At 63.6% G+C, this 55,756-nt stretch carries 52 protein-coding genes, 1 tRNA gene and 1 pseudogene (1 of these 54 cut by a window edge); 36 read left to right on the top strand and 18 right to left on the bottom strand.

Annotated features, from left to right (window positions below):
• Positions 1-276 precede the first annotated feature (276 nt).
• Entirely contained in the window at positions 277-1,017 is a 741-nt protein-coding gene (locus PSUB009319_RS07905; protein WP_124381690.1) for a response regulator transcription factor, read from the top strand.
• Positions 1,018-1,101: 84 nt separating this feature from the next.
• On the opposite strand, the gene PSUB009319_RS07910 is transcribed toward PSUB009319_RS07905, so the two are convergent.
• Entirely contained in the window at positions 1,102-2,310 is a 1,209-nt protein-coding gene (locus PSUB009319_RS07910; RefSeq protein WP_124381691.1) for an NAD(P)/FAD-dependent oxidoreductase, read from the bottom strand.
• 120 nt (positions 2,311-2,430) lie between these two features.
• On the opposite strand from PSUB009319_RS07910, the gene PSUB009319_RS07915 reads away from it, so the two are divergent.
• The 3 genes from PSUB009319_RS07915 (at position 2,431) to PSUB009319_RS07925 (ending at position 5,829) form a co-directional block, all read left to right on the top strand.
• Positions 2,431-3,339 (top strand): LysR family transcriptional regulator, encoded by a 909-nt coding sequence (locus PSUB009319_RS07915; RefSeq protein WP_124381692.1) that lies wholly within the window; start codon positions 2,431-2,433, stop codon positions 3,337-3,339.
• Positions 3,340-3,473: 134 nt separating this feature from the next.
• Complete coding sequence (locus PSUB009319_RS07920; protein ID WP_124381693.1) at positions 3,474-4,805, top strand: MFS transporter; 1,332 nt, start codon at positions 3,474-3,476, stop codon at positions 4,803-4,805.
• A 37-nt stretch (positions 4,806-4,842) separates the two neighbouring features.
• Positions 4,843-5,829, top strand: a complete 987-nt coding sequence (locus PSUB009319_RS07925) for a M14 family metallopeptidase (protein WP_124381694.1) — start codon at positions 4,843-4,845, stop codon at positions 5,827-5,829.
• A gap of 29 nt (positions 5,830-5,858) precedes the next feature.
• On the opposite strand, the gene PSUB009319_RS07930 is transcribed toward PSUB009319_RS07925, so the two are convergent.
• A complete protein-coding gene (locus PSUB009319_RS07930) occupies positions 5,859-6,527 on the bottom strand; it encodes a TetR/AcrR family transcriptional regulator (RefSeq protein WP_124381695.1) in 669 nt (222 codons plus the stop codon).
• A gap of 117 nt (positions 6,528-6,644) precedes the next feature.
• Between PSUB009319_RS07930 and PSUB009319_RS07935 the strand changes: the two genes are divergently transcribed.
• Genes PSUB009319_RS07935 through PSUB009319_RS07945 form a run of 3 tightly spaced genes read left to right on the top strand, consistent with a single transcriptional unit; the run spans position 6,645 to position 9,870 of the window.
• Positions 6,645-8,186 (top strand): NAD(P)/FAD-dependent oxidoreductase, encoded by a 1,542-nt coding sequence (locus tag PSUB009319_RS07935; protein WP_260392922.1) that lies wholly within the window; start codon positions 6,645-6,647, stop codon positions 8,184-8,186.
• Between the two features lie 23 nt (positions 8,187-8,209).
• A complete protein-coding gene (locus PSUB009319_RS07940) occupies positions 8,210-9,169 on the top strand; it encodes an alpha/beta fold hydrolase (protein ID WP_124381697.1) in 960 nt (319 codons plus the stop codon).
• Positions 9,170-9,210: 41 nt separating this feature from the next.
• Entirely contained in the window at positions 9,211-9,870 is a 660-nt protein-coding gene (locus tag PSUB009319_RS07945) for a GNAT family N-acetyltransferase (RefSeq protein WP_260392911.1), read from the top strand.
• 125 nt (positions 9,871-9,995) lie between these two features.
• Here the strand turns inward: PSUB009319_RS07945 and PSUB009319_RS07950 are convergent.
• Positions 9,996-10,072 (bottom strand) — tRNA-Met (locus PSUB009319_RS07950).
• A gap of 48 nt (positions 10,073-10,120) precedes the next feature.
• Entirely contained in the window at positions 10,121-11,824 is a 1,704-nt protein-coding gene (locus tag PSUB009319_RS07955) for an MFS transporter (RefSeq protein ID WP_124381698.1), read from the bottom strand.
• A gap of 527 nt (positions 11,825-12,351) precedes the next feature.
• Between PSUB009319_RS07955 and PSUB009319_RS07960 the strand changes: the two genes are divergently transcribed.
• The 4 genes from PSUB009319_RS07960 (at position 12,352) to PSUB009319_RS07975 (ending at position 16,978) form a co-directional block, all read left to right on the top strand.
• Complete coding sequence (locus PSUB009319_RS07960) at positions 12,352-12,660, top strand: DUF485 domain-containing protein (RefSeq protein ID WP_124381699.1); 309 nt, start codon at positions 12,352-12,354, stop codon at positions 12,658-12,660.
• Entirely contained in the window at positions 12,657-14,387 is a 1,731-nt protein-coding gene (locus PSUB009319_RS07965) for a cation acetate symporter (RefSeq protein WP_124381700.1), read from the top strand. The genes PSUB009319_RS07960 and PSUB009319_RS07965 overlap by 4 nt, the downstream gene beginning before the upstream one ends.
• Before the next feature lie 97 nt (positions 14,388-14,484).
• Positions 14,485-16,311: a DUF294 nucleotidyltransferase-like domain-containing protein gene (locus PSUB009319_RS07970; RefSeq protein ID WP_124381701.1), complete on the top strand. Its 1,827-nt coding sequence runs from the start codon at positions 14,485-14,487 to the stop codon at positions 16,309-16,311.
• Between the two features lie 16 nt (positions 16,312-16,327).
• Entirely contained in the window at positions 16,328-16,978 is a 651-nt protein-coding gene (locus PSUB009319_RS07975) for a 3'-5' exonuclease (protein ID WP_124381702.1), read from the top strand.
• Positions 16,979-17,003: 25 nt separating this feature from the next.
• Here the strand turns inward: PSUB009319_RS07975 and PSUB009319_RS07980 are convergent, their stop codons facing one another.
• Genes PSUB009319_RS07980 through PSUB009319_RS07990 form a run of 3 tightly spaced genes read right to left on the bottom strand, consistent with a single transcriptional unit; the run spans position 17,004 to position 19,559 of the window.
• Entirely contained in the window at positions 17,004-17,303 is a 300-nt protein-coding gene (locus PSUB009319_RS07980) for a sodium/substrate symporter small subunit (protein ID WP_124381703.1), read from the bottom strand.
• Positions 17,300-18,862 carry a sensor histidine kinase gene (locus PSUB009319_RS07985; protein ID WP_124381704.1) on the bottom strand — a complete coding sequence of 521 codons (1,563 nt, stop codon included), beginning with the start codon at positions 18,860-18,862 and terminating at the stop codon, positions 17,300-17,302. Before PSUB009319_RS07985 ends, PSUB009319_RS07980 begins: the two co-directional genes overlap by 4 nt.
• On the bottom strand, positions 18,855-19,559 hold the full coding sequence (locus PSUB009319_RS07990) for a response regulator transcription factor (RefSeq protein WP_124381705.1): 705 nt from the start codon (positions 19,557-19,559) through the stop codon (positions 18,855-18,857). Before PSUB009319_RS07990 ends, PSUB009319_RS07985 begins: the two co-directional genes overlap by 8 nt.
• Before the next feature lie 253 nt (positions 19,560-19,812).
• Between PSUB009319_RS07990 and recA the strand changes: the two genes are divergently transcribed.
• The 9 genes from recA to PSUB009319_RS08035 all read left to right on the top strand — a co-directional run bounded on the left by recA (position 19,813) and on the right by PSUB009319_RS08035 (position 28,723).
• Positions 19,813-20,871 carry a recombinase RecA gene (recA, locus tag PSUB009319_RS07995; RefSeq protein WP_124381706.1) on the top strand — a complete coding sequence of 353 codons (1,059 nt, stop codon included), beginning with the start codon at positions 19,813-19,815 and terminating at the stop codon, positions 20,869-20,871.
• A 96-nt stretch (positions 20,872-20,967) separates the two neighbouring features.
• Positions 20,968-21,447, top strand: coding sequence for a recombination regulator RecX (recX, locus tag PSUB009319_RS08000; protein ID WP_124381707.1), 480 nt, complete (start codon positions 20,968-20,970; stop codon positions 21,445-21,447).
• A 306-nt stretch (positions 21,448-21,753) separates the two neighbouring features.
• Positions 21,754-22,380, top strand: a complete 627-nt coding sequence (locus PSUB009319_RS08005) for a DUF2889 domain-containing protein (protein WP_124381708.1) — start codon at positions 21,754-21,756, stop codon at positions 22,378-22,380.
• Positions 22,381-22,454: 74 nt separating this feature from the next.
• Positions 22,455-23,621, top strand: coding sequence for an ADP-forming succinate--CoA ligase subunit beta (sucC, locus tag PSUB009319_RS08010; RefSeq protein ID WP_124381709.1), 1,167 nt, complete (start codon positions 22,455-22,457; stop codon positions 23,619-23,621).
• A 90-nt stretch (positions 23,622-23,711) separates the two neighbouring features.
• The gene (gene sucD, locus PSUB009319_RS08015) at positions 23,712-24,593 is read left to right on the top strand and encodes a succinate--CoA ligase subunit alpha (RefSeq protein WP_064050227.1); all 882 of its coding nucleotides are present in this window, start codon (positions 23,712-23,714) and stop codon (positions 24,591-24,593) included.
• A 161-nt stretch (positions 24,594-24,754) separates the two neighbouring features.
• Positions 24,755-25,450, top strand: coding sequence for a TerC family protein (locus PSUB009319_RS08020; protein ID WP_124381710.1), 696 nt, complete (start codon positions 24,755-24,757; stop codon positions 25,448-25,450).
• A 185-nt stretch (positions 25,451-25,635) separates the two neighbouring features.
• A complete protein-coding gene (locus PSUB009319_RS08025) occupies positions 25,636-26,157 on the top strand; it encodes a pilin (RefSeq protein WP_124381711.1) in 522 nt (173 codons plus the stop codon).
• A gap of 253 nt (positions 26,158-26,410) precedes the next feature.
• A complete protein-coding gene (locus PSUB009319_RS08030; protein WP_124381712.1) occupies positions 26,411-26,911 on the top strand; it encodes a pilin in 501 nt (166 codons plus the stop codon).
• A 72-nt stretch (positions 26,912-26,983) separates the two neighbouring features.
• A complete protein-coding gene (locus PSUB009319_RS08035; protein ID WP_124381713.1) occupies positions 26,984-28,723 on the top strand; it encodes a PglL family O-oligosaccharyltransferase in 1,740 nt (579 codons plus the stop codon).
• On the opposite strand, the pseudogene PSUB009319_RS23460 reads toward PSUB009319_RS08035, so the two are convergent.
• Positions 28,713-28,863 (bottom strand): annotated as a pseudogene (locus tag PSUB009319_RS23460) (IS5/IS1182 family transposase); the annotation flags it as partial. The gene PSUB009319_RS08035 and the pseudogene PSUB009319_RS23460 sit on opposite strands and share 11 nt — an antisense overlap.
• 289 nt (positions 28,864-29,152) lie before the next feature.
• On the opposite strand from PSUB009319_RS23460, the gene PSUB009319_RS08040 reads away from it, so the two are divergent.
• Positions 29,153-29,656 carry a pilin gene (locus PSUB009319_RS08040; RefSeq protein WP_124381714.1) on the top strand — a complete coding sequence of 168 codons (504 nt, stop codon included), beginning with the start codon at positions 29,153-29,155 and terminating at the stop codon, positions 29,654-29,656.
• Positions 29,657-29,722: 66 nt separating this feature from the next.
• Here PSUB009319_RS08040 and moaC read toward each other — a convergent pair whose 3' ends face one another.
• A complete protein-coding gene (moaC, locus tag PSUB009319_RS08045; RefSeq protein ID WP_124381715.1) occupies positions 29,723-30,199 on the bottom strand; it encodes a cyclic pyranopterin monophosphate synthase MoaC in 477 nt (158 codons plus the stop codon).
• 108 nt (positions 30,200-30,307) lie between these two features.
• Between moaC and PSUB009319_RS08050 the strand changes: the two genes are divergently transcribed.
• Positions 30,308-32,011, top strand: coding sequence for a M48 family metallopeptidase (locus PSUB009319_RS08050; protein ID WP_124381716.1), 1,704 nt, complete (start codon positions 30,308-30,310; stop codon positions 32,009-32,011).
• Positions 32,012-32,023: 12 nt separating this feature from the next.
• Here the strand turns inward: PSUB009319_RS08050 and PSUB009319_RS08055 are convergent, their stop codons facing one another.
• The 5 genes from PSUB009319_RS08055 to PSUB009319_RS08075 form a co-directional block, all read right to left on the bottom strand.
• Positions 32,024-32,605 carry a DUF2946 family protein gene (locus PSUB009319_RS08055; RefSeq protein WP_124381717.1) on the bottom strand — a complete coding sequence of 194 codons (582 nt, stop codon included), beginning with the start codon at positions 32,603-32,605 and terminating at the stop codon, positions 32,024-32,026.
• Positions 32,598-33,674, bottom strand: a complete 1,077-nt coding sequence (locus PSUB009319_RS08060) for a YheT family hydrolase (protein ID WP_124381718.1) — start codon at positions 33,672-33,674, stop codon at positions 32,598-32,600. The genes PSUB009319_RS08055 and PSUB009319_RS08060 overlap by 8 nt, the downstream gene beginning before the upstream one ends.
• A 36-nt stretch (positions 33,675-33,710) precedes the next feature.
• Positions 33,711-34,154, bottom strand: coding sequence for a nuclear transport factor 2 family protein (locus PSUB009319_RS08065; RefSeq protein ID WP_124381719.1), 444 nt, complete (start codon positions 34,152-34,154; stop codon positions 33,711-33,713).
• Positions 34,155-34,177: 23 nt separating this feature from the next.
• On the bottom strand, positions 34,178-35,203 hold the full coding sequence (gene waaF / locus PSUB009319_RS08070) for a lipopolysaccharide heptosyltransferase II (RefSeq protein ID WP_124381720.1): 1,026 nt from the start codon (positions 35,201-35,203) through the stop codon (positions 34,178-34,180).
• Positions 35,204-35,264: 61 nt separating this feature from the next.
• Positions 35,265-35,462, bottom strand: a complete 198-nt coding sequence (locus tag PSUB009319_RS08075; RefSeq protein ID WP_004636130.1) for a zinc-finger domain-containing protein — start codon at positions 35,460-35,462, stop codon at positions 35,265-35,267.
• 332 nt (positions 35,463-35,794) lie between these two features.
• On the opposite strand from PSUB009319_RS08075, the gene PSUB009319_RS08080 reads away from it, so the two are divergent.
• From PSUB009319_RS08080 to PSUB009319_RS08130, 11 genes are all read left to right on the top strand, one after another.
• Positions 35,795-36,589 carry an AzlC family ABC transporter permease gene (locus PSUB009319_RS08080; RefSeq protein ID WP_124381721.1) on the top strand — a complete coding sequence of 265 codons (795 nt, stop codon included), beginning with the start codon at positions 35,795-35,797 and terminating at the stop codon, positions 36,587-36,589.
• Positions 36,586-36,909: an AzlD domain-containing protein gene (locus PSUB009319_RS08085; RefSeq protein ID WP_124381722.1), complete on the top strand. Its 324-nt coding sequence runs from the start codon at positions 36,586-36,588 to the stop codon at positions 36,907-36,909. The genes PSUB009319_RS08080 and PSUB009319_RS08085 overlap by 4 nt, the downstream gene beginning before the upstream one ends.
• A gap of 2 nt (positions 36,910-36,911) precedes the next feature.
• Complete coding sequence (gene rarD, locus PSUB009319_RS08090) at positions 36,912-37,808, top strand: EamA family transporter RarD (RefSeq protein WP_124381723.1); 897 nt, start codon at positions 36,912-36,914, stop codon at positions 37,806-37,808.
• Positions 37,809-37,962: 154 nt separating this feature from the next.
• The gene (locus PSUB009319_RS08095) at positions 37,963-39,174 is read left to right on the top strand and encodes a phosphoglycerate kinase (protein ID WP_124381724.1); all 1,212 of its coding nucleotides are present in this window, start codon (positions 37,963-37,965) and stop codon (positions 39,172-39,174) included.
• Positions 39,175-39,223: 49 nt separating this feature from the next.
• Positions 39,224-40,663 (top strand): pyruvate kinase, encoded by a 1,440-nt coding sequence (pyk, locus tag PSUB009319_RS08100; RefSeq protein WP_124381725.1) that lies wholly within the window; start codon positions 39,224-39,226, stop codon positions 40,661-40,663.
• An 87-nt stretch (positions 40,664-40,750) separates the two neighbouring features.
• A complete protein-coding gene (gene fba / locus PSUB009319_RS08105) occupies positions 40,751-41,815 on the top strand; it encodes a class II fructose-bisphosphate aldolase (protein ID WP_124381726.1) in 1,065 nt (354 codons plus the stop codon).
• Positions 41,816-41,928: 113 nt separating this feature from the next.
• On the top strand, positions 41,929-42,864 hold the full coding sequence (locus PSUB009319_RS08110) for a phosphoribosylaminoimidazolesuccinocarboxamide synthase (RefSeq protein WP_124381727.1): 936 nt from the start codon (positions 41,929-41,931) through the stop codon (positions 42,862-42,864).
• 10 nt (positions 42,865-42,874) lie between these two features.
• The gene (gene purE / locus PSUB009319_RS08115; RefSeq protein ID WP_124381728.1) at positions 42,875-43,396 is read left to right on the top strand and encodes a 5-(carboxyamino)imidazole ribonucleotide mutase; all 522 of its coding nucleotides are present in this window, start codon (positions 42,875-42,877) and stop codon (positions 43,394-43,396) included.
• A 28-nt stretch (positions 43,397-43,424) separates the two neighbouring features.
• Positions 43,425-44,660, top strand: coding sequence for a 5-(carboxyamino)imidazole ribonucleotide synthase (locus tag PSUB009319_RS08120; protein ID WP_124381729.1), 1,236 nt, complete (start codon positions 43,425-43,427; stop codon positions 44,658-44,660).
• Positions 44,661-44,688: 28 nt separating this feature from the next.
• The gene (locus PSUB009319_RS08125) at positions 44,689-45,693 is read left to right on the top strand and encodes an L-threonylcarbamoyladenylate synthase (protein ID WP_124381730.1); all 1,005 of its coding nucleotides are present in this window, start codon (positions 44,689-44,691) and stop codon (positions 45,691-45,693) included.
• A 163-nt stretch (positions 45,694-45,856) separates the two neighbouring features.
• The gene (locus PSUB009319_RS08130) at positions 45,857-46,900 is read left to right on the top strand and encodes an SGNH/GDSL hydrolase family protein (RefSeq protein WP_124381731.1); all 1,044 of its coding nucleotides are present in this window, start codon (positions 45,857-45,859) and stop codon (positions 46,898-46,900) included.
• Between the two features lie 344 nt (positions 46,901-47,244).
• On the opposite strand, the gene mobB is transcribed toward PSUB009319_RS08130, so the two are convergent.
• From mobB to PSUB009319_RS08150, 4 genes are all read right to left on the bottom strand, one after another.
• Positions 47,245-47,790, bottom strand: coding sequence for a molybdopterin-guanine dinucleotide biosynthesis protein B (gene mobB, locus PSUB009319_RS08135; RefSeq protein WP_124381732.1), 546 nt, complete (start codon positions 47,788-47,790; stop codon positions 47,245-47,247).
• On the bottom strand, positions 47,787-49,325 hold the full coding sequence (gene dacB / locus PSUB009319_RS08140; RefSeq protein WP_124381733.1) for a D-alanyl-D-alanine carboxypeptidase/D-alanyl-D-alanine-endopeptidase: 1,539 nt from the start codon (positions 49,323-49,325) through the stop codon (positions 47,787-47,789). The genes mobB and dacB overlap by 4 nt, the downstream gene beginning before the upstream one ends.
• Before the next feature lie 138 nt (positions 49,326-49,463).
• Complete coding sequence (gene ligD, locus PSUB009319_RS08145; RefSeq protein ID WP_124381734.1) at positions 49,464-52,085, bottom strand: DNA ligase D; 2,622 nt, start codon at positions 52,083-52,085, stop codon at positions 49,464-49,466.
• Between the two features lie 18 nt (positions 52,086-52,103).
• The gene (locus tag PSUB009319_RS08150; protein WP_124381735.1) at positions 52,104-53,042 is read right to left on the bottom strand and encodes a Ku protein; all 939 of its coding nucleotides are present in this window, start codon (positions 53,040-53,042) and stop codon (positions 52,104-52,106) included.
• 159 nt (positions 53,043-53,201) lie between these two features.
• On the opposite strand from PSUB009319_RS08150, the gene PSUB009319_RS08155 reads away from it, so the two are divergent.
• From PSUB009319_RS08155 to PSUB009319_RS08165, 3 genes are all read left to right on the top strand, one after another.
• A complete protein-coding gene (locus tag PSUB009319_RS08155) occupies positions 53,202-54,386 on the top strand; it encodes an MFS transporter (protein ID WP_124381736.1) in 1,185 nt (394 codons plus the stop codon).
• A gap of 191 nt (positions 54,387-54,577) precedes the next feature.
• Positions 54,578-54,967 (top strand): hypothetical protein, encoded by a 390-nt coding sequence (locus PSUB009319_RS08160; protein WP_124381737.1) that lies wholly within the window; start codon positions 54,578-54,580, stop codon positions 54,965-54,967.
• Positions 54,968-54,986: 19 nt separating this feature from the next.
• On the top strand, positions 54,987-55,756 hold the 5' portion of the coding sequence (locus PSUB009319_RS08165; protein WP_124381933.1) for a hypothetical protein. Its footprint extends 46 nt past the window's final position; only the first 770 of its 816 coding nucleotides appear in the window; it begins with the start codon at positions 54,987-54,989; its stop codon lies beyond the right edge, outside the window.

The following is a 55,756-nucleotide window of genomic DNA, read 5'->3' on the forward strand; positions in this document are numbered from 1 at the left end:
CGCGACGAGGAATACTTCTTCCTCAAGATCCGCGCCGCCTTCCCCGGAATTCCTCGATGAACCCTTTTTTTGCCCGTGTTTTCGGAATGCACACCGCGTACAGCGTTTCAAGGGTCTTCACAAATTAGGACTCTTCTCATGGTTCGTAGCAAACCGCGCCATGAAAATTGCAGACACATAACACATGCAACGGATCGCGCTGGACGCGACTGACCGGGCGCCACCGGCGCCCCCGCCATCCCGGCACGCATGTGCGCAATTTTCATGGAGCCGAACATGCGTATCGCCTTGCTTGAAGACGACCCTTTCCAAAGCGAAGTCATCGTCCAGATCCTGTCCCAGTCCGGCCACGACGTGGTGACTTACGCCGATGGCGCCACCCTGCTGCGCATGCTGGGCCGCTCGTCGTACGACATGCTGATTCTCGACTGGCATACGCCGGGCATGCTCGGCATCGACGTGCTGAGCGTGGTGCGCAGCCGCCACAAGGACGTGCTGCCGGTTCTGTTTGTGACGGCCGAAGAAGGCGAGAAGAGCCTTGTACGCGCGCTCACGCAAGGCGCCGATGACTACATTGCCAAGCCGTTCCGTATTCCCGAACTGCGCGCGCGCGTGGACGCGCTGCTGCGCCGCGCCTATCCGATTCCGTATGGCCGTTTGCCGTTCGAGCTCGGCCCGTATCACTTCAACCCGCAGCGCCAGCAGGTCAAGCTGCACGGCGAGTCGGTCATGCTGACGGGCATTGAGTTCCAGCTCGCGCTGCTGCTGTTCTCGAACGTGGGCCGCACGCTGTCGCGCGATCACATTTTCGGGCAGGTGTGGGGGCGCAATTCGTCGGAGTACACGCGCACGATTGATAGCCACGTCTCGCGCATCCGCATGAAGCTGAATATCGAGCCGGTGAACGAGGTGCGTCTGGTGGCGGTGTACAAGCATGGCTACCGCCTGGACAATTTGAAGCCGGCGGACGACGTGGGCGCGCTGTCGGACGAGGACGTCGCGCCGTACGAGACATAAGCGCGAGCCGATTGCACGCAGGTGTGTGTGGGCAGCGGCGTGCCGGCGCCATCTGATTTGGCGACTGCGCGAAATGCGCCGGTGTCATACCTGCGGTTTTTCGCTGCCGGCGGTGCGGTCAGGGGCTGGGGCAAACGCCGCATCGCGTGCGGGCGGTTCCGCCAGGCTGCGCTTCATCAGCCAGGCGATACCGGGGATGCGCAGGCCGGTAGTAAACACCACGTCGCGCATCCACCCGCCGTACGCCGCCTGGAAACATGGTGTGAGTGCGCGGCTGAGCGTTTGATACGCCTGCACAGTACGCAGACGACGGGCGTGGTAGGCGATGGCGCCATCGATGGCGCCGTGAGCCTGCACGCACGCCGCCAGCGCCAGGGCGTCCTGCGCGGCCAGCGTCGTCCCCAGGCCGAGCTGCGGGCTCATGGCGTGCGCGGCGTCGCCGATCACGCAGTAGGGCGGCCTGGCCAGCGCGCGCGGCCACGTGTGGCGATAGACAGCGAAGGGCAGATCGTCGTGTGAGCGGATCTGTTCGATCACGGGGGCGGCTTGCGGCCACAGGCTGAGGACGTGCGCTTTCCACTGAGCGATGTCGTTCTGGCGCCAGGCCGCCACATCCTTGCGGGGCAGGCTCCAGAACATCGACAGGCGTGTGCGCGTGCCGTCCACGTCGGTGGGCAGCAGACCCATCATCTCGCGCGTGCCCCGAAAGCGTTGCTGCAGCACGCGCGCGTTCCAGCCGTCCACCCAAGCCTGAAACCACAACGTACCCCAGGGGTAGGCGCGCGACGGGCCGGCCAGTCCGGCGGATTCACGCAGCGTGGAGCCAGCGCCATCGGCAATCACGAACAGGTCGAAGACTGCGTCGCCTTGTGCGTGCGTCACGCGCGCCTTCGGGCCGTCATGATGCAACTGGTCGATCGTGCAGCCGAAGTGGAACGTCGCGCCCGCGCGCAGTGCGGCGTCGTACAACATCGACGACAGCGCGTGACGCGTGACGGCGCGGCCGGGCGTATCGGCGTAGTCGATGTCGAGCAAGCGCCAGCCGCGATGGCTCAGGCCGATCAGCCGGTCGATGGGTGCGCCGATGCCTTCCAGTTCACGGCCCACGCCGAGTGCCTCCAGCGCGCGGATGCCCTGCGGCTGGATCAGCAGGCCCGCGCCCATGGCGGTCAGTTGCGGATGCTTTTCGAAGACGTGCACGTCGTGCCCCTGACGGGCAAACGCGATGGCGGCGGCCAGGCCGGCGTTACCGGCGCCGGCAATGCCGATGGACAGCGGGCGGGGTGCGGTCATGAAAGCGTGGCGGATCGTTGGCTCAAGATGATAACGATACGGTATGCGCATTAAGACTGTTCGTGCAGGCAGCAGAGATAATGCGTACACCTCACGCCCACCACCCCAACCGGACGCGCCATGCAGATCAAATGGCTGGAAGACTTCAAGGAACTCGCCAAGACGCGCAGCTTCAGCCGCGCTGCCGAGAACCGCAATGTCACGCATCCCGCGTTCGGGCGCCGCATCAAGGCGCTGGAGGAATGGGTGGGCATCGCGCTGGTCGAGCGCAGCGAACATCCGGTCACGCTCACGGCCGCCGGGCGCCTGTTTCTGGATGCGGCGGCCAATGCCGTCAACGGCCTGAACGATGCGCGACTATTGCTGCGTGAGGCGCAGTTGCCCGTGGCGCTGAAGATTGGCACGGGGCGCACGCTGGCGCGCACGTTCGTCCCCGGCTGGTATGAAACGCTGGCACGCCAGCGCGGCGTGTTTGCGCTCACCGTGACGACGGGTGGTACGCAGGAGGGTGTGCTGGCGCTGGCTGACGGCACGGTCGACTTGCTGATCGCCTATGCCAGCCCGCAGGCCGATGCGCTGCTCGATCCGCACAAGTATGACCACTGCCTGCTTGGCAGCGAGACGCTGGTACCCGTGAGCGCCCCCGACAAACGCGGCCGCGCGCGCTTCACCCTGCCGGGCACGGCTGCAGCGCCGCTGCCATGGTTGGCCTTCGCGCGCGGGTTGACACTGCGGCAGATGCTCGATAGCCACCTGGCGGCGGCGGATCGCAAGGCGCATCTGCAGCCCGTGTTCCAGGCAGATTTTTACGAGGCGGTGGAAGAGATGGCGCTGCGCGGATTCGGCATGGCGTGGCTGCCGTACCGCTTGGCCAGGCCACACCTGACCGCGGGTGAACTCCGCCCCGCTGGCGATAAGGCGTGGCACATCCACGTCGACATTCGCATGATGCGCGTGCGCAGCAACCAGAGCGCGCTGCTCGACGAGGTGTGGCAACGCGCTGTCGAAAACGCCCCCGCTGCAACCTGAGGCGTATCGCAAAAAGCCCAACCTTGTGCCGAAACGGCACAAGCGGCCGAGGCACGGCACCTAGACTCCTCCGCAACCTTCGCCCGCCAACGTTGTTCAACAGGCGGATCGGCACAGACCACGGGGAGACAACCATGCCAGCCCACACCCTCAACGCGAGCGGCGCACCCGCGCACGTAGCCACCGAAACGCATCAACACCCCGCGCCCTGGCGCGCCGTGCTGGCCGCCAGCGTCGGCAACGCGCTCGAATACTACGACCTGCTGATCTACGGCTATTTCGCCATCACCATCGGCAAGCTGTTCTTCCCGACGGGCGATGCGTGGAGCTCGCTGATGCTCTCTGTCGGCACGTTTGGCGTCTCGTTCATCATGCGGCCACTGGGCTCGATGGTGCTTGGCAGCTATGCGGACCGCGTCGGGCGCAAGGCGGCGCTTACCTGGTCGATCCTGTTGATGATGTTGGGGACCGCGATGATCGCGTTTGCGCCCACGTACGCGTCGATCGGGCTGTGGTCGCCGGCCATCGTGATCGTCGCGCGGTTGCTGCAGGGTTTTTCGGCCGGCGGCGAATTCGGCTCGGCCACGGCATTCATGATCGAGCACGCCAACGGCAAGCGCATGGGCTACAACGCGAGCTGGCAGGCGGCTACGCAGGGTTTGGCCACATTGCTTGCCGCAGGCTTGAGCGCATGGCTCACGTATGCGCTGACCACTGCGCAAGTGGAAGCCTGGGGTTGGCGTGTGGCCTTTCTGTTTGGCTTGCTGATCGGCCCGATCGGCGTCTATATCCGCCGCCATACGCCTGAGACGCCGGAGTTCGTTGCCATGCAGGCTGAAGCGCCCGCGGCGTTGCAGGAACGCTCGCCGCTGCGCGACACGCTCACGCAGGGCTTGCCCGGATTGCTGTTAGGCGCCGGGGTGGTGGTGGCCGTCACCGCGTTCAACTACGTGCAGAAGGTCTATATGCCGACCTATGCCATCAACCAGCTCCACATTGCCACCAGCGCGTCGCTGGTCTGCACGATGATCACCGGCGCGATGCTGATGGTAATGGCGCCCGCGTTTGGTTTGCTGGCCGATCGCTTCGGCAGCATCCGCGTGGTGTCGATTGCGATGGTGGTGATCGCGCTGTCGACGTATCCGATGTTCGCCACGCTGGTCGCGCAGCCGACGTTCTGGACGCTGCTGGTCATGCAGGCGATTGTGGGTGTGCTGCTGGCGGCCATCCTGGCGCCGCTGCCTGCGCTGCTGGCGGACATCTTCCCGACGCGCACGCGCGGCACGGGCCTGGCGCTGAGCTATAACTTGTCGGTGACGATCTTCGGCGGGTTCTCGCCGCTCATCGTCACGTGGCTGATTGGCGTCACGCACATCAAGACGTCGCCGAGCTTCTACGTGTTTGCGACCACGCTCATCAGCCTGGCCTCGTTGTGGATGCTGCGTGGGCGTGCGCGTGCGCACTGAACCTGAACTGACTTTTCGTCTTACCCAAGGATTTCGCATGATGACCCTGGAGGCGCTACGCGCCACGCTACCGGTCTACCCGATCGAACTCCAGAAGCCCGACATCCGCTGCTGGAAAGCCGGCACGCACGGTATCGATTACGTGCACACGTTCGACAGCGGTGCGCCCGGCCCGCACGTGATGATCAACGCGCTCACGCACGGCAACGAACTGTGCGGCGCGATTGCGGTGGATGCGCTGCTGGCCGCTGGTGTACGCCCGGCCCGCGGAAAGCTCACACTGTCGTTCGCCAATGTCGAGGCATACGAGCGCTTCGATATCCACGACCCGGACGCCACGCGCTTCATTGATGAAGACCTGAACCGCGTGTGGTCTGCCGACAAGCTCGACGGCCCCGGCAACACGCTGGAACTGCGCCGCGCGCGCGCGTTGCGCCCCGTGATCGACACGGTTGATTGCTTGCTCGACATCCATTCGATGCACGAGAAGGCAGAACCGCTGATGCTCACGGGCCCGCATGTGAAGGGCGTCGCGCTTGGCCGCCAAGTCGGCGCACCGTCGCACCTGATGATCGACGCCGGTCATGCCGCCGGCCGACGCCTGCGCGATTACGGCGGATTTGGCGATGCGGCCAGCCCGAAGAACGCCTTGCTCATTGAATGTGGCCAGCACTTTGAGCGTGTGAGCCGCGACGTGGCGCTCGATGCGTGCGCACGTTTTCTGGTGACGCTGGGCATTGTCGATGCGTCGGCTGTGTCGGAATGGCTGGGGATTGCGCCTGCGCTGGAGGTGCGATGCATCCGCGTGACAGACCCCGTGGTCGCCCAGTCCACCGCCTTCCGCTTTGCCGAGGACTATCGCGGCATGGAGACCATCGCCCGCGCGGGTACGGTCATCGCCACTGATGGTGATGTGCAGATTGTCACGCCCTACGACAACTGTGTGCTGCTGCAGCCCTCGCTGCGGCATCTGGCGCCGGGCGTGACCGTGGTCCGTCTGGGCAAGCCGGAAGACTCGGTGTAAGCGCCCACCAAGCGCCCACCAAGCGCCCACTAAGCGCCCATCATGGTGCGCAACGTGCCGAGCAGCACCTGCCGGCAGTTGCGCACCATCTTTTCTTCAGGATCCCGATAGCCGGTCAGCAGCCACGCTGCTCCCACGTTGGTCATGGCGCCCACGAGCGCGAGGCCGATGATGCGCTGGTCGGCGCGCAGTTCGGCATTGTCGTCATTGTTGGCACCGGGCAGTTGGGCGTTCGCCATGATCTGCTTGCCGAATTCCAGCAGGTTGCGCTGGTAGGTCGCATCCGTTTCCGGGCTGACGCCCATCACTTCCAGCAGGAGGACGCGCGCCGCGCACGGGTCTCGCAGAAACGCGAAGAACGCGTGCAGGCCTGCGTCGATGCGCGCCTCCAGGGTGCCGTCCACGGCAGCCGTGGCCTGGGCTACCTGCGCCCGGAGGGCTTCGGCATGCTGCTGGTAAGTCGCGCGCAGCAGGGCGTCTGTGCTGTCGAACGCGGCATAGAAGTACCGGTCGTTCAACTTCGCTTCCTGGCAGATGGCCCGTACGGTGGCTTTGCGGAATCCCACCGTGCCGAAGACACGCGTAGCGGCGCGGATCAGCGCTTCGCGGCGCTCAGCGGTACGTGCCTCAGGCCCCACGCCGCCATACGGGCGGCCTTTCTTGGCCGGTGCGTTGGCCGTTTCAAATGTTTTCTCCATTTCGCTATTTGACGTCAGGACGCTGAAAAATTAAAGTGGTGACAACGTACACCACATTTTGGCGCGAATTTCGCCGGGCCGCCGCAGAATCGCCAACCAGGAGACCGCATGGACACGATGATCGAGCGAGGCGCCACGGCACAGCCGCAGCGCAACCGTACAAACGCGCCGGACACGGATTTCGACGTGCTCATCGTGGGTGCCGGGCTTTCCGGCGTGGGCGCGGCATATCACCTGCGCGAGCGCTGCCCATCGGCGCGCTTCGCCATCCTGGAAGGGCGCGAAACGGTCGGCGGCACGTGGGACTTGTTCCGCTACCCCGGCATCCGCTCGGATTCCGACATGTTCACGCTCGGCTACAGCTTCCGCCCGTGGCACAGCAACAAGGCCATCTCCGACGGCCAGACCATTCTCGATTACATCCGTGACACCGCGCGCGTGTTTGGCATCGACAAGGCGATCCGCTTTCGCCACAAGGTCACGGGCGCGAACTGGGATTCCACCGCTGCGCGCTGGACCGTGCAGGCGCTGCGCAGCGACGGCACACACGAGGAGCCGGTGCAGTTCACCTGCAAGTTCCTCTACATGTGCAGCGGCTACTACGACTATGAAGAAGGCCATGCGCCGACATGGCCCGGGATGGACCAGTTCCAGGGCCGCATCGTGCATCCGCAGCATTGGCCGAACGACTTGTCGTACGCGGGCAAGCGCGTGGTGGTGGTTGGCAGCGGCGCAACGGCGGTTACGCTCGTGCCCGCGATGGCCGACACCGCACAACACGTGACGATGTTGCAGCGCTCGCCCACGTATATCGTGTCGCGGCCCGAGCAGGATGCCGTGGCAAACCGGTTGCGCCGATGGCTGCCCGCAGGGCTGGCGCACCGTCTGGTACGTACGAAGAACGTGCTGCTCACGATGTATTTCTACAGCCTTGCGCGCCGCAAGCCCAAGGCATTCAAAGACTTCATCATCCGCATGGCTGGCAAGCAGATCGGCCCCGGCTTCGATGTGCGCAAGCACCTCACGCCGCGCTACAACCCCTGGGATCAGCGGCTGTGTCTCGTGCCCGATGGCGATCTGTTCAAGACCATTCGCTCGGGCAAGGCGTCAATTGCCACCGACGAGATCGCGCACTTCACGCCCACCGGCCTGCAGCTCAAGGGCGGCGAGCATCTCGATGCCGACCTGATCGTCACCGCCACGGGGCTCAAGCTCAAGGTGCTGGGCGGCGCGTCCATCATCATTGACGGTCGTGCGGTGAACCTGGCTGAGACGGTGTCGTACAAGGGCATGATGTACAGCGGCGTGCCGAACCTGGCGTCATCGTTCGGCTATACGAATGCGTCATGGACGCTCAAGGCCGAGCTGATCGCGCAGTACGTGTGCCGGCTGTTCAATCACATGCAGTCCAACGGCTTCGATACCTGCATGCCGCGCCTTGACTACGAAGCCATGGGCCGCGCGCCCGCTGTCGATCTGACGTCCGGCTACATCCAGCGCGCCGCCAGCATCCTGCCCAAGCAGGGCGACAGGCAACCGTGGAAGTCGTATCAGAACTACGCACGTGATCTGATGATGCTGAAGTTCGGCACGCTGGCAGACAGCGCCATGCAGTTCGAGCGCCGTGCGCAGCCGATCGGCGCGGCACAACCCGCTTAACCGACTCTCGCATCGGGGACACTATGACCAGCATCGTTCTGGGCGTCATCGCGCTTGCAATCCTGGCGCCTGTTGCGTTCACGTTCATCATCGCGCGCCGCGTTGCCAAGGGGTTTCCGCCCGAGGGTAAATTCATTGATGTCGGCGCAGACCGCGTGCACTACATCGACCGAGGCAACGGCCCGGCCATCGTGTTCGTGCATGGCCTGTGCGGCAATCTGCGCAACTTTGCGTATCTGGATATGGACCGGCTCGCACGCTCGCATCGCGTGATTGTGATCGACCGGCCGGGGGCAGGGCGCTCCGTGCGCGGTGCGGATTCGCCAGCCAACATCTACGCGCAGGCGCGCATGGTCGCGCAGTGCATTGAGAAGCTCGGGCTCGACAAGCCCGTGCTGGTGGGGCATTCGTTGGGCGGGGCGATTGCACTGGCGGTGGGGCTGAATCATCCGCAGGCCATTCACCGGCTCGCGCTGATTGCCCCACTCACGCATGAAGAAAGCACGCCGCCCGGTGCGTTCAAGGGCCTGGTGTTGCCGTCGCCGTTTATGCGCAAGCTGGTGTCGTGGACGCTGGCGATTCCCATGTCGATCATCAATTCGCGCAAAGCCATTGCTGCCGTGTTCGCGCCCGAGGCCATGCCGAAGGATTTCCCGTTCAGGGGCGGCGGCTTGCTCGGGCTGCGTCCGCATGTGTTTTATGCGGCGTCGTCCGATCTTGTTTGCGCGCCGGAAGATCTGCCTGACATGGAGCGCCGCTATGCCTCGATGACGGTGCCCGTCGACGTGCTATACGGCCGCGGTGACCGCATCCTCAACGTCAAGCGGCAGGGGGAAGCGCTTAAGCAGAAGCTCGACCGCGTGAACCTGCGCGTCATTGAAGGCGGCCACATGCTGCCCGTCACGCAACCGAAGCTGACAACGGATTGGGTGCTGGCGATCGCCGCTTCGGTGCCCGCGCAAGCCGAGGCGCTTGCTGATTAAATGCCCAGGCTGTTAACCCGTCTTGTCCTGCTATCCGCGGCGTGGCTGCAAATTCGCTACAGCATTTCACCCGATTCCCGCTCCCTCAACTTATTGGGAAACTCGCCGAGTACACTGTCCCGATAAGGGCGACGGCCGTCAGCGATGCCGTGTCACTTGGGGAAGGTGGGGAGATACATATGACAGAAGACCAGACGGTATTTCGCCGTGCTGGGCTATTGGACATTCCGTCGATTTATCGGCTGGCGCAGTTGGGAAGTTTTACCGGCGCCTACAACGACCGGTATCTCAGCGGCAAAGGCCATGTCCTGTTGCTCAAACAGTTGCTGGGCGTGTGCCTGTCGTTGTGGCTGGCCGATGCAGGGATCGGCGGTGAACTGTCGCCGCTTGCTGTGCTGGAGGCGGGCGACGAGATCATCGGCTTCACCTGGCTCGACGGCGTCGTAAGCAACGGGCGCCTGCTGGTGACCGTCTTGATGTTCTCGATTGCGCCTGAGTACAGCGGCAAGGGCCATGGGCAGGCGTTGCTGGGCAACATCATTCGCAAGGCGCCCAAGGGAGCCATCGTCCGTGCCGAATGCACGCGGTATGCCGATCGCATGAAATTGCTGTTGCGCCGGGCCGGTTTCAGTCGACAGCGGCAAAGCATCGTCCGCCCCGGCGCAACCGCGGTCGATGTCTACGAAAAAACCGTCGACTGAATTGGATGGGGTTGGGGCGGGAGACTGAGACTCCGAGTTTCCCAGTCCCCAAGTCTGGGACCCCGGGCCGGCGGTCAGAAAAGACAAAAGGCCACAAGTTTGCGCTTGTGGCCTTTTGCTTTGTTTGGTGGCGAATCAGGGACTCGAACCCCGGACCTGCGGATTATGATTCCGTCGCTCTAACCGACTGAGCTAATTCGCCGAAGAAGCGGGATTCTACCGTCTTCGGCGAATATGTCAACCCCCTTGCTCAATCATTGCGATAGATATCCACATCCTTGGTCTCGCGCACGAACAGCGCACCAATCACGAAGGTAATGGCCGCGATCCAGATCGGGTACCACAAACCGTGATAGATATTGCCGTTCTGGGCCACCAGGGCGAACGAGATGGTCGGCAGCAGCCCCCCGAACCAGCCGTTGCCGATGTGATATGGCAGCGACATCGACGAGTACCGGATGCGTGTCGGGAACATCTCTACCAGCATCGCCGCGATCGGGCCGTAGACCATGGTCACGTAGATCACCAGGATCACCAGGATCACCAGCACCATGATCGTATTCATCTGGGCTGGATCGGCCTTGGTCGGGTAGTTGGCTGCCTTGAGTGACTCGCCCACCTGCTTCTTGAAGTCGGCAATCTTCGCCTTGCTTTCTGCATCGAAGCTCTGGCCGTCGGCTGTGCGGTTGGCGTTGAGCGAGGCGATCTGCTTGCCGGAGATCGACACCGACGCGACCGTGCCGGCCGGGCCTTCAATCGTCTCGTAGCTGGCAGACGACTGCGCCAGTGTGCGCTTGGCGATGTCGCACGATGAGCGGAAATCCACCTCGCGGGCGATTGGGCTGCCCTGGAACGAGCACTCTTTCGGGTCGACCGTGATGGTGATCTGCGCGGTCTGCTGAGCGCGTTCCAGCGCCGGGTTGGCGTAGTGCGTGAGCGCCTTGAACAGCGGGAAGTACGTCAGCATCGCCAGCAGGCAGCCGATCAGGATGATCCACTTCCGGCCGATGCGGTCCGACAGTGAGCCGAAGAACACGAAGAACGGCGTGCCGATGGCCAGCGCAACCGCAATCAGCACGTTGGCAGTGAACCCGTCGACCTTCAAGACCTGCGTCAGGAAGAACAGCGCATAAAACTGGCCCGTGTACCACACCACAGCCTGGCCGGCGGTCAGGCCGATCAGCGCCAGGATCACGATCTTCAGATTGCGCCACTGGCCGAAGGCTTCCGTCAGCGGGGCCTTGGAGGTCCTGCCCTCGGCCTTCATTTTCTGGAACGCCGGTGATTCGCTCATCGACAGGCGGATGTACACCGACGTGCCGAGCAGCAGAATCGACACCAGGAACGGGATACGCCAGCCCCAGTCGTCGAACGCCTTGCCGGTCAGCTCGCGCACCACCAGGATGACGATCAGCGAGAGGAACAGGCCCAGCGTTGCCGTGGTCTGGATCCAAGACGTGTAGGCACCACGACGGCCGTGCGGCGCGTGCTCGGCGACGTAGGTTGCGGCACCGCCGTACTCACCGCCGAGCGCCAGACCCTGCAGCAGGCGCAACGCGATCAGGATGATTGGCGCAGCCACGCCGATGGTGCCGTAACCCGGCAGCAGACCGACGACAAACGTTGACGTACCCATGATGACGATGGTGATCAGGAACGTGTACTTGCGCCCGATCATGTCGCCCAGCCGCCCGAACACCAGCGCGCCGAACGGCCGCACCAGGAAGCCGGCCGCAAAACCCATCAACGTTGCGATGAAGGCTGCTGTCGGGTCCAGCCCGGCGAAGAACTGCTTGGCGATGATGGCCGCAAGCGAGCCGTAGAGATAAAAGTCGTACCACTCGAACACCGTCCCCAGCGACGAGGCGAAGATGACCTTCTTCTCCTCCTTCGTCATGGGCGCGGGCTGTATGCGTCCGACGGGCGCATTCGGTGCACTTTGCACGGTTGCCATGTTGTCTCCTGTTTTCGTAGGTCGTCCCGCTGGGCACGGACATGACAACGCAAAGCAACTCGCCCGCGGAATCGCGAACGATTGTGGAAACCGAAACTTACGGCGTTCTGACAACGGTGTGCATTTGGAAGCACCGGTTCAGTGGAAAAGGATTCCAGCAAAATCAAGTACTTGGGGCGCCTCTGCCGGGCGGTCACGTGCCGACTGTGCGTCACCGTCAAGCGTGCGTTGCATCATCGGAAGGTGGGTTTGCGCACGCAGTGCCAGAAGGCATGGCGCAATCCGGCGGATGTGCATACGCACAAGAACTGGGGATTCGCAGACGGATTTCGGCGTGAATGAAATTCCGCCGTGGCCCGTTTCCCGATCGATGTCACCGGGTGTACAGCGCGTTGTTTTACTGCGCTAGGGAAAACCACTATCCCCGCCACGTCACTGCGCAGGGGGCGAGTAAGAGTTCAGTCAGTTTCGCTGCCGAGAATCGCTGCACTCATTCCAATAAAGCAACAGGAAACAGGAGACAGGCGATGCAGGATGGTTTGGTAGGAAAAATCGAGGTGCATCCGAAGTACGCGCTGCTCAAGCGGCGGCGCAATGTGCTCGGCCTCTGTCTGACGGTGCTGATGCTGGTCGTGTACTACGGCTACATCGCGCTGATCGCATTCGACAAGTCGTTTCTCGCCAAGCCCGTTGGTGCGGGCGTGATGAGCGTGGGCGTACCGGTGGGCGTGGCGGTGATCGTCTTTACCGTCGTTATCACCGGCATCTATGTGCGCCGCGCCAACAGCGAATACGATCAACTGACGCAGGACATCCTGAAGGACATCGCCAAATGAAGAAGATGCTTTCCATGATGCTGGTGGCGCTGCTGGCCGCCGGCGCTTGCGGCGCGGCCCTGGCCGCTGGCGGCGATGTTGGGCAAACCGCCAAGCAGGAAACCAACACCACGGCCATCGTCCTGTTTGCGCTGTTCGTGGCCGGCACGCTCTGGATCACCAAGTGGGCGGCCTCCCGCACGCGCTCTGCGGCAGATTTCTATACCGCCGGCGGCGGCATCACGGGCTTCCAGAACGGTCTGGCCATTTCGGGTGACTACATGTCGGCGGCCTCGTTCCTGGGCATTTCCGCGGCCGTCATGACCTCGGGTTACGACGGGCTGATCTACTCGATCGGCTTCCTGGTCGGCTGGCCCATCATCACGTTCCTGATGGCCGAGCGGCTGCGCAACCTCGGCAAGTTCACCTTTGCCGATGTGGCGGGCTACCGGTTCGAGCAAGGCCCGATCCGCAGCTTTGCCGCAGTCGGCACGCTGGTGGTGGTGGCCTTCTACCTGATCGCGCAGATGGTCGGCGCGGGGCAGCTCATCAAGCTGCTGTTCGGGCTCGACTACTGGATCGCGGTGGTCATTGTCGGTGCGCTGATGATGATCTACGTGCTGTTTGGCGGCATGACAGCAACGACGTGGGTGCAGATCATCAAGGCATGCATGTTGCTTGCCGGCGTGACGTTCATGGCCATCATGGTGCTGGCGCAGTACGGCTTCAGCCCGGAAGCGCTGTTCGCCAAGGCGGTTGAGGTGAAGACCGCTATTGCGGCGAATGCTGGCAAATCGCCCGATGAAGCCGCCAGGATCGGCCTGTCGGTGATGTCGCCGGGCGGCTTCATCAAAGACCCGATCTCGGCCATCTCATTTGGCATGGCGCTGATGTTCGGCACGGCCGGCCTGCCGCACATCCTGATGCGTTTCTTCACGGTGCCGGACGCCAAGGAAGCGCGCAAGTCGGTGTTCTGGGCCACCACCTGGATCGGCTACTTCTACATCCTGATCTTCATCATCGGTTTCGGTGCGATCACCCTGGTGCTGACCAACCCCGAGCTGTCCGACGTGGCCAAGGGTGTGATCAAGGGCGGCGCGGGCACGGCCAACATGGCCGCGGTGCTGGTGGCCAAAACGGTGGGCGGCGATGTGTTCTACGGCTTCATCTCGGCCGTGGCCTTTGCCACGATTCTTGCGGTGGTGGCAGGGCTGACGCTGTCCGGCGCTTCGGCGGTGTCGCACGACCTGTATGCCACGGTGTTCAAGAACGGCAAAGCCAATAGCGCAGACGAACTGAAGGTGTCGCGCATCACCACGCTGGTGCTGGGTTTTGTTGCTGTGCTGCTGGGCATCGCGTTCGAGAAGCAGAACATCGCGTTCATGGTGTCACTGGCGTTTGCGGTGGCGGCGTCGGCCAACTTCCCGGTGCTGTTCCTGTCGATGCTGTGGAAGGGCTGCACCACGCGCGGCGCGGTCATTGGCGGGTTCCTGGGGCTGATCTCGTCGGTGGGGCTGACCATCGTTTCGCCGTCGGTGTGGGAAGCCACGCTCGGCTACCCGAAGGGCTCGGCGTGGTTCCCGTACACGTCGCCAGCGCTGTTCTCGATGACGATCGGCTTTGTGGGCGTGTGGCTGTTCTCGGTGCTGGATACGAGCGCGCGTGCCAAGGCGGAGAAGGCTTCCTTCGCCGCGCAGCAGGTGCGCTCGGAGACGGGCCTCGGCGCGGCCGGGGCATCCAGCCACTGAGCGGCTATAGGGCCATAGAACCACAGGGCCATAGAACCACAGGGCCACGCGGACCGAAGGCGGGCGATGCGCTGCGTCGCCCGCTTTTCAAACGACTATGCCCAGCGCCTTCAACTTCTCGGTCTGGCCTTTCGATTGCCTCAACCAGGACGAACAGCGCCTGGTGCACGAGGCCGTTGACATCGGCTACTACCCCGAAGGCGAAGTCATACTCGACGTTGGTGCGGCACCGCTGCACCTGTTCGTCATCCTCAAGGGCGGCGTCGCCCAGTATGACGGCGACGAGCTGATCGCCACCTACGGCCCCGACGATTGCTTTGACGGGCGAGCCCTGGTGGCAGGCAAGGCCAGCAGCCGCTTCGTCGCGACCGAAGAAGTCGTGGCTTATCAGGTCGCGCGCCAGGCGGTGCGCGATCTCATTGCAATCAATGCCACTTTTGGGGCACTGCTCTTCTCAGACCTGGGCAGCAAGCTCAGCGTGATTGCGCAGCGGCAGAGCATGGAGACGATGCAGTCGCTTGCCGTCTCGCGCGTGAGCGACGCCTTCGTTCGCCCCGTGCATTTCGTCGACGCCGATACCGACGTCGTCTCCGTGGTCAAGCTGTTCCAGGCCCACAACACCTCGAACGTGCTGGTGCGCGATGGCTCCAGCAATCCACCGCGGGTGGGCATCTTCACACGCAGCTCCTTGCAGCGGGCGGTCCTGCATGGCACGCCGCTCGATCGTTTGCCGGTCGGGCAGATGAGCCAGTTTTCCCTGATCACCGTGCCCGCGTCCGCGCAGATCGGCGATGCGCTGACGCTGATGCTGCGCCATCGGGTGCACCGCCTGGTCGTGACGCGCGAAGACGAGATTCTCGGTCTGCTTGAATCGCTCGACGTGTTCAGCTTCCTGGCCAATCACTCGTATCTGCTGACCGTGCAGATCAGCCTGGCCCGCGATCTGGACGCGCTCGCGCAGGTGGCGTCGCAGATCACGCGCATGGTCTCGTTGCTCATGCGCGGCGGCTCGCGCGTAGACCACATCGCCAACCTCGTGCGCGAAATCAACGCGCGTCTGTTCGAGCGTGCGTGGCAGATGATCGCGCCACCGGAACTGGTGGCCAACAGTTGCCTGTTCGTCATGGGCAGCGAGGGCCGTGGCGAGCAACTGCTCAAGACCGATCAGGACAACGCCCTGGTGTTGCGCGACGGCTATGTGCCGCCCCCCGACTTATCGCGCATCGTTACGCGCTTTTCCGATGCGCTGGCCGCATTCGGTTACCCGCCCTGTCCGGGCGGCATCATGCTCAGCCGGCCCGAGTGGTGCATGAGCGCGGGCGACTTCGCGCGGCACATCCGCGAATGGTTGATCCTGCCAAGCCCCGAGGGCTTGATGCGCCTGGCGATCTTCTTCGATGCACACGCGGTGTGCGGCGATGCCGCCCTGCTCAAGCAACTGCGGCGGACCTTGCTGGACCTGACGCTCAACAACGACGCGCTGCTGGGCCGCTTTGCCGCGGCCATCGAAGCCTTCGGTCACGCTCCGGGCTGGCGCGATCGTCTGCTCGGATTGGGGGATCCCAACCCGGTGCTCGACGTGAAGAAGGAGGGCATCTTTCCCATCGTCCACGGCGTGCGAAGCCTCGCGCTCGCCCATCATGTGCTCGACCAGATCGGCACGGTGCCGCGGCTGGAAGCGCTGGTGCGCGCCCAGGTGCTCGACCTGCAGATGGCCAACGAGTTGAGCGAGAGCCTGCATTTTTTGATGGCCCTGCGGCTCAAGGCCGGGCTCGCAGAGATCGACGCGCATCAGCCCGTGTCGTGCGACGTGCATCCATCGCGCCTGTCGTCTCTGGAGCGGGATCTGCTCAAAGACGCGCTGGGCGCGGTGAAGCGGTTCAAGGCGCTGTTGCGGCAGCGCTGGCGTACTGAGTGGATGTGAAGCGAGGCAGGCTGCCATGATCGGGCTGCTTTCTGACTGGCGACACGCGCTGCACAGGCGGCGCCTGCTGCGCAAGCTGCGTGATCCGACATTCCGCTTCCTGTTCGACTTACCACCCGCCGAAGAGTGGATCGCGCTCGACTGCGAGACCACTGGCCTGAACGTGCGCACCGACGAGATCGTCTCTATCGGAGCTGTCCGCATTGTCGGTAACCGCATCCTGACCAGCGAGCGCCTGGAGCTGTTCGTCAAGCCCCAGCGGAGCGTAGCCGCCGAAAGTATTCGCGTGCATCGCCTGCGCGAGTGCGACCTGGCCGATGGTGTACCGATCGAAGAGGCGGTCCGCTTACTGCTGCACTTCATCGGCAGCCGGCCGCTGGTGGGTTATTACCTCGAGTTTGATGTGGCGATGCTCAATCGGGTGCTGGTGCCCATGCTCGGCATTGGCCTGCCGCAGCCCAAGATCGAAGTCTCCGCCCTGTATTACGACTATCGGTTCCGGCAATTGCCACCCTACCGCCAGCAGGGCGACCCTGATCTGGACCTGCGCTTTGCCACCCTCATGAGAGAACTGGACCTGCCGACCTGGGATGCGCACGATGCGCTCAACGATGCGGTGATGGCGGCGCTGGCCTTCGTGAAGCTGCGCCATCTCGGCGTGGCGTGACACGGCGCACGCCCGCCACGGCGCTTCAGATAGACGGCGGTGGTTCCGATGCGTCGGGCTGCGTCGACTCGGCTTCCTGTGCCGCGGCATTGGCCGCCCGGTTCGTGCGCCACGCATACAGCACCGTGATCAGCACGTAGACGATGGGCGCGCCCTGGCCCGCCACCCAGTATGCGAAGGGCCAGCCGAAGATGCGCATCGACAGGTCGCGCGCGAAGAACGCCACCACGAACGTCACCACAAACCACACGCCCAGCAGCGCGCCGATCCACCGCATGTTGGTGAACCATCGCTGGCGCGCGGGGGTGCCTGGCGTGATGCTCATGCGCCCGGCGCCTCGCTGGGCGAATAGCGGTGCAGCGTGATGCGAAAACGCACCCCCGCCAGCCGGGGCGATGCCTGATAGACGTTGTCGAGCACCTCGATGTCACCGCCATGCTGCTGCACGATCTCGCGCACGATCGCCAGGCCCAGCCCGCTGCCCTCGACCTGCGTGCCGAGGATGCGGTAGAAGCGTTGCATCACGCGCTCGCGCTCGGCAACGGGGATGCCGGGGCCGGTGTCGTCCACGTCGATGAAGAGGAACGGCTCGAACGGCGCGGTGGTCACGCGCACAGTCACATGGCCGCCATCGGGCGTGTAGCGGATGGCGTTGTCGAGCAGGTTGTTGAGCATCTCGGCAAGCATCGTGGCGTTGCCCGATGTCATGACAGGCGCGCCAGGCTCTTCGAAGCCGAGGTCGATCTGCTTGGCCCATGCCTTGGGCAGCCAGTCGGCCACCACCTGGCGGGACAACGTGCACATATCGAGCGGCACCATGCTATCTGTGGCGCCCATGTTTTCCATGCGAGCGAGCGAGAGCAGTTGCTTGACGAGATGCGCCGTGCGGTCCGAGCTGTCGGCGATGTGCGCGAGCGTGCGGCGCAGCTCATCGGGCGATTGCTCACGCTGCGCCAGTTCGGCTTGCATGCGCAAGCCGGCCAGCGGCGTTTTCATCTGATGCGCGGCATCGGCAATAAAGCGCTTCTGCGTGTGCACGGATTGCTCCAGCCGCCCGAGCAGGTCATTGAATGACGCCACCAGCGGCGTCAACTCCTGTGGCGCGGCGCCTTCGTCGATGGGGCTCGTATCGCCCGGGTTGCGCGCGCGGATGCGCTCCTGAATCGCATTGAGAGGCGCCAGCCCGCGCGTGAGTCCAAACCACACCAGGATCACCGCCAGCGGCAGGATCACGAACTGCGGCAGGATCACGCCCTTGATGATTTCGTTGGCAAGCTGCGCGCGCTTGTCGAGCGTTTCCGCCACTTGCACCAGCGCGGGTTTGTCGCCGGAGCCCGGCCGCTGCACAAACGTGTACGCAACCCGAATCTCTGCGCCATGAATGTGATCGTCGCGCAGTTGCACGAGGCCGCCGGCGTTGGCGTCTTCCTCCGGCGGCAGCGGCAACTCGCGGTCACCGGAGACGAACTCGCCGTTTGTGCCAAGCACTTGGTAATAGATGTTGTCGGTCTCGTCCGCACGCAGAATTTCGCGCGCCGAGATCGGCAGTTGCAGCGTCACGCGCCCATTCACCTCGCGCAGTTGCTGGCTGAGCACGATGGCGCTCGATTCCAGCGCGCGATCGTATGGCGCATTTGCAATCGACTTGGCCACCAGATAGGTCACCGCAATGCTCATCGGCCACAGCAGCAGCAGCGGCGCAAGCATCCAGTCGAGAATCTCGCCGAAGAGCGATCGGGCGACGGGCCGCGTGGCGTCGTCTTCAAGGTGGGGAAGGGTATCGGCGAGGTCTTGGTCGTCCGCGCGGGGGGCCGCGCCGGTACGGTCGGGGTCGGGCCGTGGTGCGCGGGAGCGGCGCCACGGCCAAGCCAGCCGGTCACCCATGGGCGGCAGCCTGGGCAGGGGCGGCGGCGCGTTCCAGGCAATAGCCCAGTCCGCGCACGGTGGCGATGCGGATGCCGTCCACCTCGATCTTCTTGCGCAACCTGTGGATGTAAACCTCGATGGCGTTGTTGCTGACTTCCTCGCCCCAGCCGCACAGGTGATCGACCAACTGCTCTTTCGACACCAGCCGGCCGACGCGCGCAAGCAGAATCTCCAGCAGACCAATCTCACGCGCCGACAGTTCCACCACCTGATCATGGATATAGGCGATGCGCCCAACCTGGTCGAATGCCAGTGGCCCATGGCGGACAAGCGTGGCGCCACCGCCCGTACCGCGCCGCACCAGCGCCCGCACGCGCGCTTCCAGTTCGGACAGCGCGAAGGGTTTTGCCATGTAATCGTCGGCGCCCAGATCCAGACCCTTGACGCGTTCTTCCACGCTGTCGGCGGCGGTCAGGATCAGCACGGGCAACATCGCCCCGCGCGATCGCAGCCGTTTGAGTACCTCCAGGCCCGACATGCGTGGCAGGCCTACGTCGAGAATCAGCAGGTCATAGGTTTGGGCCGTTTGCGCGGACAGCGCCGCATCGGCAGTGGCTCCATCGGAGGCTTGGTCGACGGCGTAACCTGCCTGGCGCAGCGAACGGGTCAGCCCGTCAGCCAGCGTGGCGTCGTCTTCTGCAATCAGGATGCGCATGCGTGTCTCCCCGCGATGCCGGGCAAGATGTTTCGCCCATCCCGCCCGCTACATTGTTTTCGCGCGACATTCGTATTGGAGACTTGTCAAAACCACTGGTTTTTTATACAGTACTCCGAATTCGCGGTGCTGTAGTCTTGGCGGCGCTAAAGTCATGAAATGGGCCGCGCTGCGTGGCCCGTTGTTGCAGGCAACCGCTGGAATCGCAAGCCCTTGCGGCCCATTTATACACCAATTTGCACGAAGGACGACCATGGAAGACGGTAAGAAGGCAGCCGCGATGAGCGCAGAAAAGCAGAAGGCGCTGGCTGCCGCGCTCGCGCAGATCGAAAAGCAGTTCGGCAAGGGCTCCATCATGAAGATGGGCGACGCCGAGGTCGAGCCGGTCCAGGTCGTGTCGACGGGTTCGCTGGGGCTGGACGTGGCGCTGGGCGTTGGCGGCTTGCCGCGCGGTCGCGTGATTGAAATCTACGGTCCGGAATCGTCGGGCAAAACCACGCTGACGCTGCAGGTGGTTGCCGAGATGCAGAAGCTGGGCGGCACCTGCGCCTTTATTGATGCAGAGCATGCATTGGACGTCACTTACGCTGACAAGATCGGCGTGAGTGTGCCGGACTTGCTCATCTCCCAGCCGGACACGGGTGAGCAGGCCCTGGAAATTGCCGATGCCCTGGTGCGCTCGGGCTCGGTTGACCTGATCGTCATCGATTCGGTGGCCGCACTGGTGCCCAAGGCGGAAATCGAAGGCGAAATGGGCGATGCGCTGCCCGGCCTGCAGGCCCGCCTGATGAGCCAGGCGCTGCGCAAGTTGACTGGCACGATCAAGAAGACCAACTGCATGGTCATCTTCATCAACCAGATCCGCATGAAGATCGGCGTGATGTTTGGCTCGCCGGAAACCACCACAGGCGGTAACGCGCTGAAGTTCTACGCCTCGGTGCGTCTGGACATCCGCCGCATCGGCTCGATCAAGAAGGGCGATGAAGTGGTGGGTAACGAAACCAAGGTCAAGGTCGTCAAGAACAAGGTGGCGCCGCCGTTCCGTGAAGCCATTTTTGACATTCTCTATGGCCAGGGCGTGTCGCGCGAGGGCGAAATCATTGATCTCGGTGTCGAAGCCAAGATCGTCGAGAAGTCCGGCGCCTGGTATAGCTACGGCGGCGAACGCATCGGTCAGGGCCGCGACAATTGCCGCGAATACCTGCGTGAGAACCCCGACCTTGCCCGCGACATCGAGAACAAGGTCCGTGAAGCACTGGGCGTGACGCCGATGGGCGCCATTGCAGTGGCCGAGGAAGTCGGAGAAGAGTAATTGGGTTGGCCGTCGGCGCAGATCGGCGGCTCTATCGAGCTTCATACGCCTGCCGTTCCCCAACGGCGGGCGTTTTCTTTTTGAGCGTGAGTCCGCATGCCGTTGCCCCGCCAACCGTTATCGCTGAAGGCACGTGCGCTGGGTTATTTGTCTCGGCGCGAGCACAGTCGAGTTGAATTGCGTCGCAAACTGACTCCTCATGCCGAATCCGCTGAGGAAGTTGATGCGTTGCTGGACTGGTTGGAGGGCGAAAACTGGCTCTCCAACGCGCGTTTTGCCGAGAGCATGGTGCACCGCCGCGCAGGTCGCTACGGCACGGCTCGCCTGATGCAGGAACTGAAAACGCATCAACTTGGGGAAGAAACGCTGGGCGAGGTCAAAGCCCAACTGCAAAGCACCGAAGCCGCCCGAGCCAAGGCCCTGTGGGATAAGCGCTTCGGACATCCACCTGCCGATTTGACAGAGCGTGCCAAGCAGGTGCGCTACATGATGGCGCGCGGGTTCTCTCGTTCCGTGGTGTCGCGCATCATCGCGGGGGCGGACGAACTGCTGCAAGATGGGGACGAATCAGCCTGAGCGCCGCTGATCTCCCAACAATTCGCTTGAACAATCCTGTGTGTACTTGAACAATCCTGTGTGTACCGATTGCTGCGGTTGCACCTTCGGTGGTTGTTGCAACCGCATTCACACTGCGTTGCAACACGTGACCCCTGTCTGGTCGTGACGACGTGTTAAAATTCGAGTCTTTGATACCGCCCTCTACCTCGGTTGCAGGGCGGTCGTGTTCGTGTGTGGCGGCTGATTCGCTCCTCGCACGTCCTGTAGGCGATGCGCGAGATCCGCGCGCGCCGCCTCCATCGGTCCTATCGGTCTGTCTGGTCCATGCCTCTGTCTGCTCCCGTCCCGCGCGTCATGCGCCACCGCCGTGCCATCACGGTGGAGGCCTATTTGCGGGACGATGGCCTGTGGGATATCGAGGCGCGCCTGACCGACACCAAGCCACGTGATATCCCGCTTGCCAGCGGCGGCGTCCGCCCCGAAGGTGAGCCGCTGCACGACTTGTGGCTGCGCGTGACCATCGATGCCCGCATGAACGTGGTGGATGCTGAAGCGTGCTCCGACTGGGTGCCGTACCCCACCCATTGCGACACGATAGGCCCCGCCTACCGCAAGCTCATCGGCCTGAACCTGATGAAGGGTTTTCGAAAGGCCTCGCGTGAGAGACTCGGCGGCGTGGCAGGCTGTACGCACCTGACGGAGCTGTGCGGCGTGCTGCCGACCGCTGCCATTCAGGCGTTTGCGGGCGATGTCTTTCCGGTGCGCGACAACTCCAACGATGTCCGACCGATCGAGCCCGGCGAAAAGCCGCCTTACCAACTCCATGGCTGCCATGCCCTGCACTTCGAGGGCGAGGTGGTTCGCAAGCATTACCCGCGCTGGTTCGCTTACCAGCCCGAAGCCAAGATCCTACCGCCAGTCAACGAGCAGTCGCCTGAGCCGTCGTCCTGACGGGGCGGGGCTGCTCGTGCGCTTTTTTCGACCCACATTCATCACACTCACTCTGCCTAGCAAAGGAAACACGCATGAATATCCATGAGTACCAAGGCAAGGAAATCCTGCGCAAATACAATGTGCCGGTTCCGCGCGGCATTCCGGCCTTCTCGGTCGACGAGGCCATCAAGGCTGCTGAAACCCTGGGCGGCCCGGTGTGGGTCGTGAAGGCGCAGATTCATGCGGGTGGCCGTGGCAAGGGCGGCGGCGTGAAGGTCGCCAAGAGCATGGACCAGGTCAAGGAGTACGCCACTGGCATCCTGGGCATGACGCTGGTGACGCACCAGACCGGTCCGGAAGGCAAGCTGGTCAAGCGCCTGCTGATCGAAGAAGGCGCTGACATCAAGAAGGAACTGTACGTGTCGCTGGTGGTGGACCGTGTGTCGCAGCAGGTCGCGCTGATGGCCTCGAGCGAAGGCGGCATGGACATCGAAGAAGTGGCCGAAAGCCATCCGGAAAAAATCCACACGCTGCTGATCGATCCGCAAGCCGGTCTGCAAGACGCTCAGGCTGATGACATCGCCCGCAAGATCGGCGTGCCCGATGCGAGCGTTCCGCAAGCCCGCCAAGCCCTGCAAGGCCTGTACAAGGCATTCTGGGAAACCGACGCTTCGCAAGCTGAAATCAACCCGCTGATCCTGACCGGCGACGGCAAGGTCATCGCGCTGGATGCCAAGTTCAACTTCGACTCGAACGCGCTGTTCCGTCACCCGGAAATCGTGGCTTACCGCGATCTGGATGAAGAAGACCCCGCCGAAATCGAAGCCTCGAAGTTCGACCTGGCCTACATCTCGCTGGACGGCAACATCGGCTGCCTGGTGAACGGCGCCGGTCTGGCCATGGCCACGATGGACACCATCAAGCTGTTCGGCGGCGAGCCGGCCAACTTCCTCGACGTGGGCGGCGGTGCCACCACCGAAAAGGTGACCGAAGCCTTCAAGCTGATGCTGAAGAACCCCGACGTGAAGGCCATCCTGGTCAACATCTTCGGCGGCATCATGCGTTGCGATGTGATCGCCGAAGGCGTGATCGCGGCGGCGAAGGCAGTGTCGCTTTCGGTGCCGCTGGTCGTGCGCATGAAGGGCACCAACGAAGACCTCGGCAAGAAGATGCTGGCCGACTCGGGTCTGCCCATCATTGCCGCAGACACGATGGCAGAGGCCGCCGAGAAGGTCGTGGCCGCAGCCGCCGGCAAGTAAGCCGCCCGCTGAACCAACCACACGCGAACGCGAGCCGCGCCAGGTCACTCGGCGAGGCTCGCTGCCAAAAAGGCCAAAAAGGATTACAGCATGTCGATTCTGATCAACAAAGACACCAAGGTCATCACCCAGGGGATCACCGGTAAGACCGGCCAGTTCCACACCCGCGGTTGCCGCGACTACGCCAACGGCAAGAACGCCTTCGTGGCAGGCGTGAACCCGAAGAAGGCCGGCGAAGACTTCGAAGGCATCCCCATCTACGCAACCGTCAAGGATGCGAAGGCACAGACCGGCGCAACCGTGTCGGTGATCTACGTGCCGCCCGCAGGTGCCGCTGATGCAATCTGGGAGGCTGTTGAAGCCGAACTGGATCTGGTGGTTTGCATCACCGAAGGCATCCCTGTGCGCGACATGATGATGGTCAAGGACAAGATGCGTAAGGCCGGCAGCAAGACGCTGCTGCTGGGCCCGAACTGCCCGGGCCTGATCACGCCGGACGAAATCAAGATCGGCATCATGCCGGGCCACATCCACCGCAAGGGCCGCATCGGCGTGGTGTCGCGCTCGGGCACGCTGACGTACGAAGCTGTGGGTCAGCTCACCGCGCTGGGCCTGGGCCAATCGTCGGCTGTCGGTATCGGCGGCGACCCGATCAACGGCCTGAAGCACATCGACGTGATGAAGATGTTCAACGACGATCCGGAAACGGACGCCGTGGTCATGATCGGTGAGATCGGCGGTCCGGACGAAGCCAACGCGGCTTACTGGATCAAGGACAACATGAAGAAGCCGGTGGTTGGCTTCATCGCAGGCGTAACGGCGCCTCCGGGCAAGCGCATGGGCCACGCCGGCGCGCTGATCTCGGGCGGTGCCGACACGGCGCAAGCCAAGCTGGACATCATGGAAGCCTGCGGCATCAAGACCACCAAGAACCCGTCGGAAATGGCGCGTCTGCTCAAGGCGATGCTGTAATCGGTAAGGTTTGAGGTTGTGCGAGAACGGGGGGCTTGGCCTCCCGTTTTTGTTTGGGCGCGGCGCAGCAAGCGAGCCAGGCACGACATGTGTATAAGCACACAAGACGCTTTGCAAACGGACTTACCTCACGCCAACCGAAGGACATCTTCGAGAACACTATGGCGCTCACCTCAAGCGCATTCTGGTTCGCACTCGGCTCGATCATCCTGACCAACATCGTGCTGTCGGGCGACAACGCGGTCGTTATCGCGCTGGCCGCGCGCAACTTGCCCAAGCGCCAGCAGAAGCAGGCCATTTTCTGGGGCAGCGCCGGCGCCATTGTGCTGCGCGTGGTATTGACCGTGCTGGCCGTCAAGCTGCTTGCGCTGCCGTACCTGAAAACGATCGGCGCACTGCTGCTGGTCTACATTGGCGTGAAGCTGCTCTCGGAAGCCGAGGAGGAGGCCGCAGATCGCCATCTGCGTGCCGGCCTATGGCCAGCCATCCAGACCATCCTCATCGCCGACTTTGTGATGTCGCTCGATAACGTCGTCGCTGTGGCCGCCGCGGCCGAGAAGGGGCCGCCAGGCACGACGTTTCTGCTGCTGGTGCTGGGGCTTGGGTTGTCGGTGCCCTTGATCGTGTTCGGCAGTACGTTGCTCGTGGGGATCATGGCGCGCTTCCCGGTGATTATCACGCTCGGGGCGGCGCTGCTTGGGTATCTTGCCGGCGATATGCTCGTCACCGATCCGATTGACGCGGCGTGGTTTGAGCACGCGGTGCCGTATGCGGATGTGGTGGTCGGCTGCTTAGGGGCGTTGCTCGTGGTGATGATGGGGAGGTGGGTGAGTCGGCGGGCGCTGCGTCAGGCTTAGTCCGAAGGACTCCCCTCGAAAGTAGGTGATGACGGGTTCTGTCTGGAATTCTGTCAAGAACGGGCAGATTTGCGTTCGAACTTTCGACAAAGCGCGCCAATTTTGGCTCGGATACACAGTGTGTGCCTTGGCATGGTCCCTGCTCGGTGACCTCCTAACAACAAAATGCCTTTTGGGGAGAGGCCATGGTTTTTAAGCACAGCAAGGGAACGAGGCGTCGGGCGGACGGCTTTACGCTGATCGAACTGATGATCGTGGTGGCGATCGTTGGGATTTTGGCGGCGTTGGCGATTCCAGCGTATCAGGACTATACGATTCGGTCGCGGGTGACAGAGGGCCTAATCATTGCTGTACAGGCGAAGGCGTTGGTGGTCGAGAACGCTGCAAACGCACAAAGCAGCCTATCTTTGGGTTTGGCTTCGCTATCGGCCACACGCAATGTGGCCTCGTTAAATATTGATGGTGGCTCCGGCGAAATTTCCATCGGGTTCACCTCTAGCGTGGCTGGAATTGGCAGCAACACATTGATTCTGACGCCGTACTCGGGCACTGCATCGTCTACTTACGCGAATCTCAGTGCGGGGTCCGCTCCTCCAGCCATCGTCATGTGGGCATGTTCCGCCAACGGCAAGCAAATGCCCCCCAATGTCAACCGCCTCGGAACGCCCACCCTGGATGCACGCTATGCTCCGGCGGAGTGTCGATAGCGGTACTTGTGTTCAATCAAGGCGCCTGCGGGCGCCTTTTTTTGTGCAAACTGGTAGCCACTGCAGACTTGAGGTCGGCAATGCAGGAATTGACGGTCCACGTCACGGCGTGTCAAAAACTGTCACTTCCTGTTGGAGCAATAGAGCTATTAGCGACAATTTTGACACACAAGTTCATGAAATCGAGGTGGCACGGTCCCTGCTGTAATAGCACTGCATCATCCTTAACCAAATTTTTCCGGGGGAAAATTCAATGAAATCGATGCGTCGTCTAAACAAGCGAGTCCAGAAGGGCTTCACGCTGATCGAACTGATGATTGTGGTCGCGATCGTCGGTATTCTGGCTGCTATCGCCATTCCGGCGTATCAGGACTACACGATCCGTTCGCGCGTGACGGAAGGTCTGTCGCTGGCTGCTGCTACCAAGGTGCTGGTGGCTGAAAATGCCGCCAATGGTATCGACGCTGCGACGGGCTTTACCCCTCCCGGCACGACCAAGAATGTCTCCAGCCTCAACGTCACTTCGGGTACCGGTGTGATTACCGTCACCTATAACGCAAACGCTGGTGCCGGTAACCTGACGATCACGCCGTACTACAACAACAGCGGCACGATCACCAACCTCGCCGCTGGTACCGTGCCGACGGGTCCGATCCAATGGCGCTGCGCAGCCGCCGGTGCCTCGTCGAGCGGTATTACCACGTTCACCGCGGGTACGCTGTTGGCCAAGTATGCTCCGGCAGAGTGCCGTTAAACTAGATTGCCTTGCCTAGTAAGAGCGCCTTCGGGCGCTCTTTTTGTTTGATGCCTCTCTTGGCGTTCACTGATGCGTCGATTCCCCGTTTTGTTGTTGCCGGCCTGGTTTGCCCTGGGGGCGTGCTGGGCGGTTCCTTTCCTGGTCGCGCTGCACACCTATCCTGTTCCAACGTTCTATTCCGAGTCTGCAGCAGCAGTCTGCTGGATCGCATTCGCGGTCCCTGTACTGTGCATCACCTGGAAGCAGGCGATAGGCTTGCCGAGGGTCGCACTGGCACCGCTGGCACTGATTGTGGTTCTGATCCTGCAACTGGCGATTGCGCCGCCGCTGAACCCCTTTTTCTCGTTCGGAGCGATCGTCACTCTGCTGGCGGCCACCGCTATCACGGGGCTGGGCGCGCGGTGCCGGCAGCTGCCCGGTGTGCTGACGACCATTGCCGTCGCAGCCGTTGTTGGCGGCTTACTGACCGTTGCTATCGAGCTGTTGCAGCTATTCCGCGTTCCGAACCTGCCTAGCGCCTATTTCTCGGTGATGCCCACAGGTGCGGGGCGACGGATGTGGGGCAATTTGAATCAGCCAAATCATGTCGGCTCCTATTTGGCGTTCGGGCTAGCGGCATGCCTCTTTTTGGCACATCGATATCAGAAGTGGTTTGTGCCGCTGACCATCGCTATGCTCGCATTGCTGCTGGGTATGGCATTGACATTCTCGCGAATAACATGGATCCATATCGTGGTGGTCGGCCTGGTGGCCGGCATACCGCTTGGTGCAGAGGCAAAGGGGCGTGCCTGGCTGGCCAGGTTGCTTGTCCTAGTGAGCCCGCTGCTCCTCCTTGCCCTGGCATATCAGGGGTGGAATTGGATGATTGCATTCGCCAACGGGATATGGACCTTTGATTTGCCCGGGTCCATGGGCGAGCGCTTGCAGGAGGGGGTCGGCTTGCGTTCGTTACTTTGGAACCATGCTTGGCATATTTTCCTTGCCCACCCATGGTGGGGGGGCGGCTGGGGCGATTATGCCTGGAACCAATATGTGCAAACGGATACCCTCGGCCGAGTCGAGATGTCGATGAATGCGCATAATATCGTGCTCGATCTGTTGGCAAAGGTCGGCTTGGCTGGCCTAATTGCGGTGTTTGCTCCGCTCGCATGGTGGGCGTTTGACTTACGTAAGCGACTGCAGCACCCGGATGTGGCGTTCTTGTGCGCCGTGGTTGCCGTCATGATCGTGCATTCGTTGTTGGAGTATCCGCTTCACTATGTGTTCTTTCTGTTTCCGTTTGCCTTTGCTTTAGGGTATCTGGACGTCAAAGGGCTGCGCTTTCCGTCAAGCGGGCTAGCCTGGGCGCTTTCAGGGGTGATAGTAGTCTGTGGGGCGGCGCTTGTCGCACGTCTTTGGATCGACTATCGGGGCGTCGAGCGGCTCTATTTCACGCAGGATGGCGTTGCCAAAGAGTTGGTCAGGTACCAGGGCAGTGGCCAGATGCTGCTGGTGCCTTATGCAACGCTGGTTTTGGCGATGAACGCCTCGATCAATGGGGAAATGGCGCCCGTGATGGCAGCGCTTGAGCGGCAGGCCGTGCAGTTCTATCCGGGGCCGGCGACCGTCCAGCGATACGCTTTGGCGCTGGCGTTCCAAGGAAAGAACGAAGAAGCCGTAATCCATATCCGGCGTCTTCATAACCACTACTGGGGAGACTTCGCTGCACAGACGTCCGTGCTGAGGCAGGCATGCCAACGCAATGCCGATGGCTTGAAGACGTTCTGTTCACGCCTTAAATCGGAGAACCTGCTTGTCAGTGCAGATTGAGTAACGACGGCTCGCGGCCGGTCGCTTTTGTCGGTGCGTGCAGCGGAATCAGCGCCACAAACTTCTTCCACGGCAGCGCGCTTCATCTCGTCAAAAAATACGCGCTTGCGTGTACATCCGTTCGTTAGGTCCACGTTCAGGTCGGGTCTGTTTCATGTGCTCATTGCCCGCCGCAACCGGCTCTGTTTAGCATGTGGACCTTTGCCAGTTTTGACCACCATTCTTAGGTTCACGCCTCGCAATAAACAAGCGCTCCATCCGGGGCGCTTTTTATTGTGAGTGGCGTTTGCGTTTATTTGTATAAAAATTTGTTGCGATATACATGGATTGTCTTCAGTTCGATTAGGCTTTGCGATCTCAACAACGGATCTCAATAAAAGAGGATTGGTCGCTGGTTATCTGTACTTAAATCGAATCGGAGTTATCGACATGTTAAAACGTTGCATTGTTAGGCGGAATCAAAAGGGGTTCACACTCATCGAACTCATGATCGTTGTTGCGATCGTCGGCATTCTGGCGGCGATTGCGGTACCGGCATATCAGGAGTACACCATCCGAGCGAAGGTTACCGAAGGGCTCGTGCTGGCAGCTCAAACGAAAACGCTGGTGGCGGAGAACGCTATTGCCGGTCAAGCCAAATTTTCGAAAGGCGTATCGACTTTTTCTCCGACCAAGAACGTTTCGAAGCTGGAAATCAATGACGATACTGGTGAAATTTTGATCGCATTTGATCCGGGCGTCGTGCCGGATAACAAGAATAAACTGGTGTTGACGCCTTATTCCGATGGTGCAAATCTGGAGGCCGGAACGATTCCCTCTGCAGCAATTCAGTGGGTTTGTGCGGCTAACGGGAAAACGCCCCCGGATTCAGGTGTAACGCAGAAGACGTCGCCTACCTTGGACGCCAAATACGCCCCAGCCGAATGTCGTTGAACGCAGCTCATTGAAGCGAAAAAGAGCGTCTGAACGACGCTCTTTTATCGGCGGCACGAAAGCTTGTCATCCCGCCACCCACTCCCCCGACTTCCCCCCCCGCTTCTCCATCAGCCGCACATCCCCAATCACCATCCCCCGATCCACCGCCTTACACATGTCATAGATGGTGAGCAGGCCAACCTGCACCGCAGTCAACGCCTCCATCTCCACGCCCGTCTGCCCACGCGTCTCCGCGCGAACAGTGCAGCGGACACTGTGTGAAGCCTCATCCAACGCAAACTCGACCCCCACCTTCGTCAACGCCAGCGGATGACACAGCGGAATCAAATCCGACGTCCGCTTGGACCCCTGAATCGCCGCAACACGCGCAATCCCCAGCACATCGCCCTTCTTGGCGTTGCCATCGCGCACCAGCGCAAACGTCTCGGGCAGCATGCGGATCGTGCCGGTGGCCACGGCCACGCGGTGCGTGACGGCCTTGTCGCCGACGTCGACCATATGGGCTTGTCCGGCGGAATCGAAATGGGTGAGTTGCGACATGAGTGACAGCGCGTTTTGCGGGGCAGGGTATGAAGCGTTTTATGATAGCAAGCACCCGGCTTGCGGCGACGATGTGGCCGCGCTGATTCTGCTCTCCGTGCTCTCCGTATGACGCTTTCCATTTTTCGGCCGCGCGCTCGCAAGCTGACGGCTGCTATGTTGCTGTCGACTTGGCTTGTGCCGCTACCGTTGCCGGTGTTGGCGCAGGCGGTGGCGTCTGCGCCGGCGGCTTCGGTCAATGCGGCGCTGGGTTCTGCCGCGGCAGCCGATCAGGTGCAGAGCAACCTGAACCGCAGCGTGCAGATCGGTCGGCAGTCACCGTATCTGCCAAAAGAGCCTGCGGTCATTGACGCGCCAACGTACGAGTTACCCGACATGGGTGACCCGTCAACGGCGTCGTTGTCGCCCGAGATGGAGCGGCGTCTGGGTGACCGCGTGATGCGCCAGATCCGCCGTGATCCGGATTTCGTGCCCGACCCGCTGGTCACCGACTACCTCAACACCATCGGCTACAAGCTGATCGAAGCAGCGCGCCGGCAGCATGTGGCGGGCAGCACGTCGGCGTCGAGCTTCGAGTTGTTTGCGGTGCGTGATCCGGGCATCAACGCGTTTGCGCTGCCAGGCGGCTACATCGGCGTGAACACGGGCACGCTGGTGGCCACTGAGAGCGAATCGGAGCTGGCCTCGGTGCTCGGCCACGAAATCGGTCACGTGCTGCAGCGGCATATTGCGCGCGGGATCGATAAATCCGGCGAGTCGATGTGGATCGCTTTGGCGTCGATTCTGCTGGCCGGCCTGGCGGCCACCAAAAGCGGGGACGCCGCGCAGGCGCTGGCGATGGGCGGGCAGGCGGCGGCGGTGTCGAACCAGCTCGCTTTCTCGCGCGGCGCAGAGCGTGAGGCAGACCGCGTTGGTTTCACGCTGCTCACGGGCGCCGGCTACAACCCGGACGGCATGCCCGACTTTTTCCGCCGTCTGCAGCGCGTGACGAACATTGCCGATACCGGCGTGATTCCAGGCTATGCGCGCACCCACCCGCTGACTGGCGAGCGCATCGCCGATATGGAAGATCGCGCACGTGGCCTGCCGCACCCGCGCCAGCCGCGTCGGCCGGAGTTCGGTTTCGCCAAGGTGCGTGCGCGCGTGCTGCAGGAGACGTCGACGAGCGCCTATATCGATGTGCGCAATGCGATGCGCTCGCAGTTGTCTTCGGCGCCGGATGCACCGGTCGAGAAGCGCGCGGCGCTTTGGTACGGGGTGGCAGTTGCCAATCAGATGGCGGGGCGGCTGGACGACGCTGAACAAGCGCTGCTGGAAGCGCGGCGCTTGTACGGCAATATTCCCGGTATCACGTCGGGCAGCGTTGAGCTGGATGTGACGGCCATCGAACTGGCGCGCGCGCGAGGCCGTGCACCAGAGGCGCTGACGCTGGCGCGCGCGGCGCTTGTTGCGTATCCGCTCTCACGCGCGGTGGGCATTACCTATGCGCAAACGCTGCTGACCGCCGGCCGGGCCGATGATGCGATTCCGTATCTGAAAGACAAGACCCGCGAAGACACTGCCCAGCCGATCTGGTGGGACATGCTTGCGCGAGCCTACGCTGACAAGGGCTCGCGCGTCGAGCAGCACCGCGCCCTGGCAGAGAAGTACGCACGGGATGGGGCTTGGGGTTCCGCAGTGGAGCAACTGAAGCTGGCTCGCGATGCGGGGGATGCGGATTTCTACACGCTATCTGAAGTGGATGCGCGCTTGCACCAGATGGAGCGGCAATACCGGGAAGAGAAGGCGGAAGACAAGGCATTGCCAAAGTAAGGCCGGTCGGTGCTATTCCGTTGGCCGGGCTACGAAGCCGTAGCGCTGTGCGACTTCCGCGCGCGCAATCGGCTCAATATCGAACGTCCGGCCACCCAGACTCAACGTGCCCAGCGCGGCTCCGCACGCTGCTGCGTGCCATTGAGCCAGCGAGGAGAACGGCTCCAGGTCATGATCGTGCAGCAGGGCAATGGTTTCTTCTGCATCCCATCCGCTCACGCGGCCCGATAGCAGCACGCTACCGTGTTCGTCGACAAAACAGCCGGTGGGTGAGAACGCAGCGCTGGTGGTTGTCGTGAATGTGGCAGGCGCACCTTCTGCCGACAACCGCACAACCCACGGCGCGTAGTCCAGTTCGACAAACACCCGCTGCGGCCCATTTTGAAAGAACCAGCGCCCCGCATCGTCATGCGCGTAGTTGCGCACGATGAAGTCGACGAGCGCTGCGTGGCGAATCGGCTCGCCCGAGAGTTTGTTGGCTTGCGCATATTCATTGCGCATGCGCCATTGGCCGCGCCGGTCCAGCGCCAGCCAGCCAAAGCAGTTCGGCACGTTCGGCCACTTGGCCATGGCCTGACGGACGACGTCATCCACGGGCATCCCCTGTTTCTGGTTGGCGGCCGAGCACGTCATCAAAAAAGCGGAGGACGCGCGCAGGCATCCAATCAACGCGGCCCGCGTTGCCATGACGGAGGAGAAAGCCGACGTGGCCGCCGTGCAGCGGCTGATCCAGCACGATATCGGGCGACACGTCAGCCGGGCCGGGCAGATAGCGGCCGGGCAGGAACGGATCGTTGCGCGCGTTCAGCACCAGTGTCGGCACGCGCACCTCGCGCAGTACAGGTTTGGACGACGCGCGCGTCCAGTAGTCGAGCACGTCGCGAAAGCCGTGCAGCGGCGCGGTGACAAGATTGTCGAACTGGCCCAGGGTGCGCGTGGCCATCATGGCGGCGCGGTCGTACAGGCCGGGGTGCTGGTCGAGCTTGGCGTTGGCCTTGTCCTTGAGCGTACGCAGGAACATGCGCGTGTAGACCATGTTGAAGCCCTTGGATAACGCAGCGCCACCGGCCCGCATGTCCAGCGGCGCCGAGACCGTCGCGGCCGCGCTCACGTAGCGCGCATCGGTGCCGTGCTCGCCCAGGCAGCGCAGCAGCGCATTGCCGCCCAGCGAGATGCCGGCGACCAGCAGCTTGCGGCGCTGAGGCTGGCAAACCGTCTGGTAAAGGCGCTCCAGAATCCACGCGATTTCTGCGCCGTCGCCACAGTGGTACATGCGCGGCGCGAGGTTTATCTCGCCCGAGCAGCCGCGAAAGTGCGGAATCACGCCCAGCCATCGGCGCGCGCGCAGCGCATCCATCAGCAGCCGGGCGTAATGACTGTGCGAATCGCCTTCCAGGCCGTGGAACATGACGACGAGCGGCGCATTCGTGTCGGTCTCGTGCGTGGTCCAGTCGAGGTCGATGAAATCTTGGTCTGGCGTATCCCAGCGTTCTCGGCGATACGCGATGCGCGGAAAGCGCCACAGGCGCGCCGGCACGATCGTCTGTGCATTGCCGCCGATCAGCCACCATGGCGAGCGAAAGGCATGCGGCTCGAACGGCCCTGCGAGCAGGGCGCCCAGATTCAGTTCAAGGGGCGTGGTGCGGCGTGGCGGGTGGATCATCGGAGACAGACGGCAGCCACGCCAGGCGCGGCCGGCTTAGTGGACCGAGTGCGAGGTGACGGTGGCGATGGATGCCGCCACGCGCTCTTCCGCCGCCTGGCTGGAATGCACGTGGGCGATGCGCCAACCTTCGTGGTTCTGCATCAGCACATAGGTCGTGTGCACGTACAGGTCGGCCTCGGTGGCGGTGGCGGAGAAGCGCAGCGCCTCGGTCGCCTCGAAAATGGACACGCCCAGCGACGAATGCACTTGCTGGCCGAGGCATTCGATCCACACCGGGTTCTTCTCGACCAGCGCATCAAGGCAGCCGCGTAGCTGCTCGTGGCCGTGCAAGCGCTGGCCGTCGGGCAGGATGAAGCTTACCGAATCCTCATCCAGCCACAGCTTGAGCGCGCCATCGGCATCGCGGCGCTTGAGTGCATCGCGATAGGCTTCGAGGATGTCCTCGGCGGCTTCGAACAGGCGGGCAAATCGTGGCATGGCGGTGGTGTGGAAGGAGAGCGTTACTGCGGCTGCAACAGCCGGCGCAATTCATGAAACACCATCTCGGGGCCGATGTCGCGCAGGCAGCGCAGATGGCCCAGCGGGCATTCGCGCGCGAAGCACGGACTGCACTCCAGATGGAGCCACATGATACTCGCAGCGGGCGACAGCGGCGGCGTGTGGCGCGGGTCGCTGGAGCCGAATACGGCCACCTGCGGGCGCCCCAGGGCGGCGGTCACGTGCATCAGGCCGGAGTCGTTGCAGATGGCGGCTTCGGCGCGGGCGAGCAGCTCGATGGCTTCGTCCAGCGAGGTCTCGCCGCACAGGTTGCGCACGAACGGGGCGCGTTCGACGATGGCGTCGGCCATCTCGCGGTCCTTGCCCGAACCCAGCGCGACGATCTGCGCATACGGGAACGAGCGGCGCAGCATCTGCGCAAGTTCGGCAAAGTGTTCGGCGGGCCAGCGCTTGGCGGGGCCATATTCCGCACCGGGGCAGAAGGCGATCAGCCGCGCGTTGCCGGGAATGCCGAACTTGGCGGACGTGGCGGCCACGCGCTGCACGTCGACGTCCAGCTTCGGATCAGGAAGCGTGTCGGGCAGCTTGGCATGCGGCTTGAACGCCAGCGCCGCGTAGTGCTGCACCATCGGCGGACGCGCGTTCTTGGGCGGATTCGGGTAGCGCACGTTCAGCACGCCCAGGCGCGATTCCCCCTTGTAACCAATACGCAGCGGGATACCGGCCAGCCACGGGATCAGCGCACTCTTGAACGAGTTTGGCAGCACGTAGGCCGCGTCGAACGTCTCGCCCTTGAGCTGCTGGGCGAACATGGTGCGGCTGCCAAGCTGCAGCTTGCCGTGGGCGAGTTCGGTCGGCAGCACGCGGGCGATTTCCGGCATGCGCGCGAGCACAGGCGCCACCCACTTGGGGGCGATGGCGTGGATCTGCGCGCGCGGGTGGCGCGCCTTGATCTGCGCAAACAGCGGCTGCGCCATCAGCGCATCACCGATCCAGTTGGGGGCAACGACGAGGATCTTGCGCATCATCGATTCGCCGGCTGGAGGTTGCCGGCCGGGTGACGCTGGTCCGTCGGCGGGTGAAGACGGCTCAATGGTGGCCCTTCAGTTCAACGCCGGGGGCCAGCTTGTAGACGGTGCCGCAATAGGGGCACTTGGCTTCGCCCGTGTCAGCGATGTCGAGGAATACGCGCGGGTGGTAGTTCCAGGCCGGCGTCTTGGCGGTCGGGCAATGCAGCGGCAGGTCGTCTGCGCCGATTTCGATCGTGGGTGCGGTTTGCGTGGTCATGATGAGTGAGGAATGCTGGCGCGGTCTGAGCAGCTCAGCCACGCCCTGAATATGGGCCGCAGGTTCAAAAACCGACAAAGGCGAAATTGTAAGGGGTGGGCGCAAGCGCGCCAACGCCGATTGTTGCAGTGCGTGGCGCTTGGCACGAATCGCCACGCAGGGCAGGGCACAGGCGCATTGTCGTTAAGCGGATGCTTAACATCAAAAGTATAATCGTGCGTTTCCTACGAGCCACCCATGTCGCCCCCGACGTTCCTGCGCGCCCGCGTTGCCGGCTGCTACCCTTGCCCGGTTGGCCGAAAAGAGTCTGATTCGCCACTTTTGGGGGCGTCATGGCGTTAGTCCGCTGGGCGGCGGCATTGCAGCGCCGCTGGCAGGCCATCGATCCCGCTGAGCGGGCCGGCTTCTTTGCCGGCGTGCGCGCCTACATGCCGTCGATGCCGCCGGTGCTGGCCTGGGGGCTGGTGACCGGCGTGGCGATGAGCAAATCGGTGCTGACCATCCCACAAGCCATCGGCATGACGATCTTCGTTTATGCAGGGTCGTCGCAGTTGGCGGTGCTGCCGCTGCTGGCGGCGGGGTTGCCGATTTGGACGGCACTGCTGACGGCGTTCATCGTGAATGTGCGCTTCATCATCTTTAGCGCCGGGCTGATGCAGCATTTCGGGCATCTGCCGTTCGTCCGGCGCGTGGTTCTGGGTGTGTTCAACGGCGATCTGCCCTTCGTGCTGTTCACGCAGCAGTACCCCTCGGCTGCCCCGCAGGCAGGCAAGGAGGGCTATTACTGGGGCATGGTCCTGCTGAGCTTCGTTGGCTGGCAGGTGTCGTCCATCCTGGGCATCGTCGCGGCGAGCCTGTTTCCTGATGCGTGGGGTCTGGCGCTGGCCGGGACTCTTGCGCTGATTCCTGTCATGGTGTCGACCATTCGTAGCCGCGCCACGCTCATGGCGGTGGCGGTGGCGGCGGTGCTGGCGCTGGTTGCCTTCAAGCTGCCGTATCGATTGAGCCTGGTGATTGCCGTCACTGGCGCGATGGCCGCTGGCCTGGCTGCCGACGAAGCCGCCGCCCGCCTGCAGTGGCAGCGCCGCCGTGGCGCGCGCCCTGTTGCCGAAGAGGACGACGCATGAGCGCGCTCGAAATCTGGCTGGTGATTGCCGGCATGACGGTGGTGACGATCATCACGCGCTCGCTGTTTCTGATCGTGGGTGACCGCGTGACACTGCCCATGCGCATCCAGCACGCGCTGCGTTTTGCGCCGGCCGCCGCGCTGATCGCCATCGTGCTGCCGGATCTGCTCTGGAACCATGGCCAACTGGACCTGACCTGGACCAACCCGCGCCTGATGGCCGGCGTTGCCGCCACCGCGTTCTATGTGGCGACGCGGCGCATGCTGGGCATGATCTTTGTCGGCATGGGCGTCTTTACTGTGCTGCGTCTCTGGGGATGAACATGTCAGGCTCCAATCGCAACGGCGTGATCTTCGCGTTTCTGGCCTACACGATGTGGGGCCTGTTTCCGCTGTACTTCAAGCTGCTCAAGGCGGTGTCGCCGGTGGAGATTCTCTCGCACCGGGTGATCTGGTCGTTGGCCGTGATGGTGGTGATCCTGCTTGTGAAGCGGCACTGGGCGTGGCTGTGGGCGCTGCGCACGCAGCCGCGTGTGGTCGGGCGCTACGCAGCCAGCACCAGCCTGCTGGCCGCCAACTGGCTGACTTACATCTGGGCCGTCAACCATGACCACGTGCTCGACGCCAGTCTGGGCTATTTCATCAACCCGCTGGTTGTGGTGATGCTCGCCGCGGTGGTGCTGGGCGAGCGGCTGCGGCCGGTGCAGTGGATTTCGGTGGCGCTGGCGGCGGCCGGGGTGGCGTGGCTGACCTGGCAGGCCGGCACGCTGCCGTGGATTGCGCTGGCGCTGGCGTTTTCGTTCGGGTTCTATGGCTTGCTGCGCAAGACTTCGCCGCTGGGCGCGCTGGAGGGGCTGACGCTCGAAACGCTGCTGCTGTTTCCGCTGGCACTGGCCTATCTCGGCTGGCTGGCTTTGCAGCACCAGAATGCCTTTCTGGTTGCTTCGCCGGGCATGCAGTTGCTGCTGGCGCTGGCCGGCCCGCTGACGGCGCTGCCGCTGCTGCTGTTTGGCGCCGGCGCGCGGCGTATTCCGCTGTCGCTGCTGGGTTTGCTGCAATACGTGAGCCCGACGCTGCAACTGCTGCTGGGCGTGTGGCTCTACAACGAGCCGTTTGCGGGGCCCAAGGTGGCGGGCTATGTGCTGATCTGGGCCGGTCTGGCGGTGTATTCGGCCGAAGGCTGGATGCGGCTGCGCCGTCGCACGCCGCTGCCGGCCTGACTTACGCGCATTGCTCCGCCGGACTCCCATCAATCGGGCTCGGTAAGATGGTCGAGCCCGGAAGGTTTAGCGCACGGGTGTCCGCCAAGAACGCACGTTTTGACCAGTCGCATCGGGTAAAATCGCCGTTTTCCGCGATCCTTCCGTAGCTGCCATGCCTCACGTCCTGCGTCTGTCCGATCTCATCTCCGAAGGCAAGCTTGCCGGCAAGCGCGTCTTTATCCGCGCTGATCTGAATGTGCCGCAAGACGATGCCGGCAACATCACCGAAGACACGCGCATCCGCGCCTCCGTGCCGGCCATCCAGGCCGCGCTGGACGCTGGTGCCGCCGTGATGGTCACCTCACACCTGGGCCGACCGACCGAGGGCGAATTCAAGCCCGAAGACTCGCTGGCGCCGGTCGCCAAGCGCCTGGCTGAGCTGCTTGGCCGCGATGTGAAGCTGGTGCAGAACTGGGTCGACGGCGTGGACGTAGCGCCCGGCCAGGTCGTGCTGCTGGAAAACTGCCGCGTGAACAAGGGCGAAAAGAAGAACAGCGACGAACTGGCCCAGAAGATGGCCAAGCTGTGCGACGTCTATGTCAACGACGCCTTTGGCACTGCCCACCGCGCGGAGGCCACCACCCACGGTATCGCCAAGTTCGCGCCCGTCGCCTGCGCCGGCCCGCTGCTCGCAGCTGAACTGGATGCGCTGGGCAAGGCCCTGGGCCAGCCGGCCCGTCCGCTGGTCGCCATTGTGGCCGGCTCGAAGGTGTCGACCAAGCTGACCATCCTGAAGTCGCTGGCGGACAAGGTGGACAACCTGATCGTCGGCGGTGGCATTGCCAACACGTTCATGCTGGCTGCCGGCCTGAAGATCGGCAAGTCGCTGGCTGAGCCGGATCTGGTGGGCGACGCCCGCGTCATTATCGACATGCTGGCCGCGCGCGGCGCATCGGTGCCCATTCCCGTCGATGTGGTGTGCGCCAAGGAATTCAGCGCCACTGCGGTTGCCACCGTCAAGGATGTGGCAGACGTGGCGGACGACGACATGATCCTCGACATTGGTCCGAAGACGGCCGCGCAACTGGCCGCACAACTGAAGACCGCCGGCACGATCGTGTGGAACGGCCCGGTCGGCGTGTTCGAGTTCGATCAGTTCGGTAACGGCACCAAAGTGCTGGCCGAGGCGATTGCGGCCTCGTCGGGTTTCTCGATTGCGGGCGGCGGCGACACGCTGGCTGCCATCGCCAAGTACAACATCGCCGATAAAGTGGGCTATATCTCCACCGGTGGCGGTGCGTTCCTTGAGTTCCTGGAAGGCAAGGCTCTGCCGGCCGTGGAAGTCCTGGAGCAACGCGCGCAGAGCCAGGCTGCCGTCGCCTGATCGCAGGCGCTGCGCCCATCCCCACCACAATAACGAGACGCCACCACCCATGACCCGCGCTACCAAGATCGTCGCTACGCTCGGCCCTGCGTCCAGCACGCAGGAAGTTCTGATCCGCATGATCTCGGCGGGGGTGGACGTGGTGCGGCTGAACTTCTCGCACGGTGCGGCGCAGGACCACATCGACCGCGCGCAGCTCGTGCGCGAAGTGGCGCGCTCGGTGGGCCGTGAAGTGGCCATCATGGCCGATCTGCAGGGCCCGAAGATCCGCGTCGGCAAGTTCGAGAACGGCAAGATCACGCTCGAACCCGGTGATCGCTTCACGCTCGACGCCCGCTGCGAACTGGGCAACCAGGAGCGCGTCGGCCTGGACTACAAGGAGCTGCCGCGCGACGTTGGCCCTGGTGATCTGCTGCTGCTCAATGACGGTCTGATCGTGCTGCAGGTCGAGCGCGTGGTGGGCGAGGAGATCGAAACCACCGTCAAGATCGGCGGCGATCTGTCCAACAACAAGGGCATCAACCGTCAGGGCGGCGGGCTGTCGGCACCGGCGCTGACAGCCAAGGACATGGAAGACATCAAGACCGCGATGGCGCTGGGCGCCGATTACGTCGCGGTCAGCTTCCCCAAAAACGCCACCGACATGGAAATGGCGCGCCAACTGGCCGCTGTGGCCGGCGCGCCACACAACCACAAGACCCGCATGATCGCCAAGATCGAACGCGCCGAGGCCATCCGGCCAGGCGTGCTCGAAGAGATCCTGGCCGCGTCCGACGGCATCATGGTCGCGCGTGGCGACCTGGCGGTGGAAGTGGGTAACGCGGCTGTGCCGGCGTTGCAGAAGCGCATGATCAAGCTGGCGCGCGAAACCAACAAGCTGGCCATCACCGCCACGCAGATGATGGAATCGATGATCGTCAACCCGGTGCCGACGCGCGCCGAGGTGTCGGACGTCGCCAACGCCGTGCTCGACGGCACCGATGCGGTGATGCTCTCGGCCGAAACCGCTGCAGGCCGCTACCCGGTCGAGACCATCGAAGCCATGGCCGCCATCTGTGTGGAAGCCGAGAAATCGCAATCGGTTCATCTGGATGCCGACTTCCTCGACCAGACCTTCAGCCGCATCGACCAGTCGATCGCCATGGGCGCGTTGTTTACGGCGCACCACCTGCAGGTCAAGGCGATTGCCGCGCTGACCGATTCCGGCGCCACCGCGCTGTGGATGAGCCGCCACGGCATCAACATCCCGATTTATGCGATGACGCCCAACGTGGCCTCGCAGCGCAAGATGGCCCTGTACCGCAATGTGCAGTCCCTGCCGCTGGCCAATAGCGCCGACCGCGACGAAGCACTGCACCAGGCCGAAGAGCTGCTGGTCGCGCGCGGCGTCGTGCAGCGTGGCGACTTCATCGTCCTGACCGTCGGCGAGCCGATGGGCCAGGCCGGCGGCACCAACACACTCAAGATTGTTCGCGTCGGCATGCACTGACGCCCACGACGGAACGCCGGTTGCTACGTCTGTCAGACGCCCACGCGTTCCTGAGACCGAATACAGATCGATCCATAGGAGAAAACCATGCCACTCGTCTCAATGCGCCAACTGCTGGACCACGCCGCTGAAAACGGCTACGGCTTGCCGGCATTCAACGTGAACAACCTGGAGCAGGTCCAGGCTGTGATGGAAGCGGCCAAGGAAACCGGCGCTCCGGTGATCCTGCAAGCCAGCGCGGGCGCCCGCAAGTACGCCGGCGAGTCGTTCATCAAGCACCTGATCCAGGCGGCTGTCGAAGCCTATCCGGAGATTCCGCTGGTGATGCACCAGGATCACGGCCAGACCCCGGCAATCTGCCAGGGCGCGATCGACCTGGGCTTCGGCTCGGTCATGATGGACGGCTCGCTGCGCGAAGACGGCAAGACCCCGGCCGATTTCGACTACAACGTCGACGTGACGCGTCGCGTGGTCGAAATGGCGCACAAGGTTGGCGTGACTGTCGAGGGCGAACTGGGCTGCCTCGGCAATCTGGAAACCGGCGAGGCTGGCGAGGAAGACGGCATCGGCGCTGAAGGCAAGCTCGACCACAGCCAACTGCTGACCGATCCGGAAGAAGCGGCCGTGTTCGTCAAGGCCACGCAGCTCGACGCCCTGGCCATCGCCATCGGCACGAGCCATGGCGCCTACAAGTTCTCGCGCAAGCCCACCGGCGACATCCTGGCGATCAGCCGCGTGAAGGAAATCCACAAGCGCATTCCGAACACCCACCTCGTGATGCATGGCTCGTCGAGCGTGCCGCAAGAACTGCTGGCCATCATTAACCAGTACGGCGGCAAGATGAAGGAAACCTACGGCGTGCCGGTCGAAGAAATCCAAGAGGCCATCAAGTACGGCGTGCGCAAGATCAACATCGACACCGACATCCGCCTGGCGATGACGGGCGCGGTGCGCAAGTTCCTGGCCGAAAACCCCGACAAGTTTGACGCCCGCGAGTGGCTCAAGCCCGCGCGCGAAGCGGCCAAGCAAGTCTGCAAGGCGCGCTACATCGAGTTCGGCTGTGAAGGCCAGGCTGCCAAGATCAAGCCGGTCGGCCTCTCGGTGATGGCACAGAAGTACCAAAGCGGCGATCTGGCCCAAGTGGTGCAATAAGCATTTCGCGTCACATCTAGCAAACGGCTGGCACTGCGCCAGCCGTTTTGCATTGCATGGGCCACGTATAATGCTGGCCTTCCACGTTTTCTTATTTCCTCCCGGGTTCCGCCGTGTCCGCTGCCCTTAACAACCCCGCTGCATCCTCCGCCCTTTACGAATCGTCGATCACCAGCCTGCCGTTGCTCGGCCGTGGCAAGGTGCGCGAGAACTACGCTGTCGGCGACGACAAGCTGCTGATGGTCACCACCGACCGCCTGTCGGCATTTGACGTGATCCTCGGCCAGCCGATTCCGGACAAGGGCCGCGTGCTCGCGCAGATGTCGGACTTCTGGTTCAACAAGCTGCGCCACATCGTGCCGACGCACGAGACGGGCATTGCACCGGAAACCGTGGTGGCCCCGAACGAAGTCGATCAGGTGCGCGGCCGCGCCATCGTGGTCAAGCGCCTGAAGCCGATCCTGGTGGAGGCCGTGGTGCGCGGCTATCTGGCCGGCAGCGGCTGGAAGGATTACCAGGCCACCGGCTCTGTCTGCGGCGTGCATCTGGCTCCCGGCCTGCAGAACGCGCAGAAGCTGCCCGAGCCGATCTTCACCCCTGCCGCCAAGGCCGAGATGGGCGAGCACGACGAGAACATCTCCTTCGATGAAGTCGAGCGCCGCATCGGCGCTGAACTCGCCGCGCAGATCCGCGACGTGAGCATCCGCCTGTACAAGGAAGCCTCCGATTTTGCCGCCACGCGCGGCATCATCATCGCCGATACCAAGTTCGAGTTCGGCCTGGACGAGAACGGCACTCTCACGCTGATGGACGAGGCGCTCACTGCAGATTCGTCGCGCTTCTGGCCGGCCGATTCGTATCAGGTCGGCACCAACCCGCCGTCGTTCGACAAACAGTTCGTGCGCGATTGGCTCGAGGCCGTGCGCATCGACGGCAAACCGTGGCCGAAGACTGCGCCGGCGCCGCAACTGCCCGCCGACGTGATCGAAAAGACCGCCGATAAGTACCGCGAAGCACTGACCCGCCTGACCGGCGAATCCCTGCGTTAAGGAGCCGACGATGACTGCACCCGAATCGGCAACCCAGGCCGCTCCGCTCGTTGGCGTAGTGATGGGCTCCAGCTCCGACTGGGAAGTGATGCGCCATGCCGTGGACATGCTCACGCAGTTCGGTATTCCGTTCGAGGCGCAGGTCGTCTCGGCGCACCGTATGCCGGACGACATGTTCCGTTACGCTGAAACCGCGCGCAGCCGGGGTTTGCGCGCGATCATCGCCGGTGCCGGCGGGGCAGCGCACCTGCCGGGCATGATCGCTGCCAAGACGATCGTGCCGGTGTTCGGTGTGCCGGTGCCGTCCAAGTACCTGCGTGGTGAGGATTCGCTGCTCTCCATCGTTCAGATGCCCAAGGGCATTCCGGTGTCGACCTTCGCCATTGGTGAAGCGGGTGCGGCCAATGCTGCGCTGGCGGCCATTGCCACCATCGCCACCACTGACACGGCGCTGGCCGACAAGCTCGAAGCCTTCCGCGTGCAGCAGACCGAAGTGGCGCGCGGCATGACACTCCCTGTGCACGGCGTCTAAGTAACCTACGACCCCGACGACCTGATCCATGGCCGACGACCTGAACCCGCGCCTAGCGCAAGCCCACACCGCGGAATCCCGCGCGCTGAACGTTCCCAACGCGATCCTGCCCGATGCCTGGCTGGGCATGCTCGGCGGCGGCCAGCTCGGCCGCATGTTCACGCATGCCGCACAGGCAATGGGCTACAAGGTCTGCGTGCTGGACCCGGACCCGAACAGCCCCGCCGGCACCATCGCCGAGCGCCACCTGTGCGCCGGCTACACCGATGAAGCCGCACTGGCCGAGATGGCCGCGCTGTGCCCAGCCGTCACCACTGAATTCGAGAACGTGCCCGCGCTGGCGCTTGATCGCCTGGAGCAGCTTGGCGTATTTGTTGCACCGCGCGCCAATTGCGTGTCGATCGCGCAGAACCGCATCGCCGAGAAAAAATTCTTCGCGCTGTGCGCCGCACGCACCGGCATCCACCCCGCGCCAAGCTGGGTGATCGAACACGAGGCCGACATCGAACAACTGCCGGCCGACCTGCTGCCCGGCATTCTGAAGATTGCCCGCATGGGCTATGACGGCAAGGGCCAGGCGCGCGTCTCGACGGTTGAAGAACTGCGCGCTGCCTGGGGCGCCATGCAGCACGTGCCGTGCGTGCTGGAGAAGATGCTGCCGCTCGCGTATGAGGTGTCCGTGCTGGCCTCTCGCGGCGCCGATGGCACCACCGTCACGTGGCCGCTCGCCGAGAATGCGCACCGGGACGGCATCCTGTTTTCGACGACCATGCCCTCGCGCAGCGTGTCGGACGACATCGCCGCGCGCACGCGTGCCGCCGCGGCAATGATTGCCGAAGAGATGGGCTATGTCGGTGTGCTGTGCATCGAGTTCTTCGTGCTGCAGGACGGCTCCCTGGTCGCCAATGAAATGGCGCCGCGCCCGCACAACTCCGGCCACATCACCATGGATGTGTGCGAGACGAGCCAGTTCGAACAGCAGGTGCGCGCCATGGCCCGCCTGCCGCTGGGCAGCACACGGCAGCATTCGCCGGGGCGCATGCTGAATGTGCTGGGCGATGTGTGGTTCGAATACGGCCTGGAGCGCACACCTGCGTGGCATGAAGTGATGGGCCACAGCGGCGCGAAGGTCCACCTGTATGGCAAGGCCGACGCCCGCCCGGGCCGCAAGATGGGTCACGTGAATTGCGTCGGCACCTCGCCGGAAGTGGTGGATGAAGCCTTCCGCCACGCCGCACACGTGCTCGGCCTGCAGCCGGACTGAGCGCCGGGATTCAAGACAAGCAGCCATCATGCACAAATCGACCACGCCCTGCGTCATGCCCTCGCGCGAACGCCTCGACGAAGCCGCGCGCAGGCTGGAGGCGGGCGAACTGGTCGCCTTCCCGACCGAAACGGTCTACGGTCTCGGCGCCGATGCCGAAAACCCGCAGGCTATCGCCAAGATCTACGCGGCCAAGGGCCGACCGTCCAATCACCCCGTGATCGTGCACGTGGTGGATGGTGCTGACATTTCCTATTGGTCCGACGACGTTCCGGGCATCGCTCTGCAACTCATCGAAGCCTTCTGGCCGGGGCCGCTCACGCTGATCCTGAAACGTGCATCGCACATTCCTGCGGCCGTGGCGGGCGGGCAGGACAGCATCGGGTTGCGTTGCCCGTCGCATCCGGTGGCGCAGGCGCTGCTTTCGCGCTTCAAGCGTGGGCGCGGCGGTATTGCGGCGCCGTCAGCCAACAAGTTCGGCCAAGTCAGCCCAACGACTGCGCAGCACGTGCGCGATGAATTCGGCGATGCCGTGTTCGTGCTCGAAGGCGATGGCGTAGACGTGGGCATTGAATCGACCATCATCGATCTCTCGCGGCTGGATCAGAGCATTGGCCCCGTCTTGCTGCGCCCGGGCGCGGTCACACCCGAAGATATCGAGCGCGTGACCGGCGAACTGCCGGCGTTGCCCGATGCTGCTGCACCACGTGCTTCCGGCACGCTGAAGGCGCATTACGCGCCGCGCACGCCGCTGTATCTGCTGCCCGCCGCCGACGTACCTGTGCGCTTGGCGGCGCTGCCTGCGGATAAGCGCATCGTATGGTTGGGCGCTCCCGTGGTACTGCGTGATGGCTGCGACCAACGTATCGCCCCCGCCACACCCGCCGCTTACGCCAATGCGCTCTATGCGCTATTGCGTGAACTCGACCGCGGCGGTTACGACGCCATCTGGGTGGAAACCCTGGCCGACACGCCCGCCTGGGCCGCCGTCAACGATCGCCTGCGTCGCGCGGCCGCCGCGTTCGCTGCTTAGTTCGAGTCTGGCCTCTAATTCTTCCGGGGCGCGTGTTCGTCGAACAGCCGTCTGTCTCGCTACACTTGGGCGTTGTGTCGTTCCGCGTGCTTCAAACGCGCACGGCGAGGTTACGCACCGCGGCACCACAGACCATAAAAATTCCATACGGGAGACAGACATCATGAAGTTGCGTCAATGGATGGGCGTCGTCGCTTCGGCGACCCTGGCCTTGGGCCTGGCCGCTTGCGGCGGTGAAACCGATCAGAGCGGCAACAGCAACGTCGCCAAGGTTCAGCGCATGGTGGTATTCGGCGACAGCCTGAGTGACGCCGGTACCTATACGCCGGCGGCAGCAGCCGTGGGTGGCGGTAAGTTCACCACCAACCCTGGCCCCATCTGGGCGGAAACTGTGGCTACGCAACTCGGTGTGGCGCTGACGCCGGCCGTGATGGGCTATGCCACCTCGGTGCAGAACTGCCCGAAACCCGGTTGCTTCGACTACGCACAAGGCGGCTCGCGCGTGACCGACCCGAACGGCATCGGCCACAACGGCGGCGCCGGGGCACTCACGTATCCGGTCAAGCAGCAGCTCGCCAACTTCTACACGGCCAGCAACAACACGTTCAACGGCAACAACGACCTGGTGTTCGTGTTTGGCGGCAACAACGACATCTTCTACTGGGCTGCCGCTGTGGCGACACCCAACTCGGGCGTGACGCCGGCCATTGCCACCGCACAGGTGCAGCAGGCTGCGACTGATCTGGTCGGTTACATCAAGGACATGATCAGCAAGAACGCGACGCAGCTCTACGTGTTCAACCTGCCCGACAGCAGCCTGACGCCGCAGGGCGTGGCTGGAGGCGCGGCGGGGCAGGCGCTGCTGCATGCGTTGGTTGGCGCATTCAACACCACGCTGCAAACCGGTCTGGCAGGTACCAGTGCTCGCGTGATCGATTTCAACTCGCAACTGACGGCCGTGATCCAGAACGGCGCAATGTTCGGGTTCGGCAATACCAGCGTGCCGGCTTGCGATGCGACCAAGATCAACGCACTGGTGCCGGGCGCGGGCGGTAGCTCGCTGTTCTGCTCGGCCAACACGTTGGTGGCCACGGGCGCAGATACGTCCTACCTGTTCGCGGATGGCGTGCACCCGACCACGGGCGGCCATCGCCTGATCTCCAGCAACGTGCTGCAACGCCTGCTGGCTGACGCTGTGACGCATTGATCGAGCACCACTCAGCAAGAGCGCCCGCGTGAAGCGGGCGTTTTTTTTTCCGCGATGCTTGCGCGGCTTCGCGTCGGCAGTCCAGCAATGTCACCGCCAGCCTTGTCAGCGTGGCCTTGAGCGCGTCGTTTTGCGGCGAAACGGCGAGCCCCCGCTTGAAGCAGACCTGCGCCGCATCCGCACGCCCAGCTTCCACGTGCAGAGGCGTGGGGAGCGGAGCAAAAAAAAAACCGCGCCAGGCAGCGCGGCCGATAGACGGAAAAACATGTTGTTGGAAGGGGGCTGGCGAAACACTGGATCGCCCTATCATAGCCACGTCGCCCCGCCCGGATGTTAAGCGGGCTTCATATGCTCGCGTTGGCCAGTTGCTGCGCGGCAAACTGGTACACCGCATCTACGTCGTTCAAATCGAGCACGGTCAGGCCTTCAGGCGCTTGCACGGCATCGGGCGTATCGGTGGCCACTGCCACCACGCCGCCAATGTCTGGCCACAGCGGCGGACGGCCCAGCGAAGGGCGGAAGACTTCGATTTTCGGGAAGGTACTGCGCTTGTAGCCTTCCACGATGACGAGGTCAGTGCCGGGCGAGAGCAGCGCCAGCACGTCGTCCAACTCCGGCTCCCGGGCATTGGCGTATTCGCGCATCAGCACGAGGCGTTCGCCGCCCACCAGCACGACTTCTGCGCTGCCGGCTTCGCGCATGCGGTGCGAATCCTTGCCGGGTGAATCGAGATCGAAGCCATGGTGCGTGTGCTTGATGGCGGCCACGCGGCGCCCGTCGCGCACGAAGCGGGCGATGAGCTGTTCGACGAGCGTGGTCTTGCCGCTGCCCGACGTGCCGGTGATCCCCAGCAGCGCTTTGCGTGCAGTTGGCGTGTTCTGCGTGCTCATCGTTGTGCGCCCTGATAGATCCATTGCAGCAGCGCGTCGTGCGCTGCCTGGCCGCCGCTGGCGTTCGGGTGGTTGATCATGCTGACCACCACGAAGCGTTGGCCGCCTTCGCCTTCCACATAGCCGGCGATGGCGCGCACGTCATTAAGCGTGCCGGTCTTGATCTCGGCGTTGCCGGCCACGCCAGCGCGTGTGAGGCGGTTGCGCATGGTGCCGTCCACGCCAACCACGGGCAACGCATCGCGCAGCACGCCACCGTTCGGGTTGGCATCTGCCTGTTGCAGCAAGCGCCCCATGTTGCGTGCGCTGATGCGCTCCACGCGCGACAGGCCCGAGCCGTTCTCCAGCACCAGCTCGGGCATCGTCAGGTTCTGGTTGGCGAGCCAGCGGTTGATGACGTCTGTCGATTGGCGCACCGACGCGGGTTTGCGGCCAATTTCCGCGCCGATGGTGAGGAATAGCTGGCGCGCCATCACGTTGTTCGAATACTTGTCGATGTCGTGCACAACTTCCGACAGCGGCGGCCCGTAGTGCGTGGCCAGCAGAACGGCCTGACGCGGCACCTTGCCCTCGCGCAGACCGGGCGTGAAGCGCGTCGTGCCGCCGGCCTGCTGCCACAGCGCCAGGAAGCCGCCCCAGATGAAGTCGGCATGCGTGAGCGCGGCGATGTTGTACACGCGTTCGCCGCACGCGGCGGCATAGCGGCCGTCGAAACTGGCGAGCACGTGGCCATCGGTCTGGGTGGTGATGTTGGCGCCAGACGTCGTTTTCCAGTCGCCGCAGCCGCCGCGTGTGGTGCGCAGTTGGTTGTCGATCTGCAATTGCGCCAACGGCGGAGATACATCGACGTTGACCGCGCCGTTGCCGGCGTCGGGCGATAGCGTGAACGTCAGTGTCTTGAACGAATACAGCAGCGCATCGGGCGCCACGTTGTACGCACGCGCGCTGTCGCCATCGAGCGGTGGCGCTTCGGACAGTCCGCTCTCGAAGTAAGTGCGGTCCAGCACGATATTGCCGGCCAGTTCGTCCACCCCGGCGCGACGCACGCCGGTCACCAGCTTGACGAGCTCTTCCGGAATCAGCTTCGGATCACCCTGGCCGCGCAGATACAGGTTGCCGTTGAGCGTGCCATTGACGGGCTGGCTGTCAGCGTAGGCCGTGGTTTTCCAGCGGAAGTCCGGGCCGAGCAGGTCCAGCCCCGCGAAGGTGGTCAGCAGCTTCATGGTCGACGCCGGGTTCATTCCCGTGTCGGCATTCCATTGCAGGATGGGCGTGGCGGTGCCGGTGCGGATCACGAACACGCTCACCGCATCCAGCGGGATGTGCGCGCGCGCAAAGGCCATCGCCACATTGGCGGGCAGTCCGGCGGGGTTGTGCACGGCCTGGCGCGCCTGCGAGGCGGTGGCGCGCGGTGCGGCGGGTGCTTTGGCCTTCTTGGCGTGGGCCAGCGGCGAGGCCGCAACAGCGAAGAGCACCGCGCAGGCAAAGGCGCTGCGCGACAGAGTCAGCAAACGGGTCGGACGAATTCGGGCCATCGGCGGGGGCAGAGTGGGGCGCACACACGTGCGCCAAGTGCGGACGCAGGCATGTTAACGCAGCCACCCCGCACTTCGGCCGACAAGCAATGGGGCCTTCCCCGTCCAATTCTTTAAGAATCGTCAGCGTGTGACGGTTCAGTCATCGGCGCCGATGCGCTTGCGCATGTCGGCGGTAACGGATTGACGCGTGCTGGCGTAGTCGGCCCATGGGTCGGCCTTGAGCTTGGCGAGCCGGTCCGGCAGCGTGCGCAGCGTCCACTGGGCAGACGACTGCAGCCCCGCCAGTTCGTCATGGCGGATCGGCACCGATACGGGTAACCCCACCCGCGCACGCACCGAATAGGCTGCCACCGTGCTTGCACCGCGGTTGTTGCGCAGATAGTCGATAAAGATCTTCCCCACGCGGTTCTGCGGCCCCATCTTGGCGACGAAGCGGTCGGGGAACGTGGCCGCCATATGCCGCACGACGGCCTGTGCAAAATCTTTGAGCACGTCCCAGCCGGCGGCCTCACGCCGCATGAGCGGCACCATCACGTGCATGCCGTGGCCGCCGCTGGTTTTCAGGAAAGCCTTCAGGCCCAGTTCATCGAGCAACGCGAGCGTGAGTTGCGTGGCTTCGATCACGCGCGTGAAGGGCAGTGCCGGGTCGGGGTCGATATCGAAGACGATGCGGTCGGGTTGTTCGATGCGGTCGGCCAGCGCGTTCCAGGTGTGGAATTCCACCGTGCCCATCTGCACCGCGCCGACCAGCGCTTGAGGCGAACCAATCGCCAGCAGCGATGCGTGCCCCGGGTCCAGCGACGGGTCGAGTTGCGTGATGCCCGGCAGCTTGAGCGCCGCCGCATGCTTCTGGAAGAAGTGCTCGCCATCGATGCCATCCGGCGCGCGCACCAGCGAGACGGGCCGGTCGTGCAGATGCGGCAGCATCCAGCTCGCCACGCTTGCGTAGTAGCGTGCGAGATCGGCCTTGGTCGTGCCGCTGGCCTTTTCGATCACGCGCGCCGGGTGTGTGATGTCCACGCCTGCGATGCGCTCTGCGCCTGGGTGCACCTTGCGTTCGGTCGCTTTCATGGCGCGATTCTCCTTGCGGGCCGCGCCAGTTGCGCCGGCAGACTTGGCAGTTTCGCGCACGATGCTGCGCGCAGGTTTGTCGTCGCGCAAACCGTGGAATACGGCCTGTCGCACGATGCCTTCGCGCGTCCACTCCGCAAAGGCGATCTCGGCCACGCGTTCCGGTTTCACCCATTGCACGTCGCGGGCATCGGCGCCAGTGGGTGGGTTGGCAAAAGGTGGCGTGTCGATGCTCAAGCCGCGCAGTTCATGATGCAGAGCGCGCAGGCTTGTCTCGTTGAAGCCGGTGCCGACGCGGCCCGCATAGCGCAGTGCGCCTGCATCGTCATACACGCCGAGCAGTAGCGCGCCAAAGCCGCTGCGGCTGCCCTTGGGTGCGCTGTAGCCGCCGATCACGAACTCCTGGCGTTGCCCGCATTTGAGTTTGATCCACGCGGGGCTGCGGCCGGCGCGGTACGGCGCATCCGCGCGCTTGCCGATCACCCCTTCGAGCGACATGCTGCATGCGGAAGAGAGCAAGTCTTCGGGCGCCGCCTGGAACGTGCCTGAGAACAGCACGGCGTCGCGGTCCAGGTCGCCCGGGGCCGCATCGAGAATGCGTTGCAGCAGCGCCCGCCGTTCGCGCAGTGGCACGCCACGCAAGTCCATGCCGTTGCAGAACGGGATGTCGAACAGGTAGTACGCAATGCGGTCAGCATGCGCGGTTTCAAAGGCGTTCTGCAGCGCCTGAAAGTCCGGCACGCCGCGCTCGCCCATCACCACGACTTCGCCGTCGAGCCACGCTTCACGCAGGCCCAACGCATGCAGCGTGCGCGCCTGGCGCGGCAGCTTGGCTGTCCAGTCGTGGCCATTGCGGCTGAACAGGCGCACGGTGCTGCCGTCAATGCGCGCGAGGATGCGGTAGCCGTCGAACTTGACTTCGTAGTCCCATTCGCCATGCGCAGGCGGTGCATCGACCAGTGTGGCGAGCTGCGGCGCCAGCGTTCTGGGCAACGTGCCGGGCACGGCACCGTCAGGCGGCTGGACTTGTGCCGGCCCGGTTCGCCGCGCCTTGCGGCTATCGGCGCGGGCTGGGGGTTTTTCGCCGACGTTCTCCCCTGTGATGACGCTGGCGGGCATGGCCTGTGTCACGTCGTAGTCGCTTGCGGGGCGGACCTGATCGTCGCGCTCTTTGATCAGCAGCCACTGTTCTTTCGGATGCTTGCCGGTGCCGCGCAAGTGCGTGCGCACGAGCGCCCACGCGCCGTGCAGCTTCTCGCCGTCAAGATCGAACTTGAGCTTGCCGTCGCGGTATGCCTTGCGTGGGTCGCCATGCGGGCGCCACGTGCCGCGATCCCACACGATCACGTCGCCGCCGCCGTACTGGCCTTCGGGGATGTGGCCTTCGAAATCTGCATAGTCGAGCGGGTGGTCTTCAACATGCACGGCGAGGCGCTTGTCGGCCGGGTCCAGGCTCGGGCCTTTCGGGACGGCCCAGCTCTTGAGCGTGCCGTCGAGTTCAAGCCGGAAGTCGTAATGCAGCCGTGTTGCGTCGTGCTTCTGGATGACGAAGTGCAGCGTGCCATTGTCGCGGCGTTCGTCGGCCTTGCGGCGTGCGCCCGCGGGTTCGTTTGTCTGCGTGAAATCGCGCTTGCGGCGGTAGTCGGCAAGATGGTTGGCGAGATGGTTGGCGAGGGGGCGTGGCATGGTGTCAGCTCCGTCAGGCTACGCGCGCTTGCGTGTGGCCGTCTTGCGCGCCGTTTTGGTGGCTGCTTTGGTGGCTGTTTTGGTGGCCGCTTTGCGTGGTGCCCGCTTGCGCGCCGCGGGCTGTTCCGCTGCTTCGTCGTTCGATGCGCCTTTGCTCTTGCCGCGCTTGGCGAGGCTCTGACGCAGCAGGTCGGTCAGGTCAATCACGTTGTCGGTGCGCGGCGCCGTGTGTCCTGTTTCCACGGGTTCCACCGATTCCGTGCGGCCGGCGCGCACCTTGCGATCAACCAGCGCCAGGATATCGTCGCGAAACGTGTCGTGGTATTGCGTCGGGTCCCATGTGCCGCTCATGTCGTCGATGAGTTTTTCGGCCATGTCGATTTCCTTGGCCGAGAGCTTGGCGGCCTTGGCGCGCTCTTCCGGCACGTCCAGTTCCGACCAGTCGCGCACTTCGTTGGACCACCGCAGCGTATGCAGCACCAGTACCGGCCCCAGTGGAATCAGTGCCGCCAGATGCTGCTTGGTGTGCAGCACCACGTTGGCCACGCCAATCTTCTGCGATCGCGCCAGCGCCTCGCGCAACAAGGCGTAGACCTTCTCCCCGCGCCGGTCGGGCGCAAGAAAGTAGGGTGTGTCGAGATAGAGAAACGGAATCTCCGCCGCATCCACGAAGGTCAGCAGATCCACCGTTTGCGTAGAGACCGGGTTGGCGGCGCGGATGTCCTCGTCGGTGAGGATCGCGTAGCGGTCTTTCTCGTAGGCGTAGCCGCGCACAATCTGCTCGCGTGGCACTTCCTTGCCGGTGGTTTTGTTGATGCGCTTGTAGCCGACGCGATCCATGGTGCGGCGGTCGAGCCAGTCGAAGTCGAGGCCGTCGCTGCGGGTGGCCGGATACAGCGCAACCGGAATGTGGACGAGGCCGAAGCTCACGGCGCCCTTCCATATCACGCGGGGCATGGCAGATCTCCCGAAGGCGGTGATGTGCGTGGTGACGCAAGCAGCATACCCGCATGGCTTAGCGCGCACGGTGCGCGTCATACGTTCTTCAGCCGGGCGCGGTAGCATGACGCCTTTGCGGTGCAGCACGTTGCGCCGCGTATTTCTCAGCAGTCCTTCATGTCTTCCGAATACGTTCAATCCGCCGGCGCATTGCAACCTCGCCGGCTTCCCCTGTCAGCCCGCGCGGCGACGATGGCGCTTTTTTTCGTCAACGGTGCAACGTTTGCGACCTGGGGCATTCACATCCCTACGGTAAAGGCCCGCTTCGGGTTGTCCGAGGCGTCGCTGTCGCTGGCGATGTTTGTGGTGGCGGCCGGAGCGATCCTCTCGATCAAATTCGTGGGCCGTTGGGTCGCGCGCGTCGGCACCCAGCACGCCAGCATGCGCGGAGGCATCGCTTTCAGCGCAATGCTCGCGCTGATCATGCTGATGCCCACTTACCCAGTGCTGCTGGTGGCGCTGTTTCTGTTCGGCATCAGCACCGTTGGGTTTGATGTGGCGATCAATGCACAGGCCACCACGGTGGAGGCTCACCACCACAAGCCCATCATTTCATCGCTGCATGGCATGTTCAGCCTCGGCGGCATGGTGGGTGCGGCCTTGGGCGGCGTGTTGTTGGAGTTGGGCGTATCTGCGGCGGTGCATTGCGGTGGCATGGCATTGGTCTTGATGGCGACGGCGCTGTGCGCAGGGCCGTTCATGCTGCCCGATCACGTGCATGCAGAAGGTGAGACCGCACACCCGACCACCGGCCGCACGCTGTTCGTGCTCGGTCTGCTGGCTTTCCTGGGGCTGTTGGGCGAAGGCGCAATGTACGACTGGACGACCGTGTACATGCGCGAGATTGCGCAATCGCCCGAAGCCATCGCCAGCGCGGGTTATGCGGCGTTTTCCGGTGGGATGGCGCTCGCGCGCTTTGGCGGCGATTTTGCACGCGGGCGCTGGGGCAACATGCGTGTGCTGGGCGCCAGTGGCGTGCTGGCAACGGGCGGCATCCTGCTTGCCTTGTTGTGGCCCGCCCCGACTGCTGTCCTGGCAGGTTTTGCGCTGATGGGTGTGGGCGCAGCCAACATGGTGCCGATCTTCTTTATCACCGCCTCGCGCCTGCCGGGCGTGCCGGCGGCCGAAGGTATTGCCACCGTGGCGCGCTTTGCCTACGTGGGCTTGCTGATCGGCCCGGTCATCATCGGGCTGATTGCGCATCGCTCTGACCTGCGCTGGGGGTTGTCGGTGGTGGCGCTCACTATGGCGCTGATTGCGGTGGCGGGGCCGCGTGCGATCCGCCAGCCGGAGCCTCGTTAAACCCCCTCGCTTCTGCCAAAAAAATAAGCAGTTTCTGTGCGTTGACTTTCCTGTGCGCTTGCCATAGCTTACGGCGAGGAGAGGGGGTTTTCCGGCGCCGTTGCCAACGAGCCAGTTGCGCACGACATCGGGATGCGTTCAAAACGAGGCTGTGCCATCAGCCCAAACGACCCATAGCAAAGGAGCTTCAGATGCCGTACAAACGTCTTACCCTCGTGGCAGCGGTAGCTGTCTTGGCAGCCATCGGCACCGTGGCCCACGCGCAGACTGACCAGAAGAAGTTCGACCCCTATAGCCAAGGCGCAAAAGCCGGCGACAAGTTTGACCCGTATAGCCAAGGCGCCAAGGCTGGTGACAAGTTCGACCCATACTCGCAGGGCGCCAACAAGAACGACAGCACCGCCAGCGCGCTCAACCCGGGCGCCCAACCGGCCAATGTGGAGAAGGGCAAGTACGACCCGTACACCCAAGGCGCCAAGGCCGGCGACAAGTTCGACCCGTATAGCCAGGGTGCCAAGGCTGGCGGCAAGTTTGACCCGTACAGCGAAGGCGCCAACAAGAAGGACGCGCCCAAGCAGTAAGCCCGTGCCGATCGGGTTCATGAAGACGCTGATGCATCGCCCGATGCATCGGCGTTTTTCTTTATGGCGTGCCGCTGCAGCCCTGGCGGTGGTTACGTTGGCGTTGCCCGCGCATGCGGCGGGGCTGTGTTCTGCGCCGTGGGTGCATGACGGCAGCCGCGTGCGCCTGGACGGCAACGGCAAGACGCCGATGATCGTCGAGTTCACGCTGCATGACGTCAACCGCGACATCCAGGATGGCTGCGAAATCGGCCTCCACATCTATGCAAAGTCGGGCCTCGTCGCCTTGGGTGGCCGGCCGATCGAGACGGTGCAGGAGCATCAACTGCTGGTGGACGAAGCCGGCGTGGTCACGCGCGTGGTGAGCATCAATGGCAAGGTGTTTGCGCAAAGCGAGCATGCCGATCTGGTGGGCACCGTGAGCACCGCCATCTCCGGAATGTTCCTGTACGGCGCGGGCCTTGCACCTGAGGCCGAGATGCTGCCGGGCGATACGTACGAATCGAGTTTCGATTTCGATGTGGTATCGCCGCGGGTGGGTATTTCTGTGGGGCGCATGCGTGCCGAGCACGCCAGGGTGGAGGTGTCGGAGCGCGAGGTGGGCCCGCCGCAGCCGATGAACACCGTTGTTGGCCAACTGCAGTGCCGGCCGATTCGTTACACGCGCACGGCCCGGCTCGGCGTGCTGCGGCTGGGCAATGAAACGATCGAGCCTGACCCGACCGTCGCGCATATCACCGATTGGTACTGCCCCGAGGCAGCCGTGGTGATGCGCCAGGAGGTCGAGCA

It is taken from the genome of Ralstonia sp. SET104 (genome assembly GCF_003851545.1).
In the GTDB taxonomy this organism is placed as follows: Bacteria; Pseudomonadota; Gammaproteobacteria; order Burkholderiales; family Burkholderiaceae; genus Ralstonia.

Excerpts from the sequence above, each read along its gene's own strand:
- sucC (WP_124381709.1), top strand. The coding sequence starts at position 22,455 with ATGAATATCCATGAGTACCAAGGCAAGGAAATCCTGCGCAAATACAAT.
- PSUB009319_RS07930 (WP_124381695.1), bottom strand. The coding sequence starts at position 6,527 with ATGGAGAAAACATTTGAAACGGCCAACGCACCGGCCAAGAAAGGCCGC.
- PSUB009319_RS08035 (WP_124381713.1), top strand. The coding sequence starts at position 26,984 with ATGCGTCGATTCCCCGTTTTGTTGTTGCCGGCCTGGTTTGCCCTGGGG.
- PSUB009319_RS07970 (WP_124381701.1), top strand. The coding sequence starts at position 14,485 with ATGCCCAGCGCCTTCAACTTCTCGGTCTGGCCTTTCGATTGCCTCAAC.
- PSUB009319_RS08125 (WP_124381730.1), top strand. The coding sequence starts at position 44,689 with ATGCACAAATCGACCACGCCCTGCGTCATGCCCTCGCGCGAACGCCTC.
- PSUB009319_RS07910 (WP_124381691.1), bottom strand. The coding sequence starts at position 2,310 with ATGACCGCACCCCGCCCGCTGTCCATCGGCATTGCCGGCGCCGGTAAC.
- ligD (WP_124381734.1), bottom strand. The coding sequence starts at position 52,085 with ATGCCACGCCCCCTCGCCAACCATCTCGCCAACCATCTTGCCGACTAC.
- PSUB009319_RS07985 (WP_124381704.1), bottom strand. The coding sequence starts at position 18,862 with ATGGGTGACCGGCTGGCTTGGCCGTGGCGCCGCTCCCGCGCACCACGG.
- PSUB009319_RS07990 (WP_124381705.1), bottom strand. The coding sequence starts at position 19,559 with ATGCGCATCCTGATTGCAGAAGACGACGCCACGCTGGCTGACGGGCTG.
- PSUB009319_RS07905 (WP_124381690.1), top strand. The coding sequence starts at position 277 with ATGCGTATCGCCTTGCTTGAAGACGACCCTTTCCAAAGCGAAGTCATC.
- PSUB009319_RS07960 (WP_124381699.1), top strand. The coding sequence starts at position 12,352 with ATGCAGGATGGTTTGGTAGGAAAAATCGAGGTGCATCCGAAGTACGCG.
- mobB (WP_124381732.1), bottom strand. The coding sequence starts at position 47,790 with ATGAGCACGCAGAACACGCCAACTGCACGCAAAGCGCTGCTGGGGATC.
- PSUB009319_RS07965 (WP_124381700.1), top strand. The coding sequence starts at position 12,657 with ATGAAGAAGATGCTTTCCATGATGCTGGTGGCGCTGCTGGCCGCCGGC.
- waaF (WP_124381720.1), bottom strand. The coding sequence starts at position 35,203 with ATGATGCGCAAGATCCTCGTCGTTGCCCCCAACTGGATCGGTGATGCG.
- PSUB009319_RS07980 (WP_124381703.1), bottom strand. The coding sequence starts at position 17,303 with ATGAGCATCACGCCAGGCACCCCCGCGCGCCAGCGATGGTTCACCAAC.
- PSUB009319_RS08040 (WP_124381714.1), top strand. The coding sequence starts at position 29,153 with ATGTTAAAACGTTGCATTGTTAGGCGGAATCAAAAGGGGTTCACACTC.
- PSUB009319_RS07940 (WP_124381697.1), top strand. The coding sequence starts at position 8,210 with ATGACCAGCATCGTTCTGGGCGTCATCGCGCTTGCAATCCTGGCGCCT.
- PSUB009319_RS08150 (WP_124381735.1), bottom strand. The coding sequence starts at position 53,042 with ATGCCCCGCGTGATATGGAAGGGCGCCGTGAGCTTCGGCCTCGTCCAC.
- fba (WP_124381726.1), top strand. The coding sequence starts at position 40,751 with ATGCCACTCGTCTCAATGCGCCAACTGCTGGACCACGCCGCTGAAAAC.
- PSUB009319_RS08060 (WP_124381718.1), bottom strand. The coding sequence starts at position 33,674 with ATGATCCACCCGCCACGCCGCACCACGCCCCTTGAACTGAATCTGGGC.
- PSUB009319_RS07975 (WP_124381702.1), top strand. The coding sequence starts at position 16,328 with ATGATCGGGCTGCTTTCTGACTGGCGACACGCGCTGCACAGGCGGCGC.
- PSUB009319_RS07955 (WP_124381698.1), bottom strand. The coding sequence starts at position 11,824 with ATGGCAACCGTGCAAAGTGCACCGAATGCGCCCGTCGGACGCATACAG.
- dacB (WP_124381733.1), bottom strand. The coding sequence starts at position 49,325 with ATGGCCCGAATTCGTCCGACCCGTTTGCTGACTCTGTCGCGCAGCGCC.
- PSUB009319_RS07925 (WP_124381694.1), top strand. The coding sequence starts at position 4,843 with ATGATGACCCTGGAGGCGCTACGCGCCACGCTACCGGTCTACCCGATC.
- PSUB009319_RS07915 (WP_124381692.1), top strand. The coding sequence starts at position 2,431 with ATGCAGATCAAATGGCTGGAAGACTTCAAGGAACTCGCCAAGACGCGC.
- PSUB009319_RS07935 (WP_260392922.1), top strand. The coding sequence starts at position 6,645 with ATGATCGAGCGAGGCGCCACGGCACAGCCGCAGCGCAACCGTACAAAC.
- PSUB009319_RS08095 (WP_124381724.1), top strand. The coding sequence starts at position 37,963 with ATGCCTCACGTCCTGCGTCTGTCCGATCTCATCTCCGAAGGCAAGCTT.
- PSUB009319_RS08130 (WP_124381731.1), top strand. The coding sequence starts at position 45,857 with ATGAAGTTGCGTCAATGGATGGGCGTCGTCGCTTCGGCGACCCTGGCC.
- PSUB009319_RS08155 (WP_124381736.1), top strand. The coding sequence starts at position 53,202 with ATGTCTTCCGAATACGTTCAATCCGCCGGCGCATTGCAACCTCGCCGG.
- recA (WP_124381706.1), top strand. The coding sequence starts at position 19,813 with ATGGAAGACGGTAAGAAGGCAGCCGCGATGAGCGCAGAAAAGCAGAAG.
- recX (WP_124381707.1), top strand. The coding sequence starts at position 20,968 with ATGCCGTTGCCCCGCCAACCGTTATCGCTGAAGGCACGTGCGCTGGGT.
- rarD (WP_124381723.1), top strand. The coding sequence starts at position 36,912 with ATGTCAGGCTCCAATCGCAACGGCGTGATCTTCGCGTTTCTGGCCTAC.
- PSUB009319_RS08065 (WP_124381719.1), bottom strand. The coding sequence starts at position 34,154 with ATGCCACGATTTGCCCGCCTGTTCGAAGCCGCCGAGGACATCCTCGAA.
- PSUB009319_RS08085 (WP_124381722.1), top strand. The coding sequence starts at position 36,586 with ATGAGCGCGCTCGAAATCTGGCTGGTGATTGCCGGCATGACGGTGGTG.
- moaC (WP_124381715.1), bottom strand. The coding sequence starts at position 30,199 with ATGTCGCAACTCACCCATTTCGATTCCGCCGGACAAGCCCATATGGTC.
- sucD (WP_064050227.1), top strand. The coding sequence starts at position 23,712 with ATGTCGATTCTGATCAACAAAGACACCAAGGTCATCACCCAGGGGATC.
- purE (WP_124381728.1), top strand. The coding sequence starts at position 42,875 with ATGACTGCACCCGAATCGGCAACCCAGGCCGCTCCGCTCGTTGGCGTA.
- PSUB009319_RS08030 (WP_124381712.1), top strand. The coding sequence starts at position 26,411 with ATGAAATCGATGCGTCGTCTAAACAAGCGAGTCCAGAAGGGCTTCACG.
- PSUB009319_RS08020 (WP_124381710.1), top strand. The coding sequence starts at position 24,755 with ATGGCGCTCACCTCAAGCGCATTCTGGTTCGCACTCGGCTCGATCATC.
- PSUB009319_RS08120 (WP_124381729.1), top strand. The coding sequence starts at position 43,425 with ATGGCCGACGACCTGAACCCGCGCCTAGCGCAAGCCCACACCGCGGAA.
- PSUB009319_RS07920 (WP_124381693.1), top strand. The coding sequence starts at position 3,474 with ATGCCAGCCCACACCCTCAACGCGAGCGGCGCACCCGCGCACGTAGCC.
- PSUB009319_RS08075 (WP_004636130.1), bottom strand. The coding sequence starts at position 35,462 with ATGACCACGCAAACCGCACCCACGATCGAAATCGGCGCAGACGACCTG.
- PSUB009319_RS08160 (WP_124381737.1), top strand. The coding sequence starts at position 54,578 with ATGCCGTACAAACGTCTTACCCTCGTGGCAGCGGTAGCTGTCTTGGCA.
- PSUB009319_RS08080 (WP_124381721.1), top strand. The coding sequence starts at position 35,795 with ATGGCGTTAGTCCGCTGGGCGGCGGCATTGCAGCGCCGCTGGCAGGCC.
- PSUB009319_RS08025 (WP_124381711.1), top strand. The coding sequence starts at position 25,636 with ATGGTTTTTAAGCACAGCAAGGGAACGAGGCGTCGGGCGGACGGCTTT.
- PSUB009319_RS08050 (WP_124381716.1), top strand. The coding sequence starts at position 30,308 with ATGACGCTTTCCATTTTTCGGCCGCGCGCTCGCAAGCTGACGGCTGCT.
- pyk (WP_124381725.1), top strand. The coding sequence starts at position 39,224 with ATGACCCGCGCTACCAAGATCGTCGCTACGCTCGGCCCTGCGTCCAGC.
- PSUB009319_RS08005 (WP_124381708.1), top strand. The coding sequence starts at position 21,754 with ATGCCTCTGTCTGCTCCCGTCCCGCGCGTCATGCGCCACCGCCGTGCC.